50 protein-coding genes and 2 pseudogenes (2 of these 52 only partly in view) are annotated in these 57,671 nt (G+C 38.9%); 28 read left to right on the forward strand and 24 right to left on the reverse strand.

What is annotated here, in order from left to right; all coding sequences use genetic code 11:
* A protein-coding gene (locus CMT41_RS05115; protein WP_058028141.1) for a TonB-dependent receptor plug domain-containing protein crosses the window boundary here: on the reverse strand, nt 1–402 show its start. Its footprint begins 2,250 nt before the window's first position; the window shows 402 of its 2,652 coding nt (coding positions 1–402); its start codon is at nt 400–402; its stop codon lies off the left edge, out of view.
* A gap of 386 nt (nt 403–788) precedes the next feature.
* Between CMT41_RS05115 and CMT41_RS18535 the strand changes: the two genes are divergently transcribed.
* Nucleotides 789–968: a Type I secretion system protein TolC gene (locus CMT41_RS18535; protein ID WP_083494215.1), complete on the forward strand. Its 180-nt coding sequence runs from the start codon at nt 789–791 to the stop codon at nt 966–968.
* A 294-nt stretch (nt 969–1,262) separates the two neighbouring features.
* Nucleotides 1,263–2,060 (forward strand): Rossmann-like fold-containing protein, encoded by a 798-nt coding sequence (locus tag CMT41_RS05120; RefSeq protein WP_058026546.1) that lies wholly within the window; start codon nt 1,263–1,265, stop codon nt 2,058–2,060.
* Nucleotides 2,061–2,784: 724 nt separating this feature from the next.
* Here the strand turns inward: CMT41_RS05120 and CMT41_RS05125 are convergent.
* Both CMT41_RS05125 and CMT41_RS05130 read right to left on the reverse strand, forming a co-directional pair.
* On the reverse strand, nt 2,785–3,573 hold the full coding sequence (locus tag CMT41_RS05125; RefSeq protein ID WP_057180109.1) for an amidohydrolase: 789 nt from the start codon (nt 3,571–3,573) through the stop codon (nt 2,785–2,787).
* Nucleotides 3,561–4,691 carry a methionine aminotransferase gene (locus tag CMT41_RS05130; protein ID WP_058028142.1) on the reverse strand — a complete coding sequence of 377 codons (1,131 nt, stop codon included), beginning with the start codon at nt 4,689–4,691 and terminating at the stop codon, nt 3,561–3,563. The genes CMT41_RS05125 and CMT41_RS05130 overlap by 13 nt, the downstream gene beginning before the upstream one ends.
* Before the next feature lie 472 nt (nt 4,692–5,163).
* Between CMT41_RS05130 and CMT41_RS05135 the strand changes: the two genes are divergently transcribed.
* Nucleotides 5,164–8,055: a M16 family metallopeptidase gene (locus CMT41_RS05135; RefSeq protein ID WP_058028143.1), complete on the forward strand. Its 2,892-nt coding sequence runs from the start codon at nt 5,164–5,166 to the stop codon at nt 8,053–8,055.
* A 329-nt stretch (nt 8,056–8,384) separates the two neighbouring features.
* A complete protein-coding gene (locus CMT41_RS05140; RefSeq protein WP_058026547.1) occupies nt 8,385–9,113 on the forward strand; it encodes a substrate-binding periplasmic protein in 729 nt (242 codons plus the stop codon).
* 94 nt (nt 9,114–9,207) lie between these two features.
* On the opposite strand, the gene folD is transcribed toward CMT41_RS05140, so the two are convergent.
* The 4 genes from folD to CMT41_RS05160 form a co-directional block, all read right to left on the reverse strand.
* The gene (gene folD / locus CMT41_RS05145; protein ID WP_057180110.1) at nt 9,208–10,068 is read right to left on the reverse strand and encodes a bifunctional methylenetetrahydrofolate dehydrogenase/methenyltetrahydrofolate cyclohydrolase FolD; all 861 of its coding nucleotides are present in this window, start codon (nt 10,066–10,068) and stop codon (nt 9,208–9,210) included.
* 72 nt (nt 10,069–10,140) lie between these two features.
* Nucleotides 10,141–11,103 carry a transporter substrate-binding domain-containing protein gene (locus tag CMT41_RS05150; protein WP_232300019.1) on the reverse strand — a complete coding sequence of 321 codons (963 nt, stop codon included), beginning with the start codon at nt 11,101–11,103 and terminating at the stop codon, nt 10,141–10,143.
* 273 nt (nt 11,104–11,376) lie between these two features.
* Complete coding sequence (locus CMT41_RS05155) at nt 11,377–11,676, reverse strand: hypothetical protein (RefSeq protein WP_058026549.1); 300 nt, start codon at nt 11,674–11,676, stop codon at nt 11,377–11,379.
* A 6-nt stretch (nt 11,677–11,682) separates the two neighbouring features.
* Nucleotides 11,683–12,351, reverse strand: a complete 669-nt coding sequence (locus CMT41_RS05160; RefSeq protein WP_058026550.1) for an OmpA family protein — start codon at nt 12,349–12,351, stop codon at nt 11,683–11,685.
* A gap of 600 nt (nt 12,352–12,951) precedes the next feature.
* On the opposite strand from CMT41_RS05160, the gene CMT41_RS05165 reads away from it, so the two are divergent.
* From CMT41_RS05165 to CMT41_RS05175, 3 genes are all read left to right on the forward strand, one after another.
* A complete protein-coding gene (locus CMT41_RS05165) occupies nt 12,952–13,569 on the forward strand; it encodes a DUF5610 domain-containing protein (protein WP_058026551.1) in 618 nt (205 codons plus the stop codon).
* Between the two features lie 466 nt (nt 13,570–14,035).
* Complete coding sequence (locus tag CMT41_RS05170) at nt 14,036–16,576, forward strand: PilZ domain-containing protein (RefSeq protein WP_058026552.1); 2,541 nt, start codon at nt 14,036–14,038, stop codon at nt 16,574–16,576.
* 562 nt (nt 16,577–17,138) lie between these two features.
* Entirely contained in the window at nt 17,139–18,671 is a 1,533-nt protein-coding gene (locus CMT41_RS05175; protein WP_058026553.1) for a DEAD/DEAH box helicase, read from the forward strand.
* A gap of 138 nt (nt 18,672–18,809) precedes the next feature.
* Here the strand turns inward: CMT41_RS05175 and CMT41_RS05180 are convergent, their stop codons facing one another.
* Both CMT41_RS05180 and CMT41_RS05185 read right to left on the reverse strand, forming a co-directional pair.
* Nucleotides 18,810–19,856: an endonuclease/exonuclease/phosphatase family protein gene (locus tag CMT41_RS05180; RefSeq protein WP_058026554.1), complete on the reverse strand. Its 1,047-nt coding sequence runs from the start codon at nt 19,854–19,856 to the stop codon at nt 18,810–18,812.
* Between the two features lie 77 nt (nt 19,857–19,933).
* The gene (locus CMT41_RS05185) at nt 19,934–20,593 is read right to left on the reverse strand and encodes a peptidylprolyl isomerase (RefSeq protein ID WP_058026555.1); all 660 of its coding nucleotides are present in this window, start codon (nt 20,591–20,593) and stop codon (nt 19,934–19,936) included.
* A 513-nt stretch (nt 20,594–21,106) separates the two neighbouring features.
* Between CMT41_RS05185 and CMT41_RS05190 the strand changes: the two genes are divergently transcribed.
* The 5 genes from CMT41_RS05190 (at nt 21,107) to CMT41_RS05210 (ending at nt 25,866) form a co-directional block, all read left to right on the forward strand.
* The gene (locus tag CMT41_RS05190) at nt 21,107–21,367 is read left to right on the forward strand and encodes a DnaJ domain-containing protein (RefSeq protein WP_057180119.1); all 261 of its coding nucleotides are present in this window, start codon (nt 21,107–21,109) and stop codon (nt 21,365–21,367) included.
* 84 nt (nt 21,368–21,451) lie between these two features.
* A complete protein-coding gene (locus CMT41_RS05195; RefSeq protein WP_197410253.1) occupies nt 21,452–21,913 on the forward strand; it encodes a hypothetical protein in 462 nt (153 codons plus the stop codon).
* Between the two features lie 25 nt (nt 21,914–21,938).
* Complete coding sequence (locus tag CMT41_RS05200; RefSeq protein ID WP_057180120.1) at nt 21,939–22,586, forward strand: hypothetical protein; 648 nt, start codon at nt 21,939–21,941, stop codon at nt 22,584–22,586.
* 59 nt (nt 22,587–22,645) lie between these two features.
* The gene (locus CMT41_RS05205) at nt 22,646–23,575 is read left to right on the forward strand and encodes a hypothetical protein (RefSeq protein ID WP_057180121.1); all 930 of its coding nucleotides are present in this window, start codon (nt 22,646–22,648) and stop codon (nt 23,573–23,575) included.
* Between the two features lie 248 nt (nt 23,576–23,823).
* Nucleotides 23,824–25,866, forward strand: coding sequence for a tetratricopeptide repeat-containing sensor histidine kinase (locus CMT41_RS05210; RefSeq protein ID WP_083494217.1), 2,043 nt, complete (start codon nt 23,824–23,826; stop codon nt 25,864–25,866).
* Between the two features lie 29 nt (nt 25,867–25,895).
* Here CMT41_RS05210 and CMT41_RS05215 read toward each other — a convergent pair whose 3' ends face one another.
* Nucleotides 25,896–27,107, reverse strand: coding sequence for an EAL and HDOD domain-containing protein (locus CMT41_RS05215; protein ID WP_057180123.1), 1,212 nt, complete (start codon nt 27,105–27,107; stop codon nt 25,896–25,898).
* A gap of 355 nt (nt 27,108–27,462) precedes the next feature.
* On the opposite strand from CMT41_RS05215, the gene CMT41_RS05220 reads away from it, so the two are divergent.
* The gene (locus CMT41_RS05220; protein WP_058026557.1) at nt 27,463–28,896 is read left to right on the forward strand and encodes a catalase; all 1,434 of its coding nucleotides are present in this window, start codon (nt 27,463–27,465) and stop codon (nt 28,894–28,896) included.
* Nucleotides 28,897–28,993: 97 nt separating this feature from the next.
* On the opposite strand, the gene katG is transcribed toward CMT41_RS05220, so the two are convergent.
* The gene (katG, locus tag CMT41_RS05225; RefSeq protein ID WP_058026558.1) at nt 28,994–31,216 is read right to left on the reverse strand and encodes a catalase/peroxidase HPI; all 2,223 of its coding nucleotides are present in this window, start codon (nt 31,214–31,216) and stop codon (nt 28,994–28,996) included.
* 233 nt (nt 31,217–31,449) lie between these two features.
* On the opposite strand from katG, the gene CMT41_RS05230 reads away from it, so the two are divergent.
* Complete coding sequence (locus CMT41_RS05230; RefSeq protein ID WP_058026559.1) at nt 31,450–32,358, forward strand: hydrogen peroxide-inducible genes activator; 909 nt, start codon at nt 31,450–31,452, stop codon at nt 32,356–32,358.
* A 480-nt stretch (nt 32,359–32,838) separates the two neighbouring features.
* Here the strand turns inward: CMT41_RS05230 and CMT41_RS05235 are convergent, their stop codons facing one another.
* Both CMT41_RS05235 and CMT41_RS05240 read right to left on the reverse strand, forming a co-directional pair.
* Nucleotides 32,839–34,152: an amidohydrolase family protein gene (locus CMT41_RS05235; RefSeq protein WP_442855070.1), complete on the reverse strand. Its 1,314-nt coding sequence runs from the start codon at nt 34,150–34,152 to the stop codon at nt 32,839–32,841.
* 89 nt (nt 34,153–34,241) lie between these two features.
* A complete protein-coding gene (locus CMT41_RS05240; RefSeq protein ID WP_058026560.1) occupies nt 34,242–34,850 on the reverse strand; it encodes an acyl carrier protein phosphodiesterase in 609 nt (202 codons plus the stop codon).
* A gap of 166 nt (nt 34,851–35,016) precedes the next feature.
* Between CMT41_RS05240 and CMT41_RS19465 the strand changes: the two are divergent.
* Nucleotides 35,017–35,201 (forward strand): annotated as a pseudogene (locus CMT41_RS19465) (NAD(P)H-dependent oxidoreductase); the annotation flags it as partial.
* A gap of 172 nt (nt 35,202–35,373) precedes the next feature.
* On the opposite strand, the gene CMT41_RS05245 reads toward CMT41_RS19465, so the two are convergent.
* The gene (locus tag CMT41_RS05245; RefSeq protein ID WP_143760098.1) at nt 35,374–35,571 is read right to left on the reverse strand and encodes a hypothetical protein; all 198 of its coding nucleotides are present in this window, start codon (nt 35,569–35,571) and stop codon (nt 35,374–35,376) included.
* 49 nt (nt 35,572–35,620) lie between these two features.
* Between CMT41_RS05245 and CMT41_RS05250 the strand changes: the two genes are divergently transcribed.
* The gene (locus tag CMT41_RS05250; RefSeq protein WP_057180129.1) at nt 35,621–36,220 is read left to right on the forward strand and encodes a GTP cyclohydrolase II; all 600 of its coding nucleotides are present in this window, start codon (nt 35,621–35,623) and stop codon (nt 36,218–36,220) included.
* 95 nt (nt 36,221–36,315) lie between these two features.
* On the opposite strand, the gene CMT41_RS05255 is transcribed toward CMT41_RS05250, so the two are convergent.
* Nucleotides 36,316–37,218 carry a radical SAM protein gene (locus CMT41_RS05255; RefSeq protein WP_057180130.1) on the reverse strand — a complete coding sequence of 301 codons (903 nt, stop codon included), beginning with the start codon at nt 37,216–37,218 and terminating at the stop codon, nt 36,316–36,318.
* Between the two features lie 311 nt (nt 37,219–37,529).
* On the opposite strand from CMT41_RS05255, the gene CMT41_RS05260 reads away from it, so the two are divergent.
* The gene (locus CMT41_RS05260; RefSeq protein WP_057180131.1) at nt 37,530–39,134 is read left to right on the forward strand and encodes an ABC-F family ATPase; all 1,605 of its coding nucleotides are present in this window, start codon (nt 37,530–37,532) and stop codon (nt 39,132–39,134) included.
* Nucleotides 39,135–39,359: 225 nt separating this feature from the next.
* Here CMT41_RS05260 and CMT41_RS05265 read toward each other — a convergent pair whose 3' ends face one another.
* The 5 genes and pseudogenes from CMT41_RS05265 to CMT41_RS05280 form a co-directional block, all read right to left on the reverse strand.
* Entirely contained in the window at nt 39,360–40,100 is a 741-nt protein-coding gene (locus tag CMT41_RS05265; RefSeq protein ID WP_058026561.1) for a hypothetical protein, read from the reverse strand.
* A gap of 448 nt (nt 40,101–40,548) precedes the next feature.
* Nucleotides 40,549–40,716 (reverse strand): helix-turn-helix domain-containing protein, encoded by a 168-nt coding sequence (locus CMT41_RS19000; RefSeq protein WP_143760099.1) that lies wholly within the window; start codon nt 40,714–40,716, stop codon nt 40,549–40,551.
* 273 nt (nt 40,717–40,989) lie between these two features.
* Nucleotides 40,990–41,154, reverse strand: a pseudogene (gene csrA, locus CMT41_RS19470) (carbon storage regulator CsrA); the annotation flags it as partial.
* Nucleotides 41,155–41,481: 327 nt separating this feature from the next.
* Nucleotides 41,482–42,858 (reverse strand): MATE family efflux transporter, encoded by a 1,377-nt coding sequence (locus CMT41_RS05275; protein ID WP_083494218.1) that lies wholly within the window; start codon nt 42,856–42,858, stop codon nt 41,482–41,484.
* Nucleotides 42,859–43,311: 453 nt separating this feature from the next.
* Nucleotides 43,312–44,355: a choice-of-anchor H family protein gene (locus tag CMT41_RS05280; protein ID WP_232300020.1), complete on the reverse strand. Its 1,044-nt coding sequence runs from the start codon at nt 44,353–44,355 to the stop codon at nt 43,312–43,314.
* Between the two features lie 146 nt (nt 44,356–44,501).
* On the opposite strand from CMT41_RS05280, the gene CMT41_RS05285 reads away from it, so the two are divergent.
* From CMT41_RS05285 to CMT41_RS05300, 4 genes are all read left to right on the forward strand, one after another.
* On the forward strand, nt 44,502–44,783 hold the full coding sequence (locus tag CMT41_RS05285) for a PepSY domain-containing protein (RefSeq protein WP_058026562.1): 282 nt from the start codon (nt 44,502–44,504) through the stop codon (nt 44,781–44,783).
* Nucleotides 44,784–44,815: 32 nt separating this feature from the next.
* Nucleotides 44,816–45,493 carry a response regulator transcription factor gene (locus CMT41_RS05290; RefSeq protein WP_058026563.1) on the forward strand — a complete coding sequence of 226 codons (678 nt, stop codon included), beginning with the start codon at nt 44,816–44,818 and terminating at the stop codon, nt 45,491–45,493.
* A 38-nt stretch (nt 45,494–45,531) separates the two neighbouring features.
* Complete coding sequence (locus CMT41_RS05295; protein WP_058026564.1) at nt 45,532–46,935, forward strand: ATP-binding protein; 1,404 nt, start codon at nt 45,532–45,534, stop codon at nt 46,933–46,935.
* A gap of 178 nt (nt 46,936–47,113) precedes the next feature.
* Nucleotides 47,114–48,430, forward strand: coding sequence for a DUF3300 domain-containing protein (locus tag CMT41_RS05300; protein ID WP_083494347.1), 1,317 nt, complete (start codon nt 47,114–47,116; stop codon nt 48,428–48,430).
* Nucleotides 48,431–48,513: 83 nt separating this feature from the next.
* On the opposite strand, the gene CMT41_RS18545 is transcribed toward CMT41_RS05300, so the two are convergent.
* Nucleotides 48,514–48,855 carry a LysR substrate-binding domain-containing protein gene (locus tag CMT41_RS18545; RefSeq protein WP_335338157.1) on the reverse strand — a complete coding sequence of 114 codons (342 nt, stop codon included), beginning with the start codon at nt 48,853–48,855 and terminating at the stop codon, nt 48,514–48,516.
* Nucleotides 48,856–48,937: 82 nt separating this feature from the next.
* On the opposite strand from CMT41_RS18545, the gene CMT41_RS05310 reads away from it, so the two are divergent.
* Nucleotides 48,938–49,237: an isocitrate lyase/phosphoenolpyruvate mutase family protein gene (locus CMT41_RS05310; protein WP_058026566.1), complete on the forward strand. Its 300-nt coding sequence runs from the start codon at nt 48,938–48,940 to the stop codon at nt 49,235–49,237.
* Nucleotides 49,238–49,406: 169 nt separating this feature from the next.
* The gene (locus CMT41_RS05315) at nt 49,407–50,330 is read left to right on the forward strand and encodes a DUF3083 family protein (RefSeq protein WP_058026567.1); all 924 of its coding nucleotides are present in this window, start codon (nt 49,407–49,409) and stop codon (nt 50,328–50,330) included.
* Nucleotides 50,331–50,431: 101 nt separating this feature from the next.
* Here CMT41_RS05315 and CMT41_RS05320 read toward each other — a convergent pair whose 3' ends face one another.
* Entirely contained in the window at nt 50,432–50,908 is a 477-nt protein-coding gene (locus CMT41_RS05320; RefSeq protein WP_057180137.1) for a DUF4442 domain-containing protein, read from the reverse strand.
* Between the two features lie 333 nt (nt 50,909–51,241).
* On the opposite strand from CMT41_RS05320, the gene CMT41_RS05325 reads away from it, so the two are divergent.
* The 4 genes from CMT41_RS05325 to CMT41_RS05340 all read left to right on the forward strand — a co-directional run bounded on the left by CMT41_RS05325 (nt 51,242) and on the right by CMT41_RS05340 (nt 54,708).
* A complete protein-coding gene (locus CMT41_RS05325) occupies nt 51,242–51,826 on the forward strand; it encodes a TetR/AcrR family transcriptional regulator (RefSeq protein ID WP_058026568.1) in 585 nt (194 codons plus the stop codon).
* A gap of 270 nt (nt 51,827–52,096) precedes the next feature.
* Nucleotides 52,097–52,783 (forward strand): MlaC/ttg2D family ABC transporter substrate-binding protein, encoded by a 687-nt coding sequence (locus CMT41_RS05330; protein ID WP_058026569.1) that lies wholly within the window; start codon nt 52,097–52,099, stop codon nt 52,781–52,783.
* 38 nt (nt 52,784–52,821) lie between these two features.
* Nucleotides 52,822–53,457: a hypothetical protein gene (locus CMT41_RS05335; RefSeq protein WP_058026570.1), complete on the forward strand. Its 636-nt coding sequence runs from the start codon at nt 52,822–52,824 to the stop codon at nt 53,455–53,457.
* A 93-nt stretch (nt 53,458–53,550) separates the two neighbouring features.
* Nucleotides 53,551–54,708 (forward strand): helix-turn-helix domain-containing protein, encoded by a 1,158-nt coding sequence (locus tag CMT41_RS05340; RefSeq protein ID WP_198149790.1) that lies wholly within the window; start codon nt 53,551–53,553, stop codon nt 54,706–54,708.
* Between the two features lie 176 nt (nt 54,709–54,884).
* On the opposite strand, the gene CMT41_RS05345 is transcribed toward CMT41_RS05340, so the two are convergent.
* Nucleotides 54,885–55,616, reverse strand: a complete 732-nt coding sequence (locus CMT41_RS05345; protein WP_058026572.1) for a hypothetical protein — start codon at nt 55,614–55,616, stop codon at nt 54,885–54,887.
* Nucleotides 55,617–55,796: 180 nt separating this feature from the next.
* On the opposite strand from CMT41_RS05345, the gene CMT41_RS05350 reads away from it, so the two are divergent.
* Nucleotides 55,797–56,426 (forward strand): DsbA family protein, encoded by a 630-nt coding sequence (locus tag CMT41_RS05350; RefSeq protein ID WP_058026573.1) that lies wholly within the window; start codon nt 55,797–55,799, stop codon nt 56,424–56,426.
* 115 nt (nt 56,427–56,541) lie between these two features.
* Here CMT41_RS05350 and CMT41_RS05355 read toward each other — a convergent pair whose 3' ends face one another.
* Nucleotides 56,542–57,671 carry the 3' portion of a carbohydrate binding family 9 domain-containing protein gene (locus CMT41_RS05355; protein WP_058026574.1) on the reverse strand. 1,132 nt of this gene lie beyond the right edge of the window, so the window shows 1,130 of its 2,262 coding nt (coding positions 1,133–2,262); the start codon falls outside the window, past its right edge; its stop codon occupies nt 56,542–56,544.

A 57,671-nucleotide genomic window follows, 5' to 3' on the forward strand; every position in this document is an offset into this window, starting at 1 on the left:
GATATCGACAAAAGCAGTGTCTATCCCCTTAGCAAATGGGCTAACCGATACACGGCGGCCATTGACTAAAATTAGGGTAGAATCAGCGCCTAAACCGCGTAAAGAAACACTAGAACCACCGTTAGCGGTATCATCACTGCTGTTGGCTTGGGTAGAAAAAGTACCTTGGCCCGCTATGGGCAATTTAGCAAATAAACCGATTAAATCGGTAACCCCGGTTTTAGCAATATCCGAGGCGGTAATACTGGTTACCGGTGATGGTCCGTCCATATTATGGCGTTTTATGTGCGAGCCGGTCACTTCAATTCGTTCTATGTCTTCTTCATCTGCGGCAAAAGCACTTAAGCTTTGTGAAGCTAACAGCGCCGTGGTGATACACAAGGCTAGCGTCTTTTTTTTCATCGTAATAGTGTTTTTAACTTTCATCTTAATATTCCAATTCCATGTTTTTATTATTAATCGTCAAAGCTCTCGCTAGGACTTTAAAACTAACTTTTTGTTATTTAAGGAAAACTATAACAAGAAAGTTATATCAAAAAGGTTCATCTAAAGAAACCAAATACCATGGTAATGAAAAGGTAAATTGTAAAGAAATTTGTCCATATCGATGCCAGACCAGTAAAACTAACGGGTAAGGTTAGTTACAAAATATAACCAAATATAACAAAAATATAACCAAATATAACAAAAATATAACAGACACCCACTCAAACAGAAATAATTGAGTGGTGCGGGAATGGTTAAATAATGACCAAATAATGACCAAACAATGATTTTTTAGCGTTATTATGGCTACCCCAAGAAAACAGCAAATAAGCTTAGTTGATACCCCTTATTATCATTGTCTTTCTCGTTGTGTTCGGTGGGAGTTTCTTTGTGGTGAAGATAAAATAACAGGACAAAGTCATGGACATAGGCGAGGGTGGGACGCCGATAAATTACATACATTAAGTGGCGTTTTTCCTTAGTGGACCTTAATTTGAGGAAACCCCCTATTTTGCCCGTTGATGTTAATTTCCGTTTTGTCACCACAATTAAAGTGTAATTATACGCGCTATTTATCGGTAAGCCTTTTTTTAAGATTTTGAGTGGGTGTCTGTTATATTTTTTGAGTATTTACCGCAAAGCCCATAAAATCATGATAGGCAAAGGGGGTAAAATAGTGATCTTTTGGAGCAATAAAATCGAATGTAACGTAAAAATCCCTTACAATAACGCTTCATTCACCACTCTGACTTAAACTCAATAAGCGTTAGTTATCTATGTATATCAATCCGGCTTGGCGCATATTAACCATTGGTGATGGCGATTTATCCTTTTCGCATTCATTATTGAAAAATTATCGTCCACACGTTTTAACGGCGACAATTTTTGATGAATACTCCTCATTAAGTGCTAAATATGGGGCGACACATTTCCAGCAATTAGCAGCGCAAGGGTGCAAGGTGCTCACCGGTTTTGATGTAACAAACAATCAAACATGGGGTGAGCTGGGCAAACATCAATATGATGCCGTTTTTTTTCAATTTCCTTTGTTATCTGCGTTTAACTCGGCTGAAGATTTTAAGCAGCAGTGCCTAAATGTCAGTGTAAATACCTTGCACCGCCGGTTATTACGGACTTATCTTTTAAATTGTTTTGATTACTTTTTAGATAGTCATGGCGCACAACTGGCCTTTATTACCTCAAAAGATGTTAAACCCTACCGGCAATGGCATATTGAACAATCGTTTACATTACATAGTGATATTCATTACCTGGGCAGTATGCCCTTTGACATAGAGAAATTTCCTGGCTACAAAATAAGAAATGTTGATCGAGATAAATATGTTAAAGATACTCAAGGCATCACTTATGTATTTAGCCGTCGTATCAGTAGCGAACTTGAGGACAAAATCAGTAAACCCAATTATCTAGGTGAGGGTTATTGCCCTTATTGTCGAGTGGGTCCCTTTTATACCGAACAAGATAAACAGCATCATCTAGCCAGTAAAAAACATCAGAAAATGGCGCATTTTGAACAACAGTGGTTAGATGATGTAGCGCAGTTTGAACAATAACTCGATAGACTGTTGCTTCGAGTTATTGTTATTCAATAAGAATTTTCTCAGTAAGTTAACCTGCAACTCAGCAAACACGCCTTTAAACCATGCTGATTGATCGCTTGTATTACTTTTTTTGCTTGAATCCAAGGTAGAGAGTTACCAAAGTGTAAGGCTCTGTCGTAATTAAGTGTGGCTCAATGCGCAATACTTTGATTTAAGGGGGAGTATTGCTGATGAAATAAAAGTGAGCTTCTCAAGCATGGATACTTGTGTAGAGCCTCAGGGATGGATGCACGCGTCTCACTTGTTTACTCAACACATACTCAACGGCGGCATAACAATTCAGCATCAATTAACGACGATAAAGCCTACGTGTATCTATGTGCAAGACTCTTAGCGTAGTAGAGGATCTGTTTTTCCCCTTTGCCATTGGTGTATTTGCTTTCATAAAATGGTCAGTAGTTATTATCGATTACTCAAAGTAATGACCCCCGCATATGAATTAAAATCTAAGGTTTTAATTAATATGAACGACTGCTGCTCTTTGCCTTTTACCGCTTTAACAAAATTATCGGTGGTATTTATTGTTTTTCCGTCGATTTATACAATACGTTGCATCGGATAAAGCCGCCGCTCTTGTTTCTCCTTCTTAAATTCCTCTGAACTACGTATCCAGATAAACTGAATGTAAGCAATAAAAACATATGGTTACGTTCTAAACTATTATCTTGTTCACTCGTTATAACAATTCAAATTCATCGGCATCTAAAAATGCGGGGAAGTCATCTTTAAATTGCTCAAGCGTGCTGAAATCCAGTTGTGTGGTAATGATTTGTTGTAGATTATCCGCCGCATAAACAATGGTTTCACCGGTAAAATCAATGATAGTCGTGCCACCAGAGTGAGGGGTATTACTACCGTCTGCTCCGATACGATTTACGCCAACAACAAAGCATTGATTCTCCATTGCTCGTGCTTTTAATAAGGTATCCCAGACATGTCGTCGCGCAGCAGGCCAATTAGCGACATTGATCATAAGGTCGTAATCTTGGCGATTTCTACACCAAACGGGAAAGCGTAAATCATAACAAACCAAGGGCAGTATTTTGATGCCGTTAATGGTGATTACTTTTCTATTGTTGCCTGGTTCAACATGGTCTTGCTCTTTACCTAAACGAAATAAATGACGTTTGTCGTAATATTGAACCGTGCCATCAGCAAACACCCAATAAAAACGGTTCACTTTTTTATCGTTGTGGCTCACTAAAACACTGCCAGCTACTACGCAGTTATATTGTCGTGCTATTTTCTTTAGCCAGGCTAACGCAAGACCGCCATCTTCGGGCTCTTGTACATTGCTTTTATTAATACAAAAACCAGTGGAAAAGGTTTCTGGTAGCAATAATAAGTCGGCAGCAGCATGGTCAGTAAAGTGATTTTCGATGAGCTGTGCTAAGTCATTAAAATTGGCTGGTTGGTCTAACCACTGTATATCGTATTGCACTGCGGCTATGGTTAAAGTTGACATAATATTTCCGCTGCTTTAAGTAAAGTGTCGTCATTTTTAGCAAAACAGAGTCGGATCACTTTATTGTTCTGCTGATAAGCCGGCCTTTGCTCTGCTGGATAAAATGGGCTGAGTGGAATGGCGGCAACACCTATTTCCTTGGTTAACCACTGACAAAATTCACGGTCATTGAGTGGTGATATTGCCGAATAATCCAATAATAAGAAATAAGTACCTTTCGAGGGGAGTAGGGTAAACCGAGAGTCTTGCAGTGCATTAATGAGCACATCTCTTTTTTGTTGATAGAAATTTGCTAGCTCGGTGATATGCACTGGTTGCGCTTTTAACATTTGTGCAATGGCAATTTGTGCCGGGGTAAAAGAGCAAAAGGTAACGAATTGATGAATTTTTCTAAATTCAGCGGTAAGCTCATCGGGTGCGATGCAATAACCCATTTTCCAGCCAGTACAATGAAAGGTTTTACCAAAACTAGAGACGACAAAGGCGCGTTTAAACAACTCAGGGTAACGTAAAACACTCTCATGGCGTAAACCGTCAAAGGTCATATGCTCATATACTTCGTCGCTGATGACATACAAATTATATTGCTCAACCAAGCCTTGTAAGGCACTAAGATCAGCTTGACTCAATATTGAGCCGGTTGGATTGTGTGGGCTGTTGATAATAATCGCGCGTGTTTTGGCATTGATAGTTTTCTCTACCACGGCCCAGTTTATTGCATAACTTGGCGCATCCAGGGTGATATGACGACAAATGCCTCCCGCTAGTTCAACGGCAGGCTCATAAGAGTCGTAGGCGGGGTCAAAAATTATTACTTCATCACCTGGGCTAACTAGGGTTTGTATCGCGACCCATAATGCTTCGGTAGCGCCCGAGGTAATAGTGACGTTGTTTAGCCCATCGATCTTTTGCTCATCGGCTAAATGCACTTGATACTGCCTATGCACCATGTTGGCAATTTCAGTTAACAGCTCAGGCAAACCGTTTGATGGTGAGTATTGATTCTTGCCTTCAGAGATGGCTTGATTAATTTTATCTTTCAAAAAAGCAGGCGGTTCAAATTCAGGAAAGCCTTGCGATAAATTAATGGCTTGATACTGATTAGCCATTACCGACATTTCAGTGAAAATACTGGTCTCTACATGAGGTAGTTTACTGGTAAAAGAAGATGACACTAAAGACGCCCTTATTTTTTTAGTCGTGAATGTTTATATAGAAATCGTTTAAGTAGCTATTAAGTAAATAAGGTTCAAGTGGCTTTTTAAAATAGACAGTGAACCGATCAATCAATGTTATGACTAACGGCTTATTAGTTCAATCGTTATCCGCTGTTAATCGATAACGGCACAAAGTTAACCTTTAGTTTTTGCAGAGTAGGGCTAGGGGACACCCCCTTTACAGTTGTCGCCACCGCCACGCTAAGGCAACCCAATAGACCCGCTTCATTCTTTGTATTTATGGCGTGTAACTAATTTGTTACATGATGTCACAGCTTTAACTTGAAGAACTAATGAAAAACTGCTCAGAGTTACATAAGATACCGTGATAATAATATAGGGGACTATGATGAAAGTTAAGATGAAAGTTAAGATGAAAAAGAAATATTTGGCGGCCGTAATAGCCGCAAGTTTAACGTTATCCGCCTGCATGGCAACCACTGACGCTGACTCTAGCAATAGCGCGTCAATACCATCATCTGCAAATGAAGCCAATAAAGTCTTTAGCCAAAAATACTTATTCAAAAAATTAGCGAATGGTTTAAGTGTATTAGTGGTGAGAACTGACTATCCAGATCTTGTTTCCGTACAAATCCCCGTGTCAGTTGGTTCTCGCGATGAAGATGAAGTGGGTAAAACCGGCTTTGCACATTTCTTTGAGCATATGATGTTTAAAGGCTCAGAGAAATTTCCACAAGATGTTTATTCCGATTTATTTAAAAATGCCGGTGTTGATAATGGTGCTTACACAACCAACGATTACACCAATTATCATTTAGATTTTTCTAAAGCACATTTAGATAAAGTATTAGAAATTCAAGCGGATCACTTTAAAAACCTTAGCTACACAGCGGCACAATTTAAAACTGAAGCGTTAACGGTAAAAGGTGAATACTTAAAAAACAATGCTAGCCCAATTCGAAAGCTACTAGCGGCTGTGCGAAAAGAAGCATTTGAAAGTCATACCTATAAACATACCACCATGGGCTTCTTTGAAGATGTAGAAGCAATGCCTGAGCAAATGGCTTATGGTGAAAAGTTCTTTAATCAGTTTTATAAGCCTGAATATGTTTCTATAGTGATTGTTGGTGATGTTGAGCCACAAGCCACAATGGCTATGGTAGAAAAACATTGGGGCAGTTGGCAAAAAGGTGATTTTGTTAATGAAATCGCGCCAGAGCCAAAGCAAACAGCAGCAAAGTATGTTCATGAACAGTTTGATGATTTACCGGGTCATTGGTTATTAGTTTCTTATAAAGGCTCTGATTGGCAACCGAAGGAAAAAGATCGCGCCGCTTTAGATTTAATTGCTGAATTGTACTTTTCAAAAAACTCAGCATTGTATCAAGAGCTAGTGGTAGATAAGCAGTTGGCGAGCAAAATGTTTAACTACAATCCTGAAACAAAAGATGCTGGCTTACGTCATGTATTCATCAAAGTGAATGAAGAAAAAGATTTAGTGATTGTCCGTGATGCAGTGAATCGTACTTATGCGCAAGCTCGTACTGAGCTAGTTTCAGCCGAAAAGCTTGATAACTTAAAATCTAATTTAAAATATAGCTTTGTCAATAAGTTAGATTCTTCCGAGTCTATCGCTTCTACACTTGCCAGTTATATGCACTTTGATCGTGATCCAGAAACGATTAACCACCTATATAATAGCTTTGATAAAATTTCGGCTGAAGATATCAAAGACATCGCCAATCAATATTTTGTCGATGAAAACCGCACTACAGTGACGTTATCAGCATTAGATAAAATTGCTGGCTTTGCAGAAGAAGTTGACTTAAACGGCGCGGTGGCAAAAATCGAGATGAACAAGGCTCACCCTAGTGCGCCGCTGTTTTCGGTCTTAGATAAAACGAATGACTCGCCGTTGATTGATATTAACTTCCTGTTTTATACTGGTGCGGCAGCAGATCCAGTCGGTAAGAAAGGTGTGGCAGCATTGACTGCTCTCATGTTAACCCAAGGTGGTTCACAAACGCGTAGCTATAAAGACATTCAGCAAGGTCTATACCCTTTAGCCGGACAGTTTTCGTCTCAGCTAGATAAAGAAATGATGTCGTTTACCGGTCGTGTTCACAAAGACAATGCTTTGCTGTGGTATCAATTGATCAGTGATCAATTATTGAATCCGGGTTGGCGTGAAGAAGATTTTAAACGTCTGAAAAAAGAGTTAATTGAGGGCATTAAATCAGGGCTTAAATCTTCTAATGATGAAGAGTTAGGCAAAGAGGTGCTTTATAGCAAGTTGTATCAGGGCCATGTTTATGAAAACTATAATAATGGTGATTTGTCTGACTTAGCAGCACTCACCATTGAAGATGTTAAAACCTTCTACAGCACACAACTTACCCAAGCTAAATTACATTTGGGTATTACTGGCGCTATGCCGAGTGCTTTAAAAGCACAGTTAATCTCCGACTTAACGGCTTTACCTGTTGGTGATGAAAAACGCTTAACTATTGCCAAAGCACCGATTTTAAAAGGTCATCATGCGACAATTGTAGAAAAGAATGCGCAATCAACCGCTGTATCTTTTGGTTTTCCCATCGATACTATTCGCAGTGACAAAGATTGGGCCGCGCTTTGGTTAGTGCGTTCATATTTTGGTGAACACCGTAGCTCTAATAGCTACTTGTATCAACAAATACGTCAAGCACGTGGTATGAACTATGGTGATTATTCTTATATTGAATATTTTCCACGTGGTATGTATCAAACTAAGCCGGATGCAAACCTAGGCCGTTCAAGCCAAATTTTTCAAATTTGGTTACGTCCTTTACGTTCAAATAATGATGCGCATTTCGCCACACGTGCCGCTTTATATGAGTTGGACAAACTGATTGAAAATGGCATGAGCGAAAAAGACTTTCAGGCAACACGTAATTATTTAACTAACTATGCTCCGCAATTAGTGGCTAGCCAAGATCAGCAGTTAGGTTATGCACTTGATAGTGAGTTTTATCAAACAGAAGAGTTTGTTAAGTACGTACGTGGTGAGTTTGCCAAACTATCGTTAGCCGATGTCAATCGTGTTATTAAAGAGAACTTACAAACTGATGATATTCATTATGTTTTCATTTCAAGTGATGCTAAAGATATGAAGAAACGTTTGTTGTCTGAACAAGTATCACCGTTAACATATAACAGTGAAAAACCGGCCGAGCTTTTAGCTACCGATAAAATTATCGAAAGTTATAAGTTAGCGCTGCCGGCTAAAAATGTTGAAGTTATTGCGGTAGACAAGGTTTTTAAATAAGTATAGCGATAACTCAGTATTCATCTGACGGGTCTTCTCAGACTTTACTAAACACCACGTTTGCCGTGGTGTTTTTGTTTTTAATGCAGAATAAATGGCGTCAAAGTAAATGTCATTAATTTGTTGCCACAGCATTACCAAACAAGCTCGGCAATTATTCAATACCAAGATAAAATAAAAGGCTCGAACGGCCCAAAGATGAACTTGACTGAAGTTTTGTATTTTCTATACTTTAGCTGAGGTTATCACTAATAATCAGAGGCTATTCACTTGAAACCAATGTCTATTCATCTTGGCATTCCGGCTTTTAATATTGCGATACCAACGCGATGAAAAAAGTTCATGCCATGCTACCCATGTTAGTAATGCTAGTATTTATCTTGCATAGTGCAGCAAGCGTCTCACAAGAGCATAATTTTATTAGTTTAGTTTCACCTTATTTCCCTCCTTATACCTATGAACGGCAACGAGAAGTTGTTGGTATCGGACCTGATCTTATCAAGCGTGTTTTTGCTAATACCAATATTCGCTACAAAATAACCATGGTTGAAGATTATGGTGCGGCTGTACATGTGATGAAAGAAAAGCTGGCGGATGGTTTGTTTTTGGCTTCCCAAAACGCCGAACGAGATGCTATTGCACAGTTTACCCAACCTTTAATGATTAATAGGTGGAGTTGGTTTATGCTCAAGGGTTCTAAAGTTGATGTAAGGTCTGAAGTCTTCAAATCACAGGCGGGTATTGGCACGATAAAAGGCACTAATACTTCTCAATGGCTGAAAAAAAACGCCTACACTGTTATCGCCCAGCCCACGAATGCACAGGCTTTAGTTGGCATGTTAAAGTCACATCGTATTGATGCTGTATTTGTTGCTGATGCGGTATTTGAGCATGAATTAGACGTTAAAGTGTTGTCAAAATTTACCAAGGTGGTTGAGGTTGAAAAGCCGTTTGGCATATACATCAGCCATGATTATTTAAAAAAACATCCTGACGCACTTAAACAAATCAACAGTAGTATTAAATTACTCAGGCAGAAAATAAGTAGTGATGACTAAGTGGTGTTGGGAGCAGAATAAATGGGAATAAATAGGGTCAAAGAGAATTAAACGTAAATTTTCTTTGACCGCAATTAATTGATTTTTGTTTTTGCTAAGCGTTAGCTCTTGCCGCTTCAACAGTATTTTTTAATAGGCAAGCAATCGTCATTGGCCCTACGCCGCCGGGCACGGGTGTTATTGCACCACAAATCTTCTCAACGGCAGTAAAGTCAACATCACCAACAAGTTTAGCCTTGCCATTCTCATCTTCAATACGGTTAATGCCAACATCAATAACGGTTGCTCCTTTTTTAACCCAACTTGCTTTAACAAAGTTTGGACGCCCAACCGCGGCTATTAAAATATCCGCTTGTCGACAAATTTCAGCTAAATTCTTCGTGCGGGAGTGGGTAATAGTTACCGTACAGTGCTCTTGTAAAAGTAATAAAGCCACCGGCTTACCGACAATATTTGAACGGCCAATAACGACGGCATGCAGGCCTGATAAATCTTCACCTAAATGTTTTTTCGCCAAAATAATACAACCTTGTGGTGTACAAGGAACTAATGCGCCTTTTTCTCCATTGAGTAAACGGCCAGAGTTCAGGGCATGAAAGCCATCGACATCTTTATGAGGAGCTATAGCGGCAATGATGACACTTTCATCAATATGTTTAGGCAAGGGTAACTGCACTAAAATGCCATGTACGCTGTTATCATTATTTAATTGCTCAAGCTGCTCAAGCAATTGTGCCTGAGTAGTATCAATAGGCAATTTAATTTCACTTGAAATCATGCCAACTTCACGAGTTTGCTTAACCTTATTACGAACATAAATTTGACTAGCAGGATCTTCCCCCACCAAAACAACCGTTAAGCCTGGGGTAATGTTTTTGTCTTTTTTTAGTTGTGCAACTTCAATAGCCAGTGCTTTTCGTAAATCGACTGCTGCTTGTTTACCATCAATAATCATATGTTTTTTACTTTTTAAAATGTTAGAAGAATATAGTTACTGACCCCATAATTCAAAATTCAATAGTTAGTATTATTGAGTGGGGTCGAGGTATTTTTTTTCAGCGAACTTTTCCGCTAAAAAAGTTTGTAAGCCAGCTAATTGTTTATCGGAGAACCATTTTTTGTGTGCTTGGTAATAGTCTTTACTTTGGTAAACTTTGGCTAATATTTTATTAATATCGTTAATAATACGCTGACCCAACTGACTATTTGAACAATTAAAATGTGCAATAAGGTAAGGGGGCGCACCAGCAATGGTGTATTGCTCTAGCAGTGTTTTTTGTGCTTCATTTGGGGTGATATCTACAGGTAAGGCGAGGACAAAATCAACCCGTGATTTATATAACATCGACGCTAGCGCCACTACTCGCTGATTGCCGCCACGGTAATAGATATTTTCTGGATTTATTTGTTTTATTTGCTGGTCAAGAAAATTACCAAAAGAGACATCCTGGGCAACACCCATAGTTTGTGTCGGTAATGATTTAAAGACACTGGCAAGATTTTTGATTTCACCCTTGGTATTAAATAATTGACTAGGTAAAGCAGACTTTTGATTAAAGCGGTAAAGTTTATGGGTCAGGTAAAAGCTTTGTGGATCTGAAAAAAGTGAATATTCTCTACGCTCTGGTGTCTTCGCTCTATTGGCGACACAGACATCATCTTTAGTAATAAGCATTTGATTTATTCGAGGTGCTGTCACTCGCACTATTTGAACATCATATTGTGGTGATTTTTTCAATTGTTGAATGATTAAATTTTCAATATAAGAAGCGGTTGACGATTCAGCAGAATTTTTAGCTAATAGATCTATATTTTCAATCTTGTCTTCTACTAACCAAAGGATTTTTTTCTTGCTTACCTGCTCATGTATTGACTCACTTTGCGCCGTGGCACTATAAGTAACGCTGTAAAGAGCGCCAATAAAAACAGTAAAGCTAATGAATGAGGCTAGCATTGGTGGTGAGGGAAATAGCTTCAAGGAAAATGTCATCTGAGTAAAAATTCGGCTTATTCTAACTGTATTTTATTTAATAAAATAGCTTTCATCGCTGCAAAGCTATAAATATCACTCACAACCTAAACCACTCACGACCCGTAACCTGGATATAGAGCAGGAGCTCGCAAATAATTTCATGATTTCACCGCTACGGTAAGCATTCAATAATGTATCGGTTAACAAATAGGGTTATTTTACCCATTTAAAAAGCCCCTGCATATATATATGAGGAGCTTTTTATAAAGAGCTTTGTAAGCCGTATAACAGTTAAGTTATTGGCGGACAGCCTTGAACAAGCATAGCAACAGTGGCTGCAGATTTCACATTTTCGTAATATGAGCTAGCATCCGTTTCAGCGCTTGGCGTAATCACTAATCCTGACATCTCAGCGATTTGCTTAAGCGTAGCAAAAGACGTTTTGTCTGCCTCATAAGCCGCCAATGCGCTGGTTATTTGTCCACAAGAATAACTATTAGCCAAGCCTTTTGAATAAGCACTTTGCAACTCTGTTGCGCTTTGGCATGCTGATAATACGACGATCATTAACACTGAAAGTAAATATTTCATAGTTAATTACTCTGTAATTGGCAACAGAGTGATTTCTACTCTTCTATTAAGCTCTTTACCCGCCTTAGTCGCATTACTGGCTACTGGCTGAGTTTCACCAAAGCCAATTCTCTCTATTCTATCAGTGATAACACCAGCACCAATTAGATAGGTAGAAACTGACTGCGCACGACGTTCAGACAAACGTTGATTAAGTGCATTCGAGCCTGAGCTATCTGTATGGCCAGCTATCACTATCAAGGTTTTGTCGAATTCTTGTAACACTAAAACAACTGAATCTAATACCGATAAAAAGCTTTGTTCAATATTAGTATTACCGGAAGCAAAGGTAATATTGCTCGGCATAATAAGGTTGATGTTATCTCCGTCACGCTCAACGCTAACGCCTGAACCACGTAATTGTTTTCTTAATTTAGCTTCTTGGCTATCCATGTAGAAACCAATGCCACCACCAATCGCAGCGCCACCGACTGCCGCTTGTAAAATTCTACGATTTCTTTTACTAATATCGTCTTCATTTTTGTTGGCTAAATAGGCAGCTACTGCGGCCACACTAGCACCAATACCAGCGCCTTTGGCGGTATTACTGACTTTTTCCTCACCAGTATATGGGTCAAAAGTCGAACAGCCGGTTAGGGCAAGACACGTCATTAGCGGGATAGTAAATAATTTCATTTTTTTTCCTTAAAAAGTGTTTTATGAGTTTGGGGTTTGAATATGGTGTTTTAGCATAACTGCCATTATATTTTTAACGCTAGCTTTTTCATATTCATCGCCCATACTTTTTGGTAACAGAGTAGAGAATAAATAGTAAACAGACTTTAAATTATGGGCAAAGCTAACGGTATAAAGGTAACAGTATGTAGTAAAACCGCGATTATAGGTGTCTGGACTTGTCCATGTCCAGATGTATTTATCTTTTAATTATTATGACAAGGGCTATGGCTTCTTGGGACGGATAACCGTTTTCGTACAGCTTTTAGTTGTTTGATCGTATCACAATTATTCATTTTTATTAAATTGAATAATTGTGATAATAAATGATGTGAAAAATGACATCAGAGTAAACTAAATAAATAGTCTATGATGCTATTTTAAGCGGGAAGGCAATAGTAAAACTTGAAGTTAATACTGAAATAGCACCTAAATATTAGCTACATTCTTGATGATTAATAGAGAATTTCATTGCCTGAAATATAGTCAGATTAACGCTTAAGTTATACTTCACAGTGCCGATACTTTTTATATAAGCTTTGATAAATAGAGGTAGATATTATGAGCGCACCAATTAACACGAATACTTCATTTAACCAAGAGGTTCGATCCTTAGCAAAATCCCCTGATAAAAAAGATAATGAACCCATGGGGCAGCAAGTCTCTAAATATGCCCATAATAAAAAATCGGTAGAAGTACAAGAGCCGATTGCGGTCAGCCAGAAAAAACAACTTAATGCAGCCATTATAGAATCTTCGCTGAAATTCAGTAAAACACTCGGCGATAAGCCGCTGTCACTGCTGTTAAAAACCGCCTTGCAAGGAATAAATGAAGCCCTTAAAGAACGAAACGTTGAGAGCAGCGTTGAGGACGCTTATGAGTCGGGCATTGATTTTAGCCCCGAAGCGACGGCAGAGCGTATTGTTGCTTTTAGCACGCAGTTTTTGGCCTCTTATCGGGAGCAAAATCCACAAATGGACGAAGAGCAATCGTTAACTGCCTTTGTTGATATTATTCGTGGCGGCATAGAGCAAGGTTTTACAGAAGCCAAGGATATACTCGGAGGTTTCAAAGTATTAGCGGGAGATATTGCCAGTAATATTGATAAAACTTACGAGTTGGTTCAACAGGGATTACAGTCTTTTGTCGACTCTTTTAGTAAGAATGAGGAAGAGTAAACTAGCTTCTTCTTAAATAATGGCCATTTATAAAGGTTAGTTTGTAGAAAAACCCTAATTTTAGATAAAAAGGCGAACCAGCAATGGTTCGCCTTTTTTAATGCTAGCAAGCGCCATTCAATTCAAGTTGTCTTTTTTATCGGCATTGTTGACCTAAGACGATGGAAAGCTTAATGTCACCCTAGCGTGATAAATAGACAGTCGTTCAATAAATCACCGTTCATTTTTGACAAAAACTGATGGTCATTTGTATTTGATGGCCTAAAAACTGACGGCTTTATCGGCAAGTGAATATTGGCTGGTAAATTTTATTATTAACCTAAACATAACAATAAAGGCTTCATTTATCGGCGGTAAACATTAGTTTATCGCAATAACATAAGCTAAGAATATGATTTTAAAATATTTTAAAATATTTTAAAATATTTTAAAATATGTTCATGTAACAGATAAGGTACAACGACTAATGAGTAGTGCAATAAGTCCTCACTTAGTGAAATTTACCAAGCAAATATTAAGTTTAGTTCCTTATGCCAGCAACGACAGACTAGAATACCTTGTTCAAAAACTATTACCTGAAGAAGGTACCGGTCAACATCTGGCCGTTAAAAATGAAATAAAAAAACTTGCTCAACAAGCAACTAAATCGATTGATTTACGGTTGTTTTTTAGCGATTGTGAGATGGTTAAACACAATAAAATAAGCCATTATCTTGATTCCGCAGGTAAAGTGTTTTTCGAGCAAAAATTAGTGGCATACCAAAATATTTACACCATAGCGATTTATCATGAAGTTATTGAAAATGCTCAAGAGAGAGTCGCTAAGAAAGCGATAAATAAAAATAACAATACACACGAAAATAGCCATAGCAGTAAAAATGCCACCTTTAAAATAGATAAAACTGAACCGAAACCCTTAGTGAATAAAAACCGAATAATTCATGAAATAAAGAGCCTTAACTCTTCTTGTAAAGTCTTTCTTAATCCAATTATGGGCATGACATCGAAAGGAAAGAAAGCCGTTGGTATAACGGCTAGTATTGAAAAAATGAATAACAGAAAAGTTATCATTAGGACGTTAAATAAAATAGAGCATATTAAATCTAACAAAGTGTATTTATGGTTATATGACCATCATAAAGAAATAGATTTTGATAAAGAACTCGAACTGGGCTTTGAGATAATTGATAGTCAAAGCTCGTCAGTAAATAATAACTTTGAATACCTGTTGAAATTCTCACTGCCGTTAACAGATAAACAAATGCGCGTGTTGTTTTTTCATTATTTAATGCAAAAAAAGCGAGCCATAATAGGTCCTACTGATCTATTTATTAAACCATTATTTGACTCGATCACCTCTAAAGGTTATGAGCAGTTATATTTAAATAAAACCCATGATATTCCACTACTTTGCTATAAAAATAATAATACTTGGCAGGTAAAAGTAGCGATGAAAACTTCAGGTAATGATAACTTATGGAGTTTTTTTAGCGATAGACAACAAAACTTTCATTTACCGGTATTACTTGGCCATAAAGATATTCAACATGCCTTAAACAAACAAAATACCGTGGCTAAGTATGCATTCATACTGAAGTCTAGTTATAAAGAAACGTTTAGCTATGCACTTATTTGGTATGACGAATTTGTTAATGATAAAAGTGTTAAAGCGGTTTTTAATCGTTATTTCAAAAACGGCCTATTTAGAGTGATTAAAATATCGTCATCCTTTATTAATGCTAAAGAAGATGCGTATGTACCATCAGCACTACCTTGTCATGTTCATCCTAAAATGGCGGTATTAAATAGGGCTACCCCTAAAGCGGCTGTAGAGGTGATTAATAACTGCGATCACATGGTAACAGTCTCAGATATAACCAGTTTATACGAAACTATATATCAACCAATACAGGGTAATTTGACTGAATTTGACCGCCTGTTACCTAAACGCTACCAACTTAGTGCTATTGATGAACTTGCTGAAATTGAAATAGTAACCGCTGAAAATGATGAATTAAGAAGTGAAGATCGTTTTGTCTTATCGTTTAAAATGGCGATAACACGCAGTAATAATGTCTTGGTAAATATTCCAGGTGAAACTCAAAATATTTCTATTCAGGGCTTATTAGTAAACCTGGCCCAAGAAACAAAATTCAGAGCCGGTGAAGAAATCGAAATTGAACTAACGGTACCTTTTACTGAGCAAGAACGTCGGCTTAAAAAACAAAAATATATTGTTCTGGGTTATGACGGTCATGGCGCAGTTCGGTTATTAATGAACGCCATTGAAAGTAAACATCAGGCATGTCGAGCCATAAGAAAGTATTTATATCAGCACATTGATAACATTGAAGCGTGTGGCAAACAGGGCAGTCGCATTTATGGCCTGCAAAAAGCGATGAGAAATATATATGCTCATAATCATTTCTCTATTCCTTTCTATTTAAAAGCCACTAAGCATCAACAATATATTAATGCAGCAAGCTTTAGTGGTAACTCAGCACTTAAAAATATTATTTATAAAAATGAGAGCAGTGAAGATATTATTCTCAACTTATTGAGTAATAAGAAATTTAGAGAATCATGTTTATCAATCATTGCGGCTCTTGCTTACCAAAATTTACCCGCACGTGCTTTCTATATTCTTGTTTTACCAAAAGATAAAGATCAAAATGAAAAAGAAGAGTACTCATTCTGGTATCGTGATTTAGCGGTATTAAAGAAATCCTCACAATTACAAGCATATACCAATAAGCTCTCTAATCTTGGTCAGCCAGCAATTTTAAAGATTGAATTAAAAAGAAGTAATAAAACTCAGAATATGCATTATCGTGACGAGATCAGTTATTTAAAGAGTTTGGACAAAAATCTGGCTCATGATCTTGAAGTGCAATTAGAAAACACTATTGGCATAGGAGAAGTGACTGATTTAACTGACATCGCAATTGAGATGATCAGCAATGCTAATTTAACTACTGCAACACTAAAAAAATTAAGTTACGTATAACACTCACAGAAGGCTTAATAAGGCCAGCCAATAAACGTGCTTGAAGTCACGCTTAAATTTTGTGCCAACTTACCCAGCGTAAATCTCGGAGCATGTCCTATACCGAATAAAAGTTTAGGGCTGAACAGCTCAGCCTGGCAATGCTTTTAGTCGGCAACATCCTCAATATCGCCACGCATGACTGGATAACCAAAATTCATCCAACCAAAAATGCCATCTTGCAAAGCAAAGTTTGGGTCATCACCATTTTTGTTGATAACGTATTGCTGAGGTGTTGGCAGCGCTCTAAGTATGCTTTTTTGTTCTTGAGCACTTCAAAGCGACGGCAATGCCAACCGATAATAAGATAGCAATTAATTGATTTTACGGCACTAAAAAAAAGTAAAATCTGAATTCTGCATATTGCCATCGTTTCAGTATATAATAGTGCCCGCTTTCGAAAAGACTTGTGATGCAGCGCACATAAATCTTAATGTCGAGGGCTTGCGTTGTGAGGAAACTTAGACGTAGAACACATTGGTTTAACAAGCCCCCGATTAGCAAGAACCCCGAGTAGTATGGCATGCAGATATTAGAAAAAGATTATCAAATTAACAGCGTCAATAAAGCTATTAACGCAGGGGGAAACTCCATTATTGCGTTACCTACGGGGGGCGGTAAGAGTATATGTATACTTAAATTGTGCCAAGCATTATCCGATAAAAAAGTCGTGATAAGTCTACGTAATGCTGCCTTGATCCCACAATTATTAAATACGCTTACCTCTAATGGTCTGTCTGTTAGCGTGGTCAAATCTGGCTACGAGTATATAGCTGGTGGTGATGTGACTTTAGTGATGGAGCAGTCATTTGCTCGAAGAAAGTACCTAAATATAGAATGTGATGTACTGCTACGTGATGAATATCATGTCGGCTGTATGGGTGGTGTTTATATCGCTATGCGTGAAGAGCTAGCTCCTGACTTGATCATAGGCCTTACTGCTACACCCATTGATAGGTTAGGCGTTTATATTGATAAGTCGATGATATTGATTGAAGAGACTACCACTAAGCAACTGATTGACTTAGGTGAATTAGCCAAGCCTGTTTACAAAGTTCCTAGCCTATCTCAAGAGATAGATTATAGTGCCGTCAAAATGTACCGAGGTGACTTTAGTGCCTCTGGATTAGACTGTATATTACTGGAGCATTGCTCCTTAGTTGCCCAGCAGACCGTTGATGATGCACTATCTCATGGTCGCAAGGTGATGCTGTTTGCTAACTCGATAAAACATGTCGAGGCGTTATCTGAGGCTTTTGATTTGCTCGGTGTTCAACATGAGTTTGTTCACTCTCAGCGCTCGGGTAGTGATAATGATGAAAGCATACGTAGATACAAGTCAAACGAGGTTAGGCTAATCATCAATATGTCTATGCTGACCATTGGCTTTGATGACCCTACTACCGATTGCGTGGTGTTAGCGCGACCTACCAAGATATTAAGATTGTATTTACAGATTATCGGTAGGTGTTTACGTGCCTCAAAGGGTAAGGCTAATGCGTTAATTCTGGATTTAGCTCAATGTATCTCGACTCATGGTTTTGCCGAAGACTATAGAGACTTTACCCGTAAAACGGCTAAGTCGGCCGCTATCATGTCTGAGCGATTGAGTGTGACCAATATCGCTCAGTTTGTCGATGGCGAGTTCAGTTACCATGAATCAATAGAGCGTAAACTTGTCAAAAGAAAGCCATCGATTATCCGTAAAGCACCTCGACCTACGTTAGTTACCAATAAGGATCTAGTTGATAGTACAGCGAAGAAGCGGGCTGCATCGTTAGCCAGACTTAACCCTAGGATGGAAAAACTAGTCAGCACCATAGAGTTGGTTAATATCGTCTATGAACAGCAAGACGAAAGTAGCAAGATGCTTGATGAGCTCGATATGGTTAAGTTAGTTGCCCTGATAGGATTCGCTTATAGTGATGCCTTAGTTGATAGCTGCATTAAGTTAGTTGAGGATCAACACGCTCATAACAAATCAATTAGAGGTTTACTGCTCAGGGTTAGCAATTTGATAACCGCAATAGCGAGGAAAGACTTAGCAATAGCCTAGGTAGCAAATAATCATTGATAACAACAGAGGCTTTGGCAGGTAAAGCCTCTTTGGTTGTTGTGGTCATCGCGAGGCCAAGTAGAGAATAAAATACCAAATCATGGCGTAATCAGTCAAAATAAGAATTCTGCTTAACCATTATGATCTTAAGGTTAAGGTCACTAATACTATGCCATGATCGGTACTTTCGCCATCACGCGCGAAGATAGGATTAATTAAATGTCGGTCGTAAGTATCATAGCCACTGACTTGATAAAGACTGTCGTGATAACTGGCATCAAATTCACATGACAATAAGATGTAATCGAGTACCGAGCTAGTACCGCCAAAATAATGTGTTGGTGTCCGCGGTACTTTTTCTGCTCGACTTACTGCTTGCTTAGTATTAGCTGCATTAGGTTCATCAGCTTCGTTCACTTCTTTAGCCAGCGACCGTTGCCATAAATCCCAAGCATCATTTAAACAATATTTAGCCAGATAGGCATCGCGATCAATGTGGGAGACAAAACGTAAAGTATTGGTCAGTAAATGATTTAACACACCATCCGTTAAGTTATTATTAAAATCGCCCATTAATACCATGGGCTGACCGGTAGTCTCTCGCCGCTCTATCATCTCAATCATTAATAACGTCGCTTCACTGCCACGTTGTATGGTTGAGCCCCAACCTCCGGCCACTTGTGCTTTTAGGCTGTCAATAATGGTTTTTTCTGCCGAGGAACTTTGCTGTTGTTGATCAAGTGCAATCATTGAACGCTTAGATTTAAAATGCACCACATAACAATCACAATTACCTAGATGAGGTACTGCAACCGTCGCTCTGATTATTTTTCGGCTAAAAGAAAAGTCACTGCTCAAACCTAATGTTTGGGCAAGGTCAGCATTAGGACGTACCGCATCAACCTCTACAATAGGATAACGAGAGGCAATGGCGACCACAGGACATCGATAAATAAAATCATCAATAACCTCGGGTTGATCAACCACGGCAAAATAATTATAGCCTTGCGCGGTCAGCAATTCTTTTAATGACTCGGTACTAAACACTTCTTGAAAACCAATAATGTCAGGCTGATATTCACGTAAATAATCCGCTATCCATTTTTGTTTTTTATGCCATTGCTCGGCACTATAAATACGCTCAAACTCATAATAAGCATTGGGTGGCTCAAGGTAATTAAACAAATTGAAGGTGGCAATTTTAAGTTGCGTATCTACTGAGGCGGCTAATGTATCTGCTATAACGATAAGGTTAAATTCCTTTATTCACTGTCGGCTATACGAATTGAGGCTTTAATTATTTTAACTTCGGCTGTGGTTTTACCACGTCTACTGCCTAAGGCTTCAATTTTAGCTAAACTACCTTCTTCATCGTTAACCACTTTACCAAAAACAGTATGTTTGCCATCTAAAAAAGGTGTTGCTTTAAAGGTAATAAAAAATTGACTGCCATCAGTACCTGGGCCTGAATTCGCCATGCTTAACATGCCAGCTTCGCTATGATCTGCCGTACCTTCAAATTCGCCATCATATTTATAACCTGGGTTACCTGAGCCACTGCCTAAAGGATCACCGCCTTGCGCCATAAATCCTGGAATTACCCGATGAAAAATCAACTCATCATAGAAACCAAGCTTAGTTAAGTAAATGGTACTGGAAACATGCATGGGTGCTGAATCTGTTAATAGTTTGATGGTGAGGTTACCCTGGTTTGTTTGCAGCTCCCAAAAATAATCTTTGCCTTGGGTAAAGGTAAGTAATGGCGGTTTAGTTAATTGGGTTTTCCAACTTGGATCTGTTTTATCTATAGCTTGGTGAGTAATAAAACTCTCGGCTTGTTTTATTGCCGCATCGCCGCCACTACAAGCCGAGAGGGTGATTATTAAAAAAAGGCTAGCAATTATTTTATTGTTATTCTTCATATAAAAGGTCTTATGGTGTTATTTTAAGGGGTGAAAGTATTTTAACTTATCGGGTGTTGTCAGATGTTATCAGCTATCAAGTTGCAGGTAACAGTATTCCCATGATTTTTTTATGGCGGTGTTTTTACTGAGCAAAGCTGGCGTTATTCACTTTTCCTGCTGCCATCATCGCGACATCCAATAAAGCAATAGTCTAAGCAAATCATTTAGCCAGCAGCAACTCTACCAAGTTTATTGACGATATCGGCAGTTATTGGCAATGATTTAGGCTATATGTGCCAATATAAGTCACTATATTAAATAACGTTAGCAAGAATGTTTTGATTAGATTAAAATAGCTATAATGGTTAACCCCTATGTTAGCTTTTATGTTTGGCCCAGCGATAGATGTTAATACACTATTCTCAGGGTCTTAGGTGGGCGTTATTGATGAAGCCCAGGCAATGCTTAACAGGCAAATAAATACAATGATGTTGTTAAGATAAAACGTCAATAAGAGGTCGTGGTAAATCTATGGATTATTTTGAACAGTTAGGTGTAGCTAGAAATGCAACGACGGTCGAGATCAAAAAAGCCTATCGAAAACTCGCTAATCAATATCACCCAGATAAAAATACTAGCACTGAGGATGGCGAGAAATTCCAATTAATTCAAAAGGCCTATGAGGCTATTTCGGATCCTAAAAAGCGTACTTTGTATTTGAAAAGTAACTATACCGTTATAGCAGATCCCCGAGTGGTAGCAGATTCTTTTTGGCATAATGCCTTGAGTTAAGCGTTAAGTTAAACGCCAAGCGAACTTATCACTTATAAAGCAGACAATACTCTCACGTATAAAACATGTAATTAGGAAATAACCTTGCACATTGAAAAATACATACCTGATTATTTAACTGATGATTTTTCTATGTATTTAGAAAATATGACCTCGTTAACTGATCCTGAAAACCCTGAATTATTATCAACATATTTAGCTAATTTATTTACACCGTTAAATTCTACGCCGTTATTATTTAGTGGCATGGTTGATCAATTAGCCATGGCTATCACCACAAAAATTAAAATTGATAATAAAAACTTAGCGTTACTTGGCTTAATGGATGAACCTTCTTGGGCGGAGGTAAAGCCATTCGTTGGTGTACATACTGATGCCAGAGCCTGTATTACTGAACTGATGGAACATGCCGAACAGGAGTTGAAAATTGCTGTTTTACTTATTCATTTTTATAAGTGCTACGATGCCACGCCTTTAAAAGCTGCCCCAGACAATTATGAAAAAGTCGATGATTATGCATCGGATGATTTTGATGAGAACTACTAGTAGATTTACCTTCTAAGGAATAACCGTGACAAAAAATGCATTAACTCTGGCTACCGATATTATCGAAATAGCACAACAAAGCGGTAGACGCGCAGGTACTTCATTAGAGGCAATTGCTTCTGAAGAAGGTGATGAAAAAATGATGGCAGTGTTAAGCGAAATGGATATTTTAACCGTCGCTAAAATTGTCAGAGAACACGATGCCACCATTCCTTCTATCGCTACTTGGTTAATGGATGCCGAGTCTATTAAGCAGTTATTAAATGTTGAGCCCTCTTATTGGCAAAATATGGATGAAGACCATGTGTTTTGTGCGCAAACAGAAGCACAGAGTTTATTATCACAAATTTTTCTTTCTTCAGACGATGAAGAAAAACAGCTAGAAGTATTAAAAGCCATTGTTGAAGATGACTTTGGCCTATTATATTTGTCTCTGCCATTTGTTGGTCATGATTTTTCGGAACTCGAAGAAGACGAAGAGCAAGTATCAGGCAGTATTGAAGAGCTGTTAATGAAAATCAAATCCCTCGATGAAGATTCCTACCGTGAAGTTATGGTGGTTAGTAGCAATGGTACGTTAGACAATGTTGAAAAAGCGTTGAAAGATAATGCTAATAAACAAAGAGTGACATCAGTAGCAATAGATACCGATGACATGTTTGCACCACTTTGATGGGCAAAAAACTATTACCATAGCCTTAATCAACAGCTTACTATAACTAGGATTCATTAATGAGAATTGCAGAGTTAAGAAACCATCCTTTTCTACTTTTAGTGTTAAAAGACGGAGAAAATGACGGCTATTTTTCTTCAGAGTTTATCCATAAGAGCAAACAACAATTAGTCGACATGTCTTTGCGCATCGCCTCGGATAATTTATCGATAATTTATGCGGATCAAATTAAAAAAGGCTGTGAAATCGTTCTCGGTATTACCAATTTAGGTTTGTTAGATCTGTGTGATAACGATGCCGACAAAGCAAAAGAGATCATCAAAACTCAAGGCATTGTTTATTGCTTTAGAGCAGGTTGGGCTAAATATGGCCAATTAAAGCAAGTATCACCAGCATTTTTTGAAGGTATTTCGATCAGCAGTTATGCCTTAGCAATTAACGATACCGCTGACATTAGGCTTATGCATAACAATTTTTTGAAGGAAAGCTATAAAAGTGCCAAGCTATTAGATGTGTATAAAAGCATTGCCGCGCGCTATAGTGCTAATGCCCTGCTGATTGAAAATGATGAAAATATACTGATATTTGAGTTACAACGTTTTCTTAATTCCGCGCTTGCCTTATTACTGATCGATACTGATAAAAAAGTGTTTACTAGCTCTTTATATCAAACGTTTAACACTTACCTGATCAGTACAGAGAAAGACTTACTGCTGGAGAAGTTGGCGACTTGTATAGTAAAACTGACCGAGCAACTGTCGATACCCACTAGAAATTACTTGCAAGAAATTGAGTTATTAGACTTTACTGAATTTAAGAGCATCATTGATCAAAAAACTGATATCTCTATTTTTATTCAAGAAATATTAGAACTTCCTATAACCCTAGCGGCCGAATTGAATGATGACTTTGAGGGCGGCTATGATTTTCATAGTGACGATGAAGATGATATCGCTTATTTAAGGCCAGATGTAGAAGAAAACCCATAACATTATTGTGGTTTTAGGTAAGTGAGTAAGTAAGTACCAGTAAATGCAAGTTTATTCATTTATGTGTTTGTTAAAGCCGACTTGGTGTTTTTCTATGGGCTAGCCAAGTCAGCCATTCCCCCTTTTCATGCAGTCATCCCTCAGGCCGTAATGAGCACTCTTTTCTAAAGTTCACTAAAGCCCCAGCGCTCGGCCAATTAATTACTATAATTAAATTCTAATACTTGTAGCCAGTGGTTAATTGTCTAATGAAGCAGACACTGTTAACTCTCTCTCTTTTCTTGTTTTTTTCCTTTGCTTGGGCTAACTATGAGAAAAGCCTTATCGAAACATTAACCACGATAGAGTCGTTAGTCGTCTCTGAGCCTGAACAGGCACTTAGGGCAATAGAGCAACTGAAAAAGAGCAAAGTACAGTTAACGACAAAACAAAGAGTTAAGCTCATTAGGCATGAAGTGGTAGCGAATACCTACTTAAATCATCATAAAGTCGCACTTAATATTATCGAAGAGGTTAAAGAAATAGCCCATTTGGCAAGTGATAAGAGCTTTCTTTGGCATTACTACAACACCAAAGCCATTGTTTATTGGCATATGGATAGTATTGAAGAATCACTAGATTTTAACTTAAAGGCCTATGGTGTAGTAAAAAGCATTACTGAGTTCAGTCAATATCAAGCCATTAGTGAAGGCAACGTTGGTTATGCTTTTATTAAATTAGGTTTTTTTCAGCAAGCGGTTACTTATTTGGAGTCCGCGTTAGCAATAGTATTAACCCATGATAATGTTGTTATGTTGGCGTCAACCTATAACAACTTAGGTGAAGCCTACTTAGGGATTAAAAATTATCAGAAATCTTTTGAGCTACTAGAAAAGTCACTGGCGATACGACTCGAACATCAGTTGACATTTCATACATCATTTTCTTATCAGAATCTTGGACTCTTTTATTATCAACAAGAACAATATCAACCAGCAGAAATTGCTTTTAATAAAGCCATTGAAATAAGAGCGCAAGCGGGTTTTGTTAAAGGCTTACTGGTGAGTCAATTGGCCTTAGTTAAGGTTTATATTGCCAGTAATAAATATGTATTAGCACAACAAGTGATTACAGCAGTGATAGTGACAGCGAAAAAACAAAAAAATAATACTAGCTTATCAAATGCTTTTGACCTACAACGACAAATATATGCTGATAGCCAAGATTACCAAAGCGCTTATCAAGCCTCTTTACTTTATCAGCAAACCTTAGAGCAGGTGGTTTCGCGGAAAACCAGCATTAAACTGGCTAGTTACCTCAATACTTCAGAGGCCATTTCTAAAGATCTAAATATATTAGAACTAGAAAAAAATGCCGAAATTAAAGCGCTGCAAGTTAATAGTGAGCGACAAAAAACCAAAATCATGCTTATTTCTGGTTTTTGTATGGTAATTCTTCTGACTATTTTTTTATGGACCGTGCAAAAGAGTAAAAAAGTCATCGCAAAAACAAACGCCAACCTGTCTTTAACCTTAACTCAATTGCAACAAACTCAAGAGAAGTTAATTAAATCGGGTAAAATGTCGGCGCTAACGACCTTAGTTTCTAGAATGGCGCATCAAGTAAATACTCCTTTAGGCATAGCCGTTACCGGGGTATCTCATATCCATGAAAAAGTGACATGTTTTGAGACATTAATTGCGGGCGGCAAGGTGAAAAAGTCAGAGATTGATTTATTTATGACCGACTTGAACAAAGGCTGCGAGCTTTCTTCAAACGCTATGGCTAAAGTTGCCGGATTAATTAGTCAATTTAAAATGATTTCTGAAAATTTGGAGGCGGAAACGCAACAAGAGTTTGAAATTTTTGAACATGTATCTAAGCATACTGACTTAGTGTTAATCTTGCTTAAACAAGATAAACCCATCATTAATATCTCAGGCAGCAAGGTGCGGATATTAGGCTATCCAGAAGCATTGAATAAGATTTTTAGCCAATTAATTGCTAATTCTATTGACCATGCTTTTGCGGATACCCTAAGCCCAGAAATAAATATTGAGATTGCTAAAGTAAAGGATCAGCTTGAAATTACTTATCAAGACAATGGTAAAGGTATTGACTCAGCGATGGTGAATGATGTCTTTGAACCTTTTTATACCACGACTATGGGCAATAAAAATTTGGGCATTGGGCTAAGCATAGTATACAACCTAGTGGTGCAGCTTATGCAGGGCAATATTCAATGTATACCCCAAAAGGGAAAGGGCATCATGTTTTGTATCACTTTACCCCTGAAGGTAAAGTCAGCTTAGTTTAATAATAATGAGTTAAGGCGTGTGGTTTATATACCTAAATCATGACACCATTGGCTAGCGTTGAGAAACTCTTGCTGAATGGCTTGTTTGTTTAAGGCATGACTGGTAATTAATTGGTTAATATCATCATTTTTTCCTGAGATGAACGCCGTTGTTAACTTCAATAACTCGCCTAAGGGGCCTGCTTGTTTTAGTAACGCTTGTTCAATGGGGGGAGCCAAAGGCATGGTTTTGATTATTTGGGCCATGGGCATGGCCAACATCACTTCAATGGCACTGAGTAAACCGGTAATAAAAGCAAATTCACTCACCGATTGAAAGCTATTACTATGACTTAGCTCAGCCATCATTTTTCCGGTAATGAGTGCCTGTCGGCACACTTCATCCGCAGTATCCGAGGTTAAATTTGATAACGCTAAAATAGCGACAAATTGGCATAACTGATCATCACCTAAGTAGACCGCTGCTTGTTTTAGCGAAGTGATTTCAACCCTAGAGCCAGTTGAAACATTATTGACCATCTTCAGTAAAGCTATACTGAGGTTGACATCGTGACTGATGATTTTGCTCACTTGGTCGTAATTTATTGGCGTATTAAAGGTTTCACTTAATAACTGTAGCATTTGGGTTTTTTGGCTGGTTAGCTTTTGCCCGGCGACTATTTCCGGTTGATGATAAAAATAGCCCTGAAAATAAGTAAAACCGATTTCGACTAGAGCTTGTCTTTGGTATTTTGTTTCAACTCTTTCCGCGGCCAGCTTTATATTATAAGGCTTCATTCTAGGCAGGGCCGCAATTATCCGTTTAGGGTTAATTTTTTCTAAGTTTACTTTTATTATGCTTATATAGGGAAATAACACGTCCCAATGAATCGCTAAGTCATACTCAGTTAAAGCTATTTGGTAACCTTTGCCATGATAATAGCCAAGAATTTTTAATAAGTTTTTTGTCGGTTTTTTATGACCGACTAATTCAATCACTATGCTACTTTTATCAAACATTAACGGGTATTTATGAATTAACGAGTACTCAGTGAAATTGATAAAGGCGACCTTGCCCATGCTTAATGTTTGTATATCACTATAAATATGGTTTTGGATAATTAATTTAGCGCTGGCCACGTTGGGATCTATTTCTGGGAATTTATTGTCAGGGCTATCTCGAAAAAATAGCTCATAACCAATGGTTTCTAACTTATGGTTTAATATGGCTTGGCGAGCAATATAGGTTTTTTTCATGCAATATTAGTGGTTGAACTGCTTTAGTTAACTATACACTTAACCACGCGAATGAGTGATATTTTCTAGTGTTTTTACTAAAGCTGACTAGGAAATAACGAGCACAGCCATAGTTCACTTTCGTCATAGTTAATTTTCTTTATCGGATTCTGTCAGTTTATATTTAAAGGACCCGCCGGTGTCAGGATCATTATCTTTAATGTCACTTTTAGTACAGCAAAATCAACGTACCAATATCATCCATGAATTTACCTTATTAGCATGAAATATTGACCTAGTTCAATGAATTGTTAAAAAAGCAACTAGAATGATTAGGGGTTAATTAACCTAATAATTTTAATTGGAGATTTTTAACATGTCTAAGAAAAAATTAACCACAGCGGCGGGTTGTCCGGTCGCTGATAATCAAAATGTTATGACCGCAGGCCCGCGCGGGCCACAACTTTTACAAGATGTTTGGTTTTTAGAGAAATTAGCTCACTTTCATCGCGAAGTCATTCCAGAAAGGCGCATGCACGCCAAAGGCTCTGGTGCTTTTGGTAAGTTTACCGTCACCCATGACATCAGCAAGTATACCCGGGCAAAAATATTTTCGGAAATAGGCAAAGAAACTGAATTGTTTACTCGCTTTACTACCGTGGCTGGTGAACGTGGCGCCGCCGATGCCGAGCGAGATATTCGTGGCTTTGCGGTAAAGTTTTACACCGAAGAAGGCAATTGGGATTTAGTCGGCAATAACACGCCGGTATTTTTCTTAAGAGATCCGTTAAAATTTCCAGACTTAAATCATGCGGTAAAACGCGATCCTAAAACCAATATGCGCAGTGCCACTAATAATTGGGATTTTTGGACCTCACTACCCGAGGCCTTACATCAAATTACCATTGTGATGAGTGATAGGGGCATTCCGGCAACTTACCGTCATATGCATGGTTTTGGCAGTCATACCTTTAGCTTTATCAATGCCAATAACGAACGTTTCTGGGTGAAGTTTCACTTAAAATCCCAACAAGGTATTAAAAACCTCACTGATGCTGAAGCCGAAGCGGTAGTAGGTAAAGATAGAGAAAGTCATCAAAGAGATTTATTTGACGCCATTGAAAAGAATGACTTTCCTAAGTGGACTTTAAAAGTGCAAATTATGCCGGAAGCGGATGCCAATAAAGTGTCTTACCACCCCTTTGATTTAACCAAGATATGGCCACATAAAGATTACCCGCTCATTGAAGTTGGCGTAATGGAGTTAAACCGTAATCCGGAAAATTTCTTTGCCGATGTTGAGCAGTCCGCTTTTAACCCCGCCAATGTAGTACCAGGTATCGGCTTTTCACCGGATAAAATGCTGCAAGGGCGATTATTTTCATACGGCGATGCCCAGCGTTATCGCTTAGGGGTTAACCATAATCATATCCCGGTTAATGCACCGCGCTGTCCAGTACATAGTTATCACCGAGATGGTCAAATGCGCACCGAAGGTAATCAAGGGGCAACTATTGGTTATCAGCCTAATAGTCAAGGCGAGTGGGCAGAGCAGCCCGGTTTTTCTGAGCCGCCGTTAGATTTACAAGGTTATGCCGCGCATTGGGATCACCGAGAAGATGAGGATTATTTTTCTCAAGCCGGAGATTTATTCCGCTTAATGACAGTTGGGCAACAACAAGCGCTATTTAATAATACCGCCGGCTCAATGAGTGGCGTACCGGATGACATAAAGCAGCGCCATATTAAACATTGTACTGCGGCGGATGCTGCCTATGGCGCAGGGATAAAAACGGCATTAAATTTATAAGGTCGTATTGAAAAAGATTGATGAAATGAAAAAGCGAGAACAGCCAAAGGCAAGTACTCGCTTTTCATTTTAAGTTTTTTTTAACGTTATGTTAACTTTACTTTAAGTCAAAGCGATCTAATTGCATCACCTTAACCCAGGCAGCAATAAAGTCATGAATGAACTTTTTATCGGCATCGTCTGAGGCATAAACTTCGGCAATGGCTCTTAATTCTGAGCTAGAGCCAAAAATCAAATCCACCGGAGTTGCTTGCCACTTTAACTTGCCTGACGCGCGGTCATGACCTAGATAAATGCCAACGTTAGCTTCATCTTTACTCCAGACAGTCGACATATCAAGTAAGTTGACAAAGAAGTCATTGCTTAATACACCCGGTCTATTGGTGAATACCCCGTAAGATGAACCGTCATAGTTGGCAGCTAGTGAACGCATACCACCAACAAGTACTGTCATTTCAGGGACATTTAAACCGAGTAAATTGGCTTTATCCACTAACATTTCAGCGGGTGACATATAGCTCTCATCGGTGTAAAAATTACGGAAACCATCGGCTTTCGGTTTTAAGTAATTAAATGATTTAATGCTCGTTTGCGCTTGGCTAGCATCAGCACGGCCAGGAACAAAGGGCACAGTAACTTGAGTTCCACCTTGTTTGGCGGCATTTTCGATGGCAGCAGCACCACCTAAAACGATTAAGTCAGCGAGTGATACTTGGCTTGAAGACGATTGCTTGTTGTATGCCGCCTGAATACCTTCAAGTTTAGCCAATACCTGGTTTAACTCTTTTGGGTTATTTACCAGCCAACTATTTTGTGGCGCAAGATTGATACGAGCACCATTGGCGCCACCACGCATATCAGTGACTCTATGGCTAGACGCTGCCGCCCAAGCGGTTCTTACTAACTCAGCGGTGCTTAAACCCGAGTTAATAAGTTGCTTTTTAAGCTTACTGATATCTTGGGGAGTAATAAGCGGCTGCGTTACTGCTGGAATAGGGTCTTGCCAGCTTAGTACTTCACTGGGCACGTCGGCGCCAAGATATCTTGCTCTAGGGCCCATATCTCGGTGGGTTAACTTAAACCAAGCTTTAGCAAAGGCTTTATCAAATTCAGCGGGATCTTTTCTAAAACGCTCAACAATCTTACGAAAACTTGGATCTTCCTTTAAGGCAATATCGGTAGTGAACATAATAGGCGCATGACGTTTATTGGCGATATGGGCATCAGGCACTAAATTAGCCGCCGCTTTATCGTCAGGCACCCACTGTTTGGCACCAGCAGGGCTTTTAGTCAGTACCCAAGTAAAGTTCATTAGGTTGTCTAAGTAGTTAGAGGACCACTGCGTAGGGGTAACCGTCCAAGCGCCTTCTAAGCCACTGGTGATGGTATCTGCGCCAACACCTGTGGCACAGTTGTTTTTCCAGCCTAGGCCTTGCTCTTCAATATCTGCTGCTGCTGGCTCTGCGCCAATACATGCGCTCGGTTTTTTCGCGCCATGTGCCTTACCTAAGGTATGGCCACCGGCAAGTAAGGCCACTATTTCTTCATCATTCATGGCCATACGGCCAAATGACATTCTGATATCTTTAGCGGCTAACAGCGGATCAGGGTTGCCGTGTGGCCCTTCAGGGTTAACATAAATCAAGCCCATTTCTACCGCGGCCAGTGGGCCGGTTAAGTTACCTTTCTTATCTCGGCGCTTATCCGTAAGCATGACTGTTTCTGGTCCCCAGTAAACTAAATCGGCTTCCCAGTCATCCGTTCTACCACCGGCAAAACCAAAGGTTTTAAAACCCATTGACTCAAGGGCAACATTACCGGATAGCACCATTAAATCTGCCCAAGAAATTTTACGGCCGTACTTTTGTTTAACCGGCCATAATAATCGCCGTGCTTTATCTAAATTGGCATTATCTGGCCAACTGTTCAGCGGATCGAACCTTTGTTGCCCGCCAGAGGCGCCACCTCGGCCATCGTGCACGCGATAAACACCGGCACTGTGCCACGCCATGCGTATCATCAATGGACCATAATGGCCCCAATCGGCAGGCCACCAAGCTTTTGAATCGGTCAGTGTAGTTTGAATATCTTTTTTAAGCTGGGTTAAATCTAGGCTGGCAAACTCTTTGGCATAATTAAATTGCTCGCCGTATGGGTTTGATTCAGCGCCATGTTGGCGCAGTGGACTCAGGTCTAGCTGTTCAGGCCACCAAAACTGATTGGTTTTTATTTCACTGGCCGCAAACACTTTTACCGGTAGTAGCATTGATGACAGCGCAAATGTAATTGCCGCGGCAATAGGCAGAGTTTTCTTTAACATGGTAGTGTCCTCGTTTGCTAAATTAGTGATAAGTAATTTAGTTATAAATAAATTTATATAAATCATAGGGAAAGTAGCGGTAGTTGCATATTTGATTAACGTGAAGATAAGCTTCTATTTTTCTTATGGTCAAAGAGGTGACTAATTTTGCCTTTATGATTAAAATCATATTTATATTCAATAAAAGCTAACATTGAATTTTCATTAGCTTTTCATTAGGTAATCATCAAAATATGATCACATTAAAACAACTGCACTATGCCTTAGCGATTGAAAAAACCTTACACTTTAAAAAGGCGGCAGAGGCGTGCAATGTCTCTCAATCAGCATTAAGTACCGCAATCACTGAACTTGAGAAACAGTTAGGGGTTACGGTATTTGAACGCAATAATAAACAGGTATTAGTCACCAATAAGGGGCAATTAATACTCAATAAAGCCAAAAAAGTGCAGTTGGAGTTAGACCAGCTGTTACAAATAGCGCAAAGCGATCAACAAGCCTTTTCCAGCCCCATGACTCTAGGGGTGATTCCGACAATTGGCCCTTATCTGTTGCCGAAAGTCTTACCCGAAGTCAGAAAGCAGTATCCGAGCTTTAAATTAAAAATCATTGAAGAACAATCACATATATTAGTTGATAAGGTGCGTACTGGGGAAATTGATGCCGCCATATTGGCCTTACCTTACCCGTTAGCGGGCTTAATGAGTTTCGAATTTTGGCAAGAGGATTTTTATTGGGTTTGTCATAAAGATGAATGCCCGGAAAAAATTCAGGAAATTAGCAGTGAAGAATTAGAAATTGATAAGTTGATGTTGTTAAAAGATGGTCATTGCTTAAAAGAGCATGCCTTAGCGGCTTGTCGATTACAAATAAAAAAGCAAGACTCAGATTTTGATTCGGCTAGTTTACATACTTTAATTCAAATGGTTGCTGGTAAGTTAGGTACGACACTGGTACCACAAATGGCCTTAGATCAATTAATCTATAACGAATCAGAGCTGAGGGCCATTCATTTAAATGAACCTGGCCCACATAGAACCATTGCCTTAGTTATCAGACCCAATTATGTCAGAACCAATGAGTTGACCCTGCTAAAAGATATTTTTAGCCAGCAATTAACCGATAAATGTAGTTTGCCTTAGCACGACCGGTACTTTAGTTTAATCGAAGTATATATTCGATATTGTTAAATTTACTGAATGATGAAGGTGGTGCACACTAGGTGCAACTTAAATAGACCAGGTGAACACTTATGAAAAGTATAATTAATGGTGCAATTGATCAGGTGGTTAGTACTGTAACAAGCAATATAAAATTAATTTTCACTGTAACTAGTGTTAAAAAATCAGTCCTTAATTGTAACTACTCCAACAATTATTATGGCGATCAGTATTGCCAGCAAAAGAGTAAATAAAACGGCAAACTATTAAGTCTGCTCAGGTAACTAAAGTGAATAAAGCGGCTGACATGCACCATGATTTTATCTGCTGGCTGTCAGCCTTTTTGTTGAGCTAATACCAAACTGCTTGGTAATTTTACTCCTGGCCTTTAATGCGAGTGCTTAGTCATTATGTTTCGCGATTGCTGCTTAGTTATTAACGGTTAAGCAAGTGAACATAGTTTTATTCTTTGACAATTAGCCCAGATTTCATCACAAAATCAACAGTAAGTAACTCTTTGATATCTTCTAATGGGCTGTTATCCATGGCAATAATGTCGGCGATTTTACCCACTTCAATGGTACCTAACGAGTCAGATTTACCAATTAAGTCGGCGGCATTCACTGTCGCTGTTATTAAAATATCTTGCGGCGTCATGCCAGCGTTAAACATCAGCACCGCTTCTTTGGCATTGTTGCCATGTTTAGAAACACCGCTATCCGTGCCATAAGCAATTTTCACCCCAGATTGGTATGCACGTTTAAAGTTGGCAATCATATCGCCACCAACACGAATGGCCTTGGCACGAATAGCGGGCGACATAAAGTCAGTGTTTTTCGCTAAATTTACTACAGTATCGCCAGCCATCAAGGTCGGCACCAGATAAGCGCCTGTTTGCTTGAACAGTTTAATACTTTCTTCATTGGCGTAACTGCCATGTTCAATACTATCGACACCGGCTCTTAACGCCGCGTTTATACCTGCAGCGGCATGGGCATGACTGGCTACTTTTCTGCCTAAGGCATGGGCTGTGTCTATCACTTCTCTTAATTCATCATCAGACATTTGTTGGCCTGTACCGGTATTAGTATCTGATAACACACCACCAGTAGAGGTTATTTTAATAACGTCAGCGCCAAATTTTATGGCTCGGCGGGTAGCGCGGCGACAATCATAAGGGCCATCACAGATGGTTTTTGCGGTATGCATTTCTAACAGAGCAGGGCTCATGCCATCTACATCGCCGTGACCACCGGTTACGGCAACATTACTGCCAGCGGCAATTATTCTCGGTCCTTGTAGATAGCCTTTAGCAATACCATCACGTAAGGCATAGCTTTGCTCGGCATTGCCACCTAAATCTCTGACGGTAGTAAAACCAGCCATTAGCGTTTTTTTAGCAAAATAGATACTTTTAACTAATTTGTCTGCATCAGACATTCTTAGTTTTTCACTATCATTTTCAGGGCCTAACTCACCTTGCAAGTGGACGTGCATATCCATAAGGCCGGGCATGACAAAACTATTGGATAAATCTATAACTTTGGCATTGGTAGCTATTTTATTCGCGGCGATAAAGCCCGATTTAAGCGCAGTGATTATGCCATCTTTAACCACTATGGTTTGTTTCGTTAAGGGCGCTTGCCCAGGAATGGTTAAGACTTGACCCGCATGAATGACATAGGTTTGTGCGGCAAGTTGAGTGGCTACTAGAGCAGACAGTGTTAGCCCTAACAGGGTCGAGGCTTTCATTGATGATTTAATTAAAGCTTTCATAATATTCCTATTATTATTTTTATCAATTGTCACTCACCATAGCAAGCTTAGCTGCACTGGGGAATTCAAATAGCTCTAAGGCACGAAACCTATGGTTGAATAACGCCAACTGGCTTTGTCTCAAGGCCATGTTTGTTTACATGGGTAATCAGCTCAGGAAAAAATGCTAAAAATACCGCTTCTAGTTCGCCATAGTGGCGATTGATATCAGCAATGCAGCCACTAAATTGATTAGCAAAACGAATGCGCTTGGCTATATTATCAAGCGCAAAACCTATGCCTGCTACTGTTTCATATTCCTTAAACCAATCATTTTGTGTCATGGGTGTAACTACCTGCTGCATTTTACTCGGCATATAGCTAAGGTTTTCATTGAGTAGGGCATAACTGCTTTGTTTAAATTGGCGCAAAGGTGTTTGATGAAAGCGTGACCAATGCCGTATCAGGAAGTGATCAAACAGCACATCTAAGGCAATACCGGCAAAGCGTCTTCGTTCTGTAGAAAATAAGTTTTTCGCCTGTTTTACTGCGCTATGGCTATCGGTAAAGCGATCAACTAGGTAATGGTTTTCTAAGCCTAACTGAACGCCTGTCGATAGCTGCTGAGCATGAACCTTGCCGCCAAAGTCACCCAACAGATTACCAAAATGGGAATCTGCATTCGGTTGGGCGAAATATAGATGCGCTAAATAATTCAAATGTTATACCAAACTAATTGTTATATTTTATGGGACTAGGACCACATTGTTAATTGATCTAAAATATAGCACGCTTTATTTTTAACATTAATTATGAAAGAGAAAAATTTTTTTACTTCATTTTAATTAAATAAAATTAAATAAAATTAAATTTTGGCGTTATTTTATCAGCACAGCCAAGTCGAAAAACGTACTAATGATTAATGCTCACCAGTATTACCCTTTTTCAGAGGGTAAGCTAAACGCTGCTTTAGTAGATAAAGCAGCGACCATGCTGCTGGTAATGGTTATAACAGCCGAGTGGTCACTGTGGCTGATGAGTATGATGTCGACGCGCAATTAGAAAACCACATAGAACAATTAGCCGTGCGTTTCTCAATAGCATAGGGTTTAACGGTTGCACAAATACAGACGCTAGGCTTATATGTTTCAGAGCCAGGTAACCACAAAAAATGGATCATGTCATTGCTGAGCCAGGCTTTTTTGTTGTTAACAGCAGCGGAAAAATACCACTAGTTGATATTTAAAATAACCCCTTTGCTCGCTCTGAATTGCAGCTTTGCTCAATGGTATGGCTTGAATAAAAATACTGATAATAATTATCCAGTTCGTGGTATGCATAACTAATAATGAAATTGTCGATAATAAAGGTCATACCAGTGTCGAGGTTTAAGGTATAATATTTATACTTTAAATCAGCTAAGTTAATTGCTGGTTTCATGCTGAAACAACTCATTTTGGGTTAATAGTTTAATAGATAAGTAGTAGCTATGGCTGAGATACGAACAAGAATTTCATTAAAGATAGGTCCCAATAGTGACATTCCCGCTGAAATGGTGTCATTTAGGGATCTAATTTCTGATAAAGAGCATGTTGCCTTGGTTTTGGGCCAGGCAGATACCTTGCAAAAAGTCCCCCTGGTTAGAATTCACTCTGAATGTTTAACCGGCGATGTTTTTCATTCATCTCGCTGTGATTGTGGTGAGCAACTTGATGAAGCGATTGCTCTTATGGCAGCTGAAGGGGGGGTAATTATTTATCTACGCCAGGAAGGCCGTGGTATTGGTTTATATAATAAAATTGATGCTTACAAGCTGCAATCCGAAGGAATGAATACTTACCAAGCGAATAACCATTTAGGTTTTGGTGATGATCTGAGAGATTTTACCGAAGCTGGACAAATGCTCGAAGCACTCAATATTCATCATTTGAAATTACTGACCAATAACGATTTAAAAGTTAAAGCGTTAACTGATTATGGCTTAAAGGTTGCCGAAGTCATCAGTACTTCAACCTTTATTAAGGAAGATAATGTAGATTATCTGAAAGCAAAAATATCTGATGCGGGTCATAAATTGACTTTAGATTAGTATTTTAGCTAAAAATAGCGACTCAACGCCCTATTTTATAGGGTTGTGCTGTCATAATACCAGTGTTACTTTTTTTATTACTAACGCATAGCCAGTTATAAGCCTCGCTGCCATTCTTGTCTTAAGTTAGCTGTACTTGGCTGCTGTAAAGCCTGCCTTACTTGGCCCAAAAGCGCTTCCTTATCATGGCCTAAGACACCTTTGAGTACCAGATAGTTGGAGGCATGATCAGAGCGGAAAATGGTTTTTTCTAACTCAAGCTCTGATAACAGTACTTCCATTTCGCTAAATAATTCTTGCTGTGTTAATTGACGAAAAGGTTGCAGTGATGCTTGGCTGAATTTAACGGCAAAGCGTTGTTCACCTAAAGGGAAAGACACCACCAGTGTTGATAAGTAGTTAGGTTGCGCTTCATTCATCAATTTTGCTGAATTGATGGCGTGTTGGCGAGATAGTTCTGGACCGCCAAGGCCATTTAAAATCATCACCGAACTTTTTATGCCCGCTTGTTTTATTTTATTAAGGGCAATCAATGAGCTTTGATAGGTTTCGCCTTTCTCAATTAACGCCAGCACTTCATCGTCACCACTTTCACAACCGATATACATTAACTTCAACCCTAGGGTTTGCAACTCAGCTAGTTGTTCGACTGTTTTATTGGTTAAATTTCGCGGTAAGCAATAACTAGAGACCCGACCTACTTGTGGTAAATGCCGCTTTATTAACTCGAGAATTTCTTTTAAACGCTTGAACGGCAACATCATGGCGTCACCGTCAGCTAGGAATACCCGTCTGGTGGTAATGCCTGAGTTAGCAACTTTGATAATTTCTTGCTCTATCAGGTCAATTTTCTTTGGTTTGAATTTTTTATTTTCACTGGTATACATATCGCAGAAGGTACATTTATTCCAAGAGCAGCCATTAGTGACTTGTAATATTAGGCTTTTCCATTCACTTGGTGGGCGAAATACCGGTTCGATATAATTCAAAGGATACATAATTAAGGTCTACTTAGTTAGGCGCAAGCTAAATGGGCAATTAATGACTCTACTTGCTCTTGTACTTAGCTTACTTTGTTAAAAGTAGTTTATCAGATATAGCCTATTTCATTGACTAATTTAATCCTAAACTCTAGCTGTATATGATTACCCCATAATAAGATTACCAAACAATCCCCAAATCCCGCCATCACAAATGAGTTCGTTATTTGTACAGTTAATCTAATTATCATTATCATTAGACCGCCAACTCAGCTATAATGCGCGACTTGAAAAATCCATGATCACTTTTTCGTTCGGAGTATAGGCTTATCATCACAACAAGTAATATCACCATGCAATTTGGCGCAGAGCCGTTGTTTGAAAATATCTCGGCTAAATTTGGCAACGGTCACCGTTACGGTTTGATTGGCGCAAATGGCTGTGGCAAGTCTACCTTTATGAAAATACTCAGTGGTGAGTTAACACCAACTTCAGGCAATGTGTCGGTTAGTACCGGTAACAAAGTTAGTACTTTGGGCCAAGATCAGTTCGCTTTTGAAGAGTTCAATGTTATTGATACTGTGATCATGGGTGATATGCCATTGTGGAAAGTAAAGCAAGAACGTGACGCTATTTACGCACAAGAAGAAATGAGTGAAGCTGATGGCATGCGTGCAGGTGAATTAGAAAGTGAATTTGCTGAAATGGACGGTTACACCGCTGAAAGTCGCGCCGGTGAAATCTTATTAGAAGCGGGTATTGATGAGTCTTTTCATTACGGCTCCATGCAACAAGTTGCCCCAGGTTGGAAGTTACGTGTTTTGCTTGCTCAAGCATTGTTTGCCAACCCGGATATTTTATTACTCGATGAGCCGACTAACAACTTGGATATTCATACCATTACTTGGTTAGAAGGTGAGTTGAACAAACGTAAATGCACCATGATCATCATTTCTCATGATAGACATTTCCTTAATGCTGTTTGTACACATATGGCCGATATTGATTACGGTGAATTACGTATTTACCCAGGTAATTATGAGTTTTACTTAGAGCAGTCTGCTTTATTACGTGAACAGTTATTATCAGGTAATGCTAAAAAAGTGGAAGAAATTGCCGAGTTACAAGACTTTGTTAACCGCTTTGGTGCCAATGCTTCAAAAGCGAAACAAGCCAGTTCACGCGCTAAAAAAATGGACAAAATTAAATTGGATGATGTGAAAGCATCAAGTCGTATTAGCCCTAAACTTGCCTTTGCCCCAGGTAAAAAAATGCATCGCCAAGCCTTAGAGCTGGAAAACCTAGGTCATGGTTTTGATGGCAAAATGTTATTTGAAAAGGGTGACTTATTGCTAGAAGCAGGTACCAAGTTAGCCATTATCGGCGAAAACGGTGTCGGTAAAACCACCTTGTTACGCTGTTTAATGAATGAATTAGAACACAATGAAGGTGTGGTTAAGTGGTCTGAAAATGCTTCAGTGGGTTATTGCCCGCAAGATAGCGGTTCTTTTTTTGATAACGACTTAACGCTAATGGATTGGATGTCACAATGGCGTAGACCTTGTCACAACGATTTAAGCGTTCGTGGTATGTTAGGGCGTTTATTGTTTAGCGATGATGACGCCAACAAAAAAGCACGTAACTGTTCAGGTGGTGAGAAGAACCGCTTGTTATTTGGTATGTTGATGATGGCAGATATTAATGTATTGATCATGGATGAACCAACTAACCACATGGATATAGAAGCGATTGATGCTTTAAATAACGCTCTTAAAGCGTTTGAAGGTACACTAATCTTTGTTAGCCATGACCGTGAGTTTGTCTCAAGCTTGGCGACACGTATTATTGATATTAAAGATAAAAAATTAGTTAACTTCCAAGGTTCATTAGATGAATACCTTGCTAGTCAGATAGAAGCCAAAAAAGTAGCATAATAGTTAACGGTTAACGGTTAACGGTTAATTGTTAAGAAAATAACTGACACACGCTATTTTATTAGCGAGTGTCAGTTTTGACTTCAATGATACTTGAATATAGCCTTAATTTCATTGAATAACCGTGGTAAGAAAACTGCTCTATTGCTTGAGTTTTAGCTACGTTAATCAGTAAATCGATATCACCACTAGCAAGCATCAATAAAGCTCATGCCCAAGGCTTAGCTATTTAGTAGTTATTCGAACTGTTGGTATAAGAGTCTCAATTCCCTTATTCACACCATAAACATCGTTAGGATAAAACCCTAGGGTTATATGGAAGTCTTTAGCAGTTAACACTAAACTTTGACGATAACTTTTCGCCTGTGCAGATTGGGCAACAACAAAATATGCTGTTTTATGGTCAACACTTACTCGTGCTAAGCCACGTAACGATACGGATAACTTTGTTCCTATCGCGATACGTTTGCATAGGTTTTGGTATTCATAGGGATTAATTAATGTCATGTGGAAAGTGTGATGATCTCTCTTACTTTGGTACTGTCGATACAGGGTAAAGTCATCACCTAATATTTGCTTCATCTGGAATAAATATACATCGAGGTCGGCAGCATTAACTTTTCCGCCTATATAGCTTAAACCACTATTATCCGTTAATTTAACTAACTCTATTTGAATAGACTTTACGGTTGCTTCTTTTACTGCTTCTTTTACCACTTCACCAAGCTCAGTCAACTGTTTATCCGTTAATTTAACTAGCTCTATTTGAATAGACTTTACGGTTGGTTTTTTTACTGCTTCTTTTACCACTGCATCAAGCTCAGTCAACTGTATTTGTTCAATTTTATGCTCCGTATTTTCCATAGCATGCTCGGTTATTGTATGGGCAAATAAACTCGTTTGCCAAAATAAAGCAATAGTGCATAGGATAGCTTTGAAACTAGTTATATTATTGATTTTTTGCATCTATACCAACCGATTAATGAGGGTTTAACATTAGCGTTTATTTAATTTCTGCTAAAATATGAGGCAATAATAACATTAATTTTCTTTGACCAGGTCATTAGATAATGCAGGAAAAATTATCGGTAATAAACATTCTCGGTAATCCATACCTAGGCTAAAAGCATTTTAATTCTCGCCAAATGAGCAATAACTTAGCCCTATTGGTATAAATGATCTTGAACGGGTGCTAGTTAGTAGGAGGATCTTATTAAGGGGGGATCATTGTTGTCTTCGTTTTCCAGGATAAAGGTTCCCGGGCTTCAGTTTTATTAGTAGGCAGACTGGATGAATTATACTTACTTTGCTGGTAAATATAGCAGATTAGCGGGTTTTTCGGTGCTAACGTGTCACTTTGACATTAGCTTGCAGCAAGCACTTTTAAACTGCAACCCTAGAAAGTAACCGCTAACTAAACCTTAATGTATTTATCTCTAATCTTATAGACTGCTTGTTTACTGATACCAAGTGCTTTGGCTATAGTTACACCGCCATCACCACTCAATAATAATTCAATGGCTTTAACTGTTCTCGTGTTCTTATGTTCTGCTAGAAAGAGTTCTATTGCTTTCTTGTTCATGACGATTACTCTACGGATATATTTTCTAGTCTCAGATACTATGCATCGGTCAACTTATTGCCATATTACTAATGGCTCATTATATTCTGCACACACCTCGACTATTCCCTCCGTTGAAAATTCAATAAATGCTTCAGTTGCGCTAGTTGTGATGAGAAACTAAAGGCTCACCTTGATTGATTAGGTTATCTTTCTAGACTTCTTAACTATGATTGTTGCCGGCTTAGTGTTGGATGGCTCTGGTTTTACCCATTTAACTGCAGGAGCAACAAGTTTTTCCTCTTGAATCTTGTTGTATATCTCTTCACGGTGTACTGATATGTCTCTAGGTGCATCAATGCCAATGCGTACTTGGTTACCTTGTATGGCTAATATTGTTAGGGTGATATTATCACTAATGATTAGTGATTCACTGATCCTTCTGGTTAGTATTAACATTGCTTATTCCTTATTTGCTTGCCATGAAGTTAGGTGTATTTACTGGAAACTCGGTTCCTTGATAATGAATAGTATAGTGTAGACAACTAAAAGTTAACTGCTGTGTTGTGGTATTTTGTTTAGAACTGTTGTCAAATGTATATCACTTGAGTATAGCTCTTGGTTATAGCAGGGAATACCGGGATAAATACTGCCAGACTTCAGTTTTATTAATAAGCAAGTTGTATAAATGATACTCGCTTTGACTATTAATGTAGCAGATTAGCCGCCTTTGCTAGCTTTACCTTTCTTCAGACCATGGTAACTGTCTTTAGATGAGGGAGCACATTATAGATTTTCGTTTGCTAAATTTTCGCTTGATGACTCACCCTGTGGCAAGCGCTTGTTAAATTCTCGTCTTAGCAAATAAAAGCTGACCCCTGCTTGAATACATACTGTGGTTACCGAGACATACCAAAGTTGTTCAATTTGAAAGTCCTCTTGCTGTGATAACCACAGGGCTGGGAGGATAAAGGTGATTAAACGTGTGGCTGTGCTAAATAAAGCTGGCATGGTATTACCGAGGGCTTGAAACATGCCTGAGCAGGTGAAAACTAAGCCTGATGGCACAAAGTTCCAACAGATAAGCTGTAAAAAAACGACACTAATTAACAACACTTCTTGGTCATTTGAAAAGGCTTGCACCATCCATTCAGCTTGGCTTAAACAGGCTAGTGTCAGTATTGCCATTAGTGAGCAGGTCATAATGGCAGACCAAGTAAAGGTTTCTCTCACTCTTTGGTAATTTTTTGCGCCAAAATTTTGCCCAGCAATTGCTGGCGCAGCAAAAGCAATAGCCATGGCCGGTAAAAATAACGATTGCATTATGCGCGATCCTAGGCCAAATCCTGCTTGTGCATCCGCACCAAAGGGTTGAATTAACCAATAAATGGTGCCCATATAAACAAACATCAAGAAGAACTCGCCACCGGCAGGTAAGCCAATAGCGAGTAGTTTTTTTATGCGCGCTGTATCAACTCGCCAAAGAGAAAAGTCGACACTGACGTATTTCTCTGCTGTTTTAAAGTAATAACATAAAAGAATGACGGCAAAAACAACGGATATTGAACTAGCTAATCCGGCACCGGCAATCCCCATGGCATAGCCAGAGCCCCAGCCAGCAATTAATATCGGCGACAGGAGTATATTAACTAAAATAGAAAGTGTTTGAATGATCATAGTTGGCTTAACAATACCAGTGCCACGCAATGCTGAGCTAATCGAAACCATAACAAACTGCAATGCCATACAGGGAATAAACCAATGCAGGTAGGTTAAGCCCATCTGCACCGTTGCTAGGTCTTGTGAGATTAAATTGAGGTAAGCTTCGGCTCCTACGTAGCCAATAATACAAACTACTAGGCCCGTGACGGTAGATAACATCATCGACTGGTTGAACGTCAGGTTAGCATCTTCTCTGTCTTTTGCGCCTACTGCATGAGAGATAAGTGCTGCAGTACTGACATTGAGTATTTGGGTGAGCGCAAAGATTAAAAACATGGCATTACCCGCTAAACTCAATCCTGCTAGGGCAGCAGCGCCTAATTTACCAACAAAATATAAGTCAACGATAAAATATAATGTTTGGATAAACATGCCTATCATCATGGGTAATGCCATGTTAATTAGATGTTTAGGGATTGAGCCTTGAGTAAGATCTTTCATGGTCGATGAAATCCGTTGGTGATTGAAAAACTGAGAAGAACAGAGGAAAATAGCCAAGCGCTATTAAGCGTATCTAACGGAGTAACATAGCGCATTTTTTTGCTTAAATAAATGCCAAGCCCCTAATAACAGAGCTCTAGCAGTAATTAATTATCTGCTCAGGTTATTTAGAGTCAATGCCAGCAGAAACGTCAATGGTGAAGCCAGGTTACTGGCCATAATCTTTTACGGGTTAAATTCAGGTACTTTTTTAAATAGCGAATGAAATGAGCTTGATCACTAAAAGCAAACGGGTAAGCAATATCTACCCAGTTAAGGTCACTTTGCTGGCGTTGTTATAAAAACGCTAATATATCCTCCAGCTTGTTCATCGATTGACATGGTTTAAGGGTTAATCCGGTTACTTTTAAAAAGCTGCGTTCTAAAGTATGTTGGAGCAGTGCAGGGCTGCCCCTAAGTCATTAATCCCTGTATTGGCCAATAGCGGCAGCACTTACGTTGCGCAGACAACTGACGCATAGCTAATATCATCATGAGAATCATCATGCCAGTGAGTGAAACGCTACCACCATGACTATGAGTTTCTTGGTAATATTCAACATACTCAATATCATAATCACTACTCTCCAAGGGTAAAGCATATAAACTATTACTGTCATCACTGCTATAAGTAGCAATAATATTTGCGTAACCAACTTCATATAGATCGATGAGTACATCGTAATGATTAGGATTAAAGCCTTGGCTTAAGGTGCTATAGACTTCAAAAGCATCTTCTGAGCTTTCACCCTGAATAACAAAACTGTCGGTAGTGTAGTAATGCTGCCAAGGGCCGCCATTTTCGCTTAAGTATAACTCGGCATAGACAACAGCCTTATCATAAGGGTTATAGGTGATTAAATCGGCATCAAAGGTGACACTAAAAGTTTGATAGTAACCATCTAAATCAAGGTCTGCTATTAATTGTGCATAGCCTTCATAAATGACAAAAGTGCCGTCACTGAAGCTTCTACTGGTATTGTTTACTTTTGGGGTTTCAGCCATTTTCTTAAATAATCTGGCTGAGATATTTTTGTGAACTTGTTGGTTTTTTTGCTTAATAACTTCATCACGTGTGCTGGCCAAGGCTTTATTTTGTGCTTGGTCGCTATCGCCAAGTATGACTCTATGCTTGATGGCTTGCCTCAGTTGCTCTGCTGATAGCTTGTTAGAGGCGCTTGCTGATTGCCCGATAGAATAACTTTGCTCAGCAAAACTTGGCAATGTCATTAACAGCAAGGTTAACATTAAGCTTAATTGCAAACTGGTGACCAGTATGGGCGATAACCTTGAAGTTACTGGTGATGTTAGCTTTGAGCTAAGGTGTGAAGTAACTTTGACCGCCTTATTTAAGGTCACTCTGGAAGATAACTGCTTAAGTAAATTGTTCATCATTAAATCCTTGTTACGTTGCTTGCTACCATTAAAGCGCAAGTTAGATGAACTCAAGCTGAACATCTTGATAACTCCTAGAGCCGCTACTAAGAAAATGTTCAGCCCTTGTTCAGCTAGTATTTGGTATCATTAAGGGAAACTTGGTTTATTTGCGAGCAGCATTCTTTTACACTGAATGTTATATAGGATTATCTGCATTAGGGTTTGAGATGAAATTACGCATTTTTTTATTAACACTGTTTATGAGTGTGCTGACCTTGTGTGCCAGCGATGCTTGGTCGGCAGAGAAGCAGGTTCATAAACAAGGCAATAAAAAGGTTACTAGCTCAAAACAAGCGGCAAAAATAGTACAAAAACAATATGGCGGTAGGGTGTTAAAAGTTAATAAACAAAAAAACAATGCCGGTTATCGAGTTAAAATTGTTAAACCTAATGGTCAGGTGATCTCTAAAAAGGTCAATGCTAAAACTGGCAAAATAGAAAACAATTAATTTTAAAGGACGTAGCTGAAGGAAAAATTATTATGCGTTTGCTTTTAGTTGAAGACGATCCAGCCTTGCAGCAAGAGTTGCAACAACAATTAGTGCGGCAAAATTACTCGGTCGATGTCGCTGCTGATGGTGAAATTGCTTTATTTCAAGGCCTTGAATATGACTATGATATTGCTGTGATTGATTTAGGTTTACCTAAAATAGACGGTACTACAGTGGTTAAAAAATTAAGAGAAAAAGGCCGAAACTTCCCCATTTTAATTCTTACCGCCCGGGATCGCTGGCAAGATAAAGTCGCCGGTTTAGATGCTGGCGCTGATGATTACCTCACTAAACCTTTTCATATCGAAGAACTCAGCTCGCGCTTAAATGCGTTGATCAGGCGCAGCGCGGGTAAGGCGAGTTCGACCATTCATAATGGTCCCTTTAGTTTAGACACCACTACCTCGCAAGTATCAGTAGAGCAAATAAGTGTTAATTTAAGTGCTCAAGAATTTAAAGTGTTTAAATATCTTATGTTGCACATAGGGGAGGTGGTTTCGAAAACCACCTTAACTGAGCACATATACGATCAGGACTTTGATTTAGACTCTAATGTTATCGAGGTCTTTATTAGACGTTTACGGAAAAAACTTGACCCTGACAGTAAACATAATTTTATTGAAACTAAGCGTGGTCAAGGCTATCGTTTAATTGACTTTACTGCTTAGGTGTTTTCTTGCTGCCATTTTTAAAGCCTCGAATTAAAATGTATTTAAACTCTTTCTTCAATTCCCTTAAAGTACGTTTGATGGTGAGTCTACTGGCGATGGTGCTTATTATATTGCCCACCGTTGCGTTTATCATCATGAACTCTTTTGAGAAACACATGGTGGGCAGTATAAAAAATGAATTAACTGCCTACAGTTATACCATTTTGGCGGTGGCAGAAGTTGAACAAGCTAGGCTCATCATGCCGGAAGCATTAATTGAAAATCAGTTTAATGTTAGTGATTCAGGCTTATATGCTTTTATCTCGCAGCAAGAGAGCAAGCAAGCGGATACAAATAATACCCTAAATAAGAAAAGTCTACATAACAAAAGTGCCACCTTATGGCGCTCGCAATCTTTGCTTACCCTTAACTTACCCAATAAACTACCTAAACAATTAGTAACCCTGATAACGGGAGAAACAGCTTTTACTCACATTGAAATTAATAGCTTACCGCATTTTATTTATAGCTATGCAGTAAGCTTTACTGATGATAAGTACAGCTTTCCCATGACGGTTCATATCATCAAAGACAAACAAAGCTACTTACAACTCATTAATGATTTTAAACAGCAACTTTGGCTTGGTTTAGCGTTTTTAATGGTCATTATATTTTTGCTGCAATTTGTCTGGTTAATGTGGACATTAAAACCATTATCGACTTTAGAGCAAGAAGTTAAGGCGATTGAACAAGGTAAAGCACAACGGTTGACGAGTGTTTATCCAAAAGAGTTATCGCCACTAACCAGGCAGTTAAATCAGTTATTAGCAACTGAGCAAAAGCAAAGGCAACGTTATCGTAATGCTTTATCTGATCTGGCCCATAGTTTAAAAACACCCTTGGCAGTTTTACAAGCGCAAAGCGATATTTCTGTGATTAACCAAGAGCAAATTAATCGTATTAATTCCACCATTGACCATCAATTAAAGCGCGCACAAAGTGCTGGACATTCTTCTTGGCTGTTGGGCATTGCCGTAAAACCCGTGGTAGATAAGTTACTTAAGACCCTAGCTAAAATTTATCATGATGAAGATAAAAAAATAACCAGCAAGTTAACAGATAAACTGACCTTTAAAGGTGATGAAGCAGATCTGCTTGAGCTGTTAGGTAATTTATTGGATAACGCTTATAAAGCAGCAAAAAGCACTATTATGCTAACGGTTAGCCAACAAGGTGATGTGTTAGTTATTTGCATTGAAGATGATGGTGTCGGTATTAAAAAACAGCAAATCAGCCAAATACTAGAGCGCGGCGTTCGTGCAGATACTTATCCTGAAGGACATGGTGTTGGCTTAGCAATAGTGCGCGATCTAGTGGCCAGTTATCAAGGCAAGCTGCACATAGGGCGCTCTGAAAAATTAGGCGGAGCAAAGTTTACTCTGAGCTTTGCTAATAGCTAGTTTCGTGGTAAATAGATAAGCTGCAGCTGGCAAGTTATTTAATCAGCTCAGCTGCTTACTCTTCCTACCTAGCACCTAGAAAATAGCAACTAGCAAGTTGATGGCTTTTGTTCAGCCTTGGTTCAGCTAAAGGGGTTTACTCTATTCAATAAGATCAATAATGAATAAAGGTAAGCTTATGCACATACATCAACCCCCTTGGCTAATTGACTTTAAAAAAAGCGTGTTAAAGCATAGCCCTTTAAAAGCTAATGCTTTAAACTTTAGCGCTGTACAATATAGTGCCGTACTGTTCATGCTGCTGTTGGCTACTACGCTACTTTCAACTACGTTATTTTCTGCTGCAGTTTTGGCGCAAGAGCAACAAGCAGAGCAAGAGTCGATATCTGCAGCTGAACTTGCACAAACCTTAGCACCTATTGCCTTATACCCAGATACCTTACTCACACATATTCTTATTGCCTCGACTTATCCCATTGAAGTGATTGAGGCTGAACGTTGGCTCAATAAACATTCGACCTTAACCGCGGCACAAATAGAAAAAAAAGCACAGAAAAAAGATTGGGATGCCAGTATTAAAGCGCTGTTAGCTTTTCCTCGAGTGATGGCTAAATTGAGTGAAGATCTTAGCTGGATGCAAAAGCTCGGCGATGCCTTTTTACAAGATGAAGCCAGAGTGCTAGCCAGTATTCAAACGTTACGACAGCAGGCGGAGCAAGCCGGTAGTTTGGCTAATATGGACAATGTCGAGGTGATAAAAGAACAGCACATTATTATCATCGAGCCCGCACAGCCTGAGATTATTTATGTGCCTTATTATGATACCCGCGTGGTCTATGGCCGTTGGCATTGGTCCCATTACCCACCAATTTATTGGCATAATCCTTACTATTATGCCGCTCATCATGGTCACTTTTATTGGGGCCATGGCGTACATATTAGCAGTCACTTTTTCTTTAGTGCCTTTAATTGGCATAACCGCCATATAGTAGTGAATCACTATAATCGACATGCTTATCACCCAAGCAAAAAAATCGTTATTAGTCATCAGGCAAAACGTTGGAGTCATCAACCTAAACATAGACGTGGCGTGGCCTACAGTAGTGGCCGATTAACACATAAGTATTATGGCGTAGCTCCTAGTGTTCATGATACAAAAGTCGTTCGCAGCACTAAAGTTCACAGTAATAAGGTTCACCGTAATAAAGTTCACAGTACAAAAATCGTTAAGCAGACGGGCCATCATTCGACTAACAAACACTATGTGGCAGATAAACAGCCACATCTTAACCATGCCGTACATAAGCAAAGTAAGCAAAAGTCATTTTCGCAATCAAAGCAGCATAAGCAGGTGCAAAGACAGTCCGTTTATCAGCAGCCAGTGTCAAAGCCCTCACCACAACAAGCGTCAAAGCAATCAATCAGGCAGTCGAGCAGAGCAGCACCCAAACACCTAGTAAGGGCGACTAAACAGCATAAAAGCCAGCATAACTAAGGGCAAGTATTTATGGAGTACATTAGTAGGCAATAGTCGTTACTTAGCGCTTATTAATAGCGTTAATAGGGGGGAGCTAAGATCTAATGGGTAAAGTTCATTTCAGCTGTTATCCACGTAGTAAAAATGTTTAAGCGCGCTATTTTTGCGGAGTTAGCATCATAAACAAAATAGCGTTTTACCACATTTGGGTGAGGGATGTTTACTGGCATAACAAGTTGCCCCGACTTTAATTGTTCAATACATAAATACCTGGCAGCTAGGGTAAAGCCATGGCCGTTGAGTACCGCATTCAGCGCCATATCAGTGCTGTGCACCTCAGTCCATTGTTGATGCTCTTGATAACCTGGAGTATTACTGTGCTCAAACCAAGATGGCCAATCGTAGCAACCAGGATTATCTAAACTAACCAGCCATGTTTTCAGTAAATCCGCTGGGGGTTTTAAAACTCATTGATTTAGCCAGTTCAGCCGAACACACCGGATAGACAGGGTCTTCACCAAAATATTGACAAATAAGCTCCTGGTCGGTTTTTTTCTGCACCTTGTTGCCAAAGCGAATGGGTTATTTGTGCCATGTATTGTGCAAATTGAGGCGATTGCAGCCGTGGTTAATAGCACAAAGTTACCAGTTAATGTTATGTGCATGCTTGAGCTAGCTGATTTTGCTAGCTTAAAATCACTGGGTGTTAAGCGCATCAGCATGGGCAACTTCCTTTTTGATGCTTTGCAAGAGGATTTGGCAACAAGGCTCAGCAATATTGTGCAAACCAACTCATTCCAGCCAGTATTTCAGCCGAGCCATTAATCCTTATCGGCATTAATGACAGAGCAAAGTAATGGACTACAAAACTAAGGTAATTATTGTCGTCCATTACTTATAGCATTAGCTTGGCCTGTTTTCTGTTTTCTGTTTTCTGTTTTCTGTTTTCTACTTGCTTAGGCAGGTAATAACCGTTTATTAGTGTGCTGTGCTAGTGTCAGTTGAGGAACATGGCCTATCCCATGTGATTTTTGTTGCCAATAATCGTCTTGTTAGAGTGCGCTATAGCGGTGAGCAACAAGTTTTACATACTGAGCAGCAATCTTTTTTCTTCTACTGTCCTGAGCACAATAGTACCTTTAAAGGCTATTTTGATGGCGCAATTCGCGTCAGAAAAATTAAAATATTGTTTTTAGCGACTGGCCAAGAGCTTAAAGTTAATTCAGCTAAGTTCCATAATAAGGTTTACCAAGCGATTAAAGATATTTCAACAGCCATTGGTTTGGCTGAAAATGAGATTAAATTGCGTGATCATCAACATTTAACCTTTGATATCTTTGCCAAAGATAAAGGCGGAGCGAATACCCTTAGTCACACCTTTAGAGAAATTGCTGATCGTTATGAAAGTCAAAGGCAGAGTATTAGCAGTGCTCATACCTCTATTACCTACGTGATTGCCAGTATCCCCATGGCACGTCGTTTATTAAAAGGCGCTGATATTGATTATTTATCGGATGAGCCGTTTACTAAACTCTATCAAAAAATTGAAAGTGCTTTTAATAAGTCTTGTCAGGCAAATAAAATTGACCAAGCAGCATTGATTGCCAATGGGCTATCGCCATTTGTTCGTTATGATGAAAATGAAGCGGTAAAGGTTACTGGTGAGTTGATTTCTATCGGTGTTAATCCAAAGAATACTGAAACACGTTTTTGCGTGCATTGGGATGCTGATAAGTTAGTTGATACGATCCGACTGGTCTTTTTTGCCGATAAAAGTGATGAAACACACCACAATTATGGCAAGTTTGTTAATCAAGCTATTGCGGCGGTGATAGAATTTTCTGATGAAGTTGATTGGAAAAAAGAAAGTGATGACATTATTGTTCAGGTACACCAACACATCATGTTGAATGTGTAAGTATTAATAATAGCAATCCGTATAAGTCATAGTTTATTTTAAATCCTGCATTTTAATGCCGGATTTTTTTGTCAGTAATTAAGATGAGTGGGCAAGTTAGCTCACTTGCCCCTGTTTTTTGCTTTTTTTCGACGAATATAAAGCGTACGATTCAACTTAGCCACTATATCGCCTTGTTCGTCTTTTACATAGACGGTAATTTGAGGCAAGTATTTTTCACCATTGGCGGTATTAGCAATAATATCGTCAATGAGTTGTTGATTAATGGAAAAATCTGCAATGACCTTACCTTTACCCGGCTTGATAAAATCAATGTCAGCTGATTTATCCCAGACCACGTATTGATCGCCTAACTGTGCCAGGATCATCAACATACAAAAAGGGTCGGTCATAGCGAATAAAGAGCCACCAAAATGGCTACCAACTGCATTTTTATTCCACGGACGTAGTGTTAATTCTACCCGGGCCGTTTTAAAATCCGTTGAGATATGTTTAATGCGAATACCAGCAAAAAACAACGGTGGCCAGGCATTCATAATAAGGCGGAATAGCCACGCTTTTTTAAACAATAAATTCATTGATAGTCACTTAAGTGAAATAAAATTTAATTACATCGAATTGAATAATAACGTTTATATTACTCTCAACTCATTGTACCAGTAGGTTGACAGTAATATAAACGTTATAACTTGCAAAATCCAGTTAGCGCCTTGATGGTTGAACATTTAGCATACTATCCTTGCTGCAGTTATTGGCGTGTAAGCACAGATTTAACTCGAGGACGGTCATTAACATTGCTTTAGCTCAATTTTTGCATGATCACAACTAAAGGCTAGGGCGCTTAAGCAACTCTTGCAACATACCAAGCGGTTGGTTATTATTCAATAGAGTGAATAAATTGAGAAGTAGCCATGAGTGATGCTGAGCAAACCCGCCAAAATATTTTAACCGTAGCCGCCGATGAAATTCATCAGCATGGTTTTAAAGCGACTAGTCTGTCGGTTATTCTCAATCGCTGTGAAATATCAAAAGGCGCACTTTACCACCATTTCAGCAGTAAAATGGCGCTGGGTTATGCGGTATTCGAAGAAATTTATACCCCGATGTTTCTAGAACTATGGCAATCAGCTTTGGCTGTAGATGATCCCATTGAAGGTTTATGTGCTTTTTTCACTGCAATTACTGAGCAAATGTCTTGTAGTGAAGTTGTTTGTGGTTGTCCGCTTAACAACCTGTGCGAAGAAATGGCTAATGTCGATGAGGGCTTTCGTTTGCGTATTTTAGCTCTGCAAGAGCAGTTGAATCAGTTGATTGTTGATGCCCTTGAGAAAATCAGTGATGATTTACGTGCAGATTTAGCGCTTAGCCAAGTGGGTTACTTTATTGTCTCAACCTTAAATGGTGCCACTACCTTATGCAAAAGCTCGCGTAATAAAGCGCTGTTTCAACAAGTTATTGCTGAGTTATGCCTTTATATTCGAGCGTTGAAAAAATAATTCAGCTTATGGCTGTGTTCATTGTCTTACCTAGTTATTCAGCTCTTTTTACTGTATTGCACTTTGCCGACACCTAACCCGGCACAGAGCAGCATAATTTACTGAGTGCTTATGCCCATTTACACTTTTGTAAACTTTTTAGTTCTTTAAAACATCTTTCACAAACTGCTAGGTCGGTGCTATTCTCTCGCCACAAAAAAAAACAAACCGCTCGGTCGGTTTGTTTTGCTGGTAGCGCAGTACATATCTTATATTTAAGGACTTTTTATCATGCGATCATTCATAAAAAAAAGCATTTTGGCTTTAGTTTTATCTTCAACTATTACTAGTGAGGTGATGGCGACATCATCAACAGGGTCAGCTAGCTCAGTAGATTTATCAATCGCTTCTGCTACAGTAAATTCCGCTCATTATTTAGAGAGCACCTCACCTTATGTGGTCTTAAAAACAGCGGCTACTAACTTGTTTTCACGTATAGCGGCTAATCAACAAGCCATTGCTAAATTTCCACATTTAATGCGCGACATTGTTGAAGAAGAATTAATGCCAGCAATAGATTATCGCTACGCTTCCTATCGTGTTTTAGGTAAACATTTGAAAAAAATATCAACACAGCAACGTGCTGATTTTGTTGCAGCCATGCGCCATTACTTGGTACGAACTTACTCGATTGCTCTATCCAAATATACCAACCAACAAGTCATTTTTGAGCCGGAAAAACCGACTAAAGGCAAAAGAATCATTGGTATTAAAATCCAAATTATTGAGCTAGGTGCACCGACCATTAATTTGGTTTTTCAAATGCGACAAAATAAAAAAACCGGCCATTGGAAGGCATTTGATATCACGATAGAGGGCATATCGTTATTAAGTACTAAACAAGCTGAGCTTAATAAAAAAATCGCTAAGCAGGGCATAGCTCACGTTACCTTAGAATTAGCGGCTTTAGCCAAGTAATATTTCTTCAATTTAACCTATCGTAAACGGAGTTGGCTTTGTTGCAATTATTTAAAATCTTAGTATTACCTTTTATCATCGTTTCACTACTATCGGCAGGTGTTATTGTTACCATTAATATAGATTATTTTGTTTTGAAAAATAATTTGTCGGAGCGCTCACTGACTGAACTATTTCAACAACTGTTATTGCTGGCGAGTATTGGTATTTTTATTTGGTCAGCCAGCAAAGTAGCAGAGTCACGAACCTTGTTTGTCTTAGTTGCTGGCTTTTTTGGCTGTATGTTTTTACGTGAACTAGATTATTATTTTGACATGATAGTACACGGGTTTTGGCTTTATCCAACCTTGCTACTAGCCAGTTTAGTGATTATCTATAGTGTAAAAAATAGCGCTGATTTACTTAGCTCGGTGCGTTTATTTAGCCAAAGCAATGCCTATTTCAATATATTGGTTGGTTTGGTTATTATCATGATCTTTAGTCGCTTATTTGGCTCAGGCACCTTGTGGAAAGAGGTGATGAATGATGATTATCAGCATATTTATAAAACCATTATTCAAGAAGGCCTAGAGCTATTTGGCTATGTGTTTCTATTTATCGGATCTTTTCATCAACTAAGAGAAGTGCAGAGTAAAGTGGCTAATAAGGCACAAATGAAGTTAATAGCAGTATAATCGTATTTTATCTAGTAAATCAACGGTAAAGTAAGCATTATATGGGGCACAAAGCCAGTTATGCACACTGGCTTATTTACCATAAAAAACCCCATGACCCAAAATACAAAGCCATTAATTCTCACCGCCGCGGTTAATCGATTATTAAGAGAAAGTGATGTCCCGGCAACACTCACCATCGAGCAGTGTGCAACAGCATTGGCGATGAGTATGACTTCTTTTCGGCGTAAACTCAGCCAAGAAGAAGCTACCTTTAAACGTATTCAACATAAGTTTTTGAATGAGCTGTGTGTACATGCCTTATTAACTGAAAATGTTAGTATTAGCGCGTTAGTGTTGAAGCTGGGCTATTCTGAACGAGCCACATTTGAGCGCGCTTTTCGTAATAAATTTGCCATAAGCCCATCGCAGTTTCGTGAGTTAGCCCTTGTTGGTCACAACAAAAATAATCAGCATAACTTAAGTACTATCGCACAAAACATGCCGCCCTTACCCGATAGCTGCCAGCGATTACTAAGTGAAAAAGATAAAGACAGTTTTGATTTGCACCGCGTGATAGCAATCATAGCTAACGATGCTATTTTCACCGGACGTATAATGGGGCTTGCCAGTAAAGCTATTTACGGCAAAACGCCTAACAATATTGAAGAAGCGATTAGCCGAAATTTAGGCATAAATACCGTGGTTAATTTAGCCGTTATCTATGCAGTGAAAGATTCCTTAGCAGTACATGTAGAGCAAAGGGTTATTAATCAATGTACCCATGCTTTTTTGACCGCGCCTAAATTGTTTCAATTGCTGCGTAAGTCAGCCGGTATTGGGGTTAAATTTGATATAGCTCTTATTGAACAAGTGCTGGTATTTGCGTTATTAGGCATGTTATTACTGTGCCATAAAGAGGCAGTAAAACACCAACTTATGTTGCATTCACTGCAAGGAATTGATGATTTACATTCATTAAACAATCACCTTTATCAGGTAATGGATATTAGCATTTATGGCGCATCAAGCTTAATGCTCTCTTTATGGCATATCGATGCTAGGGTTATTAAGCAACTGAATCATTTAGATAAAGTGACTAAGCAAGCAACTAAAGCCAGTAGACATGATGAATTATTGTTGTTTATGTTGTCTTGTTTATACGCGTTAGCAACGGGGCGTAAGGACTATAGTGAACTGGAACTAAAAGCTGAATTGTTAAACTTAGACGGTTTTACTGAGGTTAAGGCACTATTATTTCAAGGTAAATAGCTTACCGGCCGAGACGGTTTTTTTTGTCTTATTTGCACAGCAGCTATGAATAGCAAAAGGGAAACCTCCTCAGCCACTCTTATACCAGAGGGGGGCTGACCGAGAAAGTTATAATGAGCGGGCTTTAATTTTACCTACGGCTAATATATTCGTTTTATAGTAACTGTTAGCTGGAGCTATTGACTTTTTTTATGCTGACGGCGTACTAATAGGGCAAAAGCAAACATTGATAACGCGAACACTGGAGGCTCAGGGATATCGGTTGTTGGGCCGTTATTAACTTGTACTAAAGAAACATTATCAAGTAAACCACCAAGACCATTTTGCTTACCAAAGGCGCCAAAGCTTAAAGCCATTGTTTCGGATTGCGCGGTTAACAAAACCGATTGTACCGTCCAATTTGACTGTTGGTTACTTCTGTCGTTGATGGAAAAATCAGCATCCATGTCTAAATCAAAAGCTATTGCAGCGTCATACCAAAAGACATTAATACCGTTGTCGTTTTTATTATTGGTGCGCGCCTGATAATAAAAGGTTAATAAATAGTCTGCGCCTATGGTGAGTGAAGCAAGTGTTTGCGTCATTACTGAATTTGAGGCGCCTCTACGGTGAGCATCAAGTTCAACATGGTTACTACCATCAATTGATTTAGCAACAATGTTTTTTTGTAATTCTATGCCATGACCCGCCGTGGTGACCCAACCTGGTAGGGTGTAAAAAACATCCCAGCCACTATTTTTGTTGGCAAAGTTTTGTAAATCTGTCTGATGAACTAGGCCTTTAACCGTTGAATTATCGGCAAATAGTAACTGTTCAAAACTGCCATTAGTGATCAAGGATGCACTCGCAATCGAGCTAGCAAGCAGCAGAGAAATAGTGTAAATAGTTTTACTAAGAGTTTTTAACATTGAAAATCATGTAAATAGCGTTAAGTTGCCGTTAGTATAGAGCTGCAATAGCTGGCAACATATGGCTAAAGTGTCCAGTTTTTCCACTAAGGCAAAGTTATCGCTGTTTACCGCCCTTTATTGCTACTTATTTTATCGCACTTAGCACAAGCTAATTAACATCTTATTATTAAGGCCTATATGAGTACTAAGTTATATTATCTCCATGACCCAATGTGTAGCTGGTGTTGGGGCTATCGTCCAGTTTGGCATGAGTTACAGAAAAAATTACCCACTGCAATTTCGGTGGAATATGTTGCTGGCGGTTTAGCCGCGGATTCAAATGAACCTATGCCAATAGCGCAGCAAGACATGATTCAAAACCATTGGCGCACTATTACCAAGAAACTAGGCACCAGCTTTAATCATGATTTTTGGCGCGATAATATACCCAGGCGCTCAACCTATAACGCTTGTCGAGCGGCAATTGCTGCCCATAAGCAAGCTTGCCAAAAGTCTATGATAGATGCCATTCAGCAAGGCTATTATTTACGGGCTTTAAACCCTGCTGATCTGGAGGTACTAATTGCTTTGGCAAAAGAGTTAAGCCAGCAACAATCTGTCAACCTAGATATTGCGCAATTTACCCATGATATTAGCTCTGCGGAAACCGATAAAGAATTAGCTAGGCAAGTAAATTTAGCTAGACAGTTAAGCCAGCAGGGTTTTCCTGCCTTAGTGCTTGAAAGCAAGGGTATACGCCAACAAATACCTGTTGATTATCAAGATTATCGGTCAACGTTGGCAGATATTATGGGCAAGATGAATTAGCGAGATAATAGTAACTATAGTTGCTAGGGTCGGAGGGATTTGTGCAATAAAAAAGCGATGGCGAACATCGCTTTTTTATTGGGTATGACGCTAAATATTGTGCCAGGGCAAAAAACTACATTTGCCAAGCATAACTAAACTTAGTAAAGATAGCACGCTCATCTCGGGTCAGTTGAGCTAAGCTATCATCTTGATAGCCACCATCGGAATAACCAAGGAAGAATAATGTTTGTGGGTTGATTTTATAGGAATAAATCAGCTGGCTGGAGAAAAACCTGTCTTGTGCATCGGGGCGGTCATCAGCATCTTTATCGCTATATAAAGCTACATCTCGGCTTATATCGGTATATTGCACCACAAGTTTTAGTTTACTGCGCATACTAAACTGATAACTGAGCCTGATATCTGCTTGGTGTGCGGTAAATAACCGGCCATCATCAACATCTAGGTGAGAGTAATTATAGTTAATACTGGCATTGATATGTCGATTAACATCCCATTGGGTAAATGCTTCTATGTAAAGTACATCCCCTAATTGCGCATTGGCAAAATCAATTTGTGTACCAAATTTGAAAAAGGTACCAATATTGATATTTGCCACTGGCCTCATTTCAACAAAGATTTTAAATTGTGTTTCTTTAAAGTATTGCTCTTCATACAATCTTTCTCGGTGTACTAGGCCAAAGTTAGTAAAAAACTGTTTTGTCCCTTGCATGGTGCCATGTATCTCGTACTCTTCTTCAAGTACCTGACCGTCTTGGTCGTAGGTTTTATCCCAATCGCCAAAATAGCCCCATTGCGTTAGGGCATCATTACTTTCACCGTAATAGGTACGGCGACCACCTAAGACTACTCGCTCGATATTACTGCGTGATTGAAAACCTAAATCGGCCCGAAAATCTTCGCTAATATTGGTGTAGCCGGCTTTTAAATTATAATCTCGGGTACCACGAGAATAATTCACCCTAAAAGCTGTACCTGTTTGCTTTTCACTGACATCAAAGTCTTGCATCACTGCCGCGGTATTTTTAGTATCTGATTGGGCCACTTGGTACTGAATGTTATCATTTTGACTGAGCCAGTAGGTGCCATCAAATGACGCCAAGGTGTTGTGATAATTGTCAGATTGCCTGTGAGTCATTAAGACACCGACATTGTTACGCTCACCAACATCCATTTTATAACGTGCTATAGCGATATTAGATTTTTCATCTAAAGTAGCAATATTTGAGCCTTGATTACCAG

The organism is Colwellia sp. MT41 (genome assembly GCF_001444365.1).
Lineage (GTDB): Bacteria > Pseudomonadota > Gammaproteobacteria > Enterobacterales > Alteromonadaceae > Colwellia > Colwellia marinimaniae.

Coding starts and splice junctions, on each gene's coding strand:
- CMT41_RS18535 (WP_083494215.1), top strand. CDS start 789: ATGGCTACCCCAAGAAAACAGCAAATAAGCTTAGTTGATACCCCTTAT.
- CMT41_RS05120 (WP_058026546.1), top strand. CDS start 1,263: ATGTATATCAATCCGGCTTGGCGCATATTAACCATTGGTGATGGCGAT.
- CMT41_RS05125 (WP_057180109.1), bottom strand. CDS start 3,573: ATGTCAACTTTAACCATAGCCGCAGTGCAATACGATATACAGTGGTTA.
- CMT41_RS05130 (WP_058028142.1), bottom strand. CDS start 4,691: ATGTCGGTAATGGCTAATCAGTATCAAGCCATTAATTTATCGCAAGGC.
- CMT41_RS05135 (WP_058028143.1), top strand. CDS start 5,164: ATGAAAAAGAAATATTTGGCGGCCGTAATAGCCGCAAGTTTAACGTTA.
- CMT41_RS05140 (WP_058026547.1), top strand. CDS start 8,385: ATGAAAAAAGTTCATGCCATGCTACCCATGTTAGTAATGCTAGTATTT.
- folD (WP_057180110.1), bottom strand. CDS start 10,068: ATGATTATTGATGGTAAACAAGCAGCAGTCGATTTACGAAAAGCACTG.
- CMT41_RS05150 (WP_232300019.1), bottom strand. CDS start 11,103: ATGACATTTTCCTTGAAGCTATTTCCCTCACCACCAATGCTAGCCTCA.
- CMT41_RS05155 (WP_058026549.1), bottom strand. CDS start 11,676: ATGAAATATTTACTTTCAGTGTTAATGATCGTCGTATTATCAGCATGC.
- CMT41_RS05160 (WP_058026550.1), bottom strand. CDS start 12,351: ATGAAATTATTTACTATCCCGCTAATGACGTGTCTTGCCCTAACCGGC.
- CMT41_RS05165 (WP_058026551.1), top strand. CDS start 12,952: ATGAGCGCACCAATTAACACGAATACTTCATTTAACCAAGAGGTTCGA.
- CMT41_RS05170 (WP_058026552.1), top strand. CDS start 14,036: ATGAGTAGTGCAATAAGTCCTCACTTAGTGAAATTTACCAAGCAAATA.
- CMT41_RS05175 (WP_058026553.1), top strand. CDS start 17,139: ATGCAGATATTAGAAAAAGATTATCAAATTAACAGCGTCAATAAAGCT.
- CMT41_RS05185 (WP_058026555.1), bottom strand. CDS start 20,593: ATGAAGAATAACAATAAAATAATTGCTAGCCTTTTTTTAATAATCACC.
- CMT41_RS05190 (WP_057180119.1), top strand. CDS start 21,107: ATGGATTATTTTGAACAGTTAGGTGTAGCTAGAAATGCAACGACGGTC.
- CMT41_RS05205 (WP_057180121.1), top strand. CDS start 22,646: ATGAGAATTGCAGAGTTAAGAAACCATCCTTTTCTACTTTTAGTGTTA.
- CMT41_RS05210 (WP_083494217.1), top strand. CDS start 23,824: ATGAAGCAGACACTGTTAACTCTCTCTCTTTTCTTGTTTTTTTCCTTT.
- CMT41_RS05215 (WP_057180123.1), bottom strand. CDS start 27,107: ATGAAAAAAACCTATATTGCTCGCCAAGCCATATTAAACCATAAGTTA.
- CMT41_RS05220 (WP_058026557.1), top strand. CDS start 27,463: ATGTCTAAGAAAAAATTAACCACAGCGGCGGGTTGTCCGGTCGCTGAT.
- katG (WP_058026558.1), bottom strand. CDS start 31,216: ATGTTAAAGAAAACTCTGCCTATTGCCGCGGCAATTACATTTGCGCTG.
- CMT41_RS05230 (WP_058026559.1), top strand. CDS start 31,450: ATGATCACATTAAAACAACTGCACTATGCCTTAGCGATTGAAAAAACC.
- CMT41_RS05235 (WP_442855070.1), bottom strand. CDS start 34,152: ATGAAAGCTTTAATTAAATCATCAATGAAAGCCTCGACCCTGTTAGGG.
- CMT41_RS05245 (WP_143760098.1), bottom strand. CDS start 35,571: ATGAAACCAGCAATTAACTTAGCTGATTTAAAGTATAAATATTATACC.
- CMT41_RS05250 (WP_057180129.1), top strand. CDS start 35,621: ATGGCTGAGATACGAACAAGAATTTCATTAAAGATAGGTCCCAATAGT.
- CMT41_RS05255 (WP_057180130.1), bottom strand. CDS start 37,218: ATGTATCCTTTGAATTATATCGAACCGGTATTTCGCCCACCAAGTGAA.
- CMT41_RS05265 (WP_058026561.1), bottom strand. CDS start 40,100: ATGCAAAAAATCAATAATATAACTAGTTTCAAAGCTATCCTATGCACT.
- CMT41_RS19000 (WP_143760099.1), bottom strand. CDS start 40,716: ATGAACAAGAAAGCAATAGAACTCTTTCTAGCAGAACATAAGAACACG.
- CMT41_RS05275 (WP_083494218.1), bottom strand. CDS start 42,858: ATGAAAGATCTTACTCAAGGCTCAATCCCTAAACATCTAATTAACATG.
- CMT41_RS05280 (WP_232300020.1), bottom strand. CDS start 44,355: ATGTTCAGCTTGAGTTCATCTAACTTGCGCTTTAATGGTAGCAAGCAA.
- CMT41_RS05285 (WP_058026562.1), top strand. CDS start 44,502: ATGAAATTACGCATTTTTTTATTAACACTGTTTATGAGTGTGCTGACC.
- CMT41_RS05290 (WP_058026563.1), top strand. CDS start 44,816: ATGCGTTTGCTTTTAGTTGAAGACGATCCAGCCTTGCAGCAAGAGTTG.
- CMT41_RS05295 (WP_058026564.1), top strand. CDS start 45,532: ATGTATTTAAACTCTTTCTTCAATTCCCTTAAAGTACGTTTGATGGTG.
- CMT41_RS05300 (WP_083494347.1), top strand. CDS start 47,114: ATGCACATACATCAACCCCCTTGGCTAATTGACTTTAAAAAAAGCGTG.
- CMT41_RS05320 (WP_057180137.1), bottom strand. CDS start 50,908: ATGAATTTATTGTTTAAAAAAGCGTGGCTATTCCGCCTTATTATGAAT.
- CMT41_RS05325 (WP_058026568.1), top strand. CDS start 51,242: ATGAGTGATGCTGAGCAAACCCGCCAAAATATTTTAACCGTAGCCGCC.
- CMT41_RS05330 (WP_058026569.1), top strand. CDS start 52,097: ATGCGATCATTCATAAAAAAAAGCATTTTGGCTTTAGTTTTATCTTCA.
- CMT41_RS05340 (WP_198149790.1), top strand. CDS start 53,551: ATGACCCAAAATACAAAGCCATTAATTCTCACCGCCGCGGTTAATCGA.
- CMT41_RS05345 (WP_058026572.1), bottom strand. CDS start 55,616: ATGTTAAAAACTCTTAGTAAAACTATTTACACTATTTCTCTGCTGCTT.
- CMT41_RS05350 (WP_058026573.1), top strand. CDS start 55,797: ATGAGTACTAAGTTATATTATCTCCATGACCCAATGTGTAGCTGGTGT.